At 63.7% G+C, this 55,316-nt stretch carries 52 protein-coding genes, 1 tRNA gene and 3 pseudogenes (1 of these 56 running past the window's edge); 24 read left to right on the top strand and 32 right to left on the bottom strand.

The genetic code is table 11. The features are described from left to right. Nucleotides 1–1,272, bottom strand: the 5' portion of a protein-coding gene (locus tag ABIB00_RS30210) for a TadE/TadG family type IV pilus assembly protein (RefSeq protein WP_354106878.1). Its footprint begins 78 nt before the window's first position; 1,272 of the gene's 1,350 nt are visible here — the first part of the coding sequence; the start codon lies at nucleotides 1,270–1,272; the stop codon falls past the left edge of the window. 137 nt (nucleotides 1,273–1,409) lie between these two features. On the opposite strand from ABIB00_RS30210, the gene ABIB00_RS30205 reads away from it, so the two are divergent. Next, nucleotides 1,410–1,820 (top strand): (deoxy)nucleoside triphosphate pyrophosphohydrolase, encoded by a 411-nt coding sequence (locus ABIB00_RS30205; RefSeq protein ID WP_354106877.1) that lies wholly within the window; start codon nucleotides 1,410–1,412, stop codon nucleotides 1,818–1,820. A gap of 135 nt (nucleotides 1,821–1,955) precedes the next feature. Here the strand turns inward: ABIB00_RS30205 and ABIB00_RS30200 are convergent, their stop codons facing one another. Then, nucleotides 1,956–2,804: a methyltransferase domain-containing protein gene (locus ABIB00_RS30200; RefSeq protein ID WP_354106876.1), complete on the bottom strand. Its 849-nt coding sequence runs from the start codon at nucleotides 2,802–2,804 to the stop codon at nucleotides 1,956–1,958. Nucleotides 2,805–2,947: 143 nt separating this feature from the next. Between ABIB00_RS30200 and ABIB00_RS30195 the strand changes: the two genes are divergently transcribed. From ABIB00_RS30195 to ABIB00_RS30180, 4 genes are read left to right on the top strand one after another with little or no spacing between them, the layout of a single operon-like run. After that, a complete protein-coding gene (locus tag ABIB00_RS30195; protein ID WP_354106875.1) occupies nucleotides 2,948–3,742 on the top strand; it encodes a ComF family protein in 795 nt (264 codons plus the stop codon). Nucleotides 3,743–3,789: 47 nt separating this feature from the next. Then, nucleotides 3,790–4,065, top strand: coding sequence for a glutaredoxin 3 (grxC, locus tag ABIB00_RS30190; protein WP_354106874.1), 276 nt, complete (start codon nucleotides 3,790–3,792; stop codon nucleotides 4,063–4,065). After that, nucleotides 4,062–4,940: a carbon-nitrogen hydrolase family protein gene (locus ABIB00_RS30185; protein ID WP_354106873.1), complete on the top strand. Its 879-nt coding sequence runs from the start codon at nucleotides 4,062–4,064 to the stop codon at nucleotides 4,938–4,940. The genes grxC and ABIB00_RS30185 overlap by 4 nt, the downstream gene beginning before the upstream one ends. Continuing rightward, a complete protein-coding gene (locus ABIB00_RS30180; RefSeq protein ID WP_354106872.1) occupies nucleotides 4,937–5,419 on the top strand; it encodes a DUF1178 family protein in 483 nt (160 codons plus the stop codon). Before ABIB00_RS30185 ends, ABIB00_RS30180 begins: the two co-directional genes overlap by 4 nt. On the opposite strand, the gene ABIB00_RS30175 is transcribed toward ABIB00_RS30180, so the two are convergent. The 3 genes from ABIB00_RS30175 to ABIB00_RS30165 form a co-directional block, all read right to left on the bottom strand. Beyond that, nucleotides 5,416–6,315: an EamA family transporter gene (locus ABIB00_RS30175; RefSeq protein WP_354106871.1), complete on the bottom strand. Its 900-nt coding sequence runs from the start codon at nucleotides 6,313–6,315 to the stop codon at nucleotides 5,416–5,418. The two genes, ABIB00_RS30180 and ABIB00_RS30175, sit on opposite strands and share 4 nt — an antisense overlap. A 127-nt stretch (nucleotides 6,316–6,442) precedes the next feature. Further along, complete coding sequence (gene ubiG, locus ABIB00_RS30170) at nucleotides 6,443–7,216, bottom strand: bifunctional 2-polyprenyl-6-hydroxyphenol methylase/3-demethylubiquinol 3-O-methyltransferase UbiG (RefSeq protein ID WP_354106870.1); 774 nt, start codon at nucleotides 7,214–7,216, stop codon at nucleotides 6,443–6,445. A 14-nt stretch (nucleotides 7,217–7,230) separates the two neighbouring features. After that, entirely contained in the window at nucleotides 7,231–7,698 is a 468-nt protein-coding gene (locus tag ABIB00_RS30165; protein WP_247353127.1) for a PH domain-containing protein, read from the bottom strand. Between the two features lie 149 nt (nucleotides 7,699–7,847). Between ABIB00_RS30165 and ABIB00_RS30160 the strand changes: the two genes are divergently transcribed. The 3 genes from ABIB00_RS30160 to prfA all read left to right on the top strand — a co-directional run bounded on the left by ABIB00_RS30160 (nucleotide 7,848) and on the right by prfA (nucleotide 12,798). After that, nucleotides 7,848–9,104, top strand: coding sequence for an aspartate kinase (locus ABIB00_RS30160; protein WP_354106869.1), 1,257 nt, complete (start codon nucleotides 7,848–7,850; stop codon nucleotides 9,102–9,104). A gap of 283 nt (nucleotides 9,105–9,387) precedes the next feature. Then, the gene (gene ptsP / locus ABIB00_RS30155) at nucleotides 9,388–11,655 is read left to right on the top strand and encodes a phosphoenolpyruvate--protein phosphotransferase (protein WP_354106868.1); all 2,268 of its coding nucleotides are present in this window, start codon (nucleotides 9,388–9,390) and stop codon (nucleotides 11,653–11,655) included. A 57-nt stretch (nucleotides 11,656–11,712) separates the two neighbouring features. After that, entirely contained in the window at nucleotides 11,713–12,798 is a 1,086-nt protein-coding gene (prfA, locus tag ABIB00_RS30150; RefSeq protein WP_354106867.1) for a peptide chain release factor 1, read from the top strand. A 36-nt stretch (nucleotides 12,799–12,834) separates the two neighbouring features. Here prfA and ABIB00_RS30145 read toward each other — a convergent pair whose 3' ends face one another. Together ABIB00_RS30145 and ABIB00_RS30140 are read right to left on the bottom strand one after the other, a co-directional pair. Beyond that, nucleotides 12,835–13,311, bottom strand: a complete 477-nt coding sequence (locus tag ABIB00_RS30145; protein ID WP_247444649.1) for a MarR family winged helix-turn-helix transcriptional regulator — start codon at nucleotides 13,309–13,311, stop codon at nucleotides 12,835–12,837. A 113-nt stretch (nucleotides 13,312–13,424) separates the two neighbouring features. Next, the gene (locus ABIB00_RS30140) at nucleotides 13,425–14,027 is read right to left on the bottom strand and encodes a hypothetical protein (protein WP_354106866.1); all 603 of its coding nucleotides are present in this window, start codon (nucleotides 14,025–14,027) and stop codon (nucleotides 13,425–13,427) included. A gap of 251 nt (nucleotides 14,028–14,278) precedes the next feature. On the opposite strand from ABIB00_RS30140, the gene ABIB00_RS30135 reads away from it, so the two are divergent. The 4 genes from ABIB00_RS30135 to ABIB00_RS30120 all read left to right on the top strand — a co-directional run bounded on the left by ABIB00_RS30135 (nucleotide 14,279) and on the right by ABIB00_RS30120 (nucleotide 19,141). Continuing rightward, nucleotides 14,279–15,613 carry a substrate-binding protein gene (locus ABIB00_RS30135; protein ID WP_247353105.1) on the top strand — a complete coding sequence of 445 codons (1,335 nt, stop codon included), beginning with the start codon at nucleotides 14,279–14,281 and terminating at the stop codon, nucleotides 15,611–15,613. Nucleotides 15,614–15,711: 98 nt separating this feature from the next. Then, on the top strand, nucleotides 15,712–16,587 hold the full coding sequence (locus ABIB00_RS30130; RefSeq protein WP_354106865.1) for a branched-chain amino acid ABC transporter permease: 876 nt from the start codon (nucleotides 15,712–15,714) through the stop codon (nucleotides 16,585–16,587). Between the two features lie 11 nt (nucleotides 16,588–16,598). Beyond that, complete coding sequence (locus tag ABIB00_RS30125) at nucleotides 16,599–18,446, top strand: branched-chain amino acid ABC transporter ATP-binding protein/permease (protein ID WP_354106864.1); 1,848 nt, start codon at nucleotides 16,599–16,601, stop codon at nucleotides 18,444–18,446. After that, nucleotides 18,443–19,141: an ABC transporter ATP-binding protein gene (locus tag ABIB00_RS30120; RefSeq protein ID WP_247444644.1), complete on the top strand. Its 699-nt coding sequence runs from the start codon at nucleotides 18,443–18,445 to the stop codon at nucleotides 19,139–19,141. Before ABIB00_RS30125 ends, ABIB00_RS30120 begins: the two co-directional genes overlap by 4 nt. Here the strand turns inward: ABIB00_RS30120 and ABIB00_RS30115 are convergent. Next, on the bottom strand, nucleotides 19,138–19,557 hold the full coding sequence (locus tag ABIB00_RS30115) for an HIT family protein (RefSeq protein WP_247344943.1): 420 nt from the start codon (nucleotides 19,555–19,557) through the stop codon (nucleotides 19,138–19,140). The two genes, ABIB00_RS30120 and ABIB00_RS30115, sit on opposite strands and share 4 nt — an antisense overlap. A 90-nt stretch (nucleotides 19,558–19,647) precedes the next feature. Between ABIB00_RS30115 and prmC the strand changes: the two genes are divergently transcribed. Together prmC and ABIB00_RS30105 are read left to right on the top strand one after the other, a co-directional pair. After that, on the top strand, nucleotides 19,648–20,544 hold the full coding sequence (prmC, locus tag ABIB00_RS30110) for a peptide chain release factor N(5)-glutamine methyltransferase (protein ID WP_354106863.1): 897 nt from the start codon (nucleotides 19,648–19,650) through the stop codon (nucleotides 20,542–20,544). A gap of 459 nt (nucleotides 20,545–21,003) precedes the next feature. Next, complete coding sequence (locus ABIB00_RS30105; protein WP_354049674.1) at nucleotides 21,004–21,789, top strand: DUF4167 domain-containing protein; 786 nt, start codon at nucleotides 21,004–21,006, stop codon at nucleotides 21,787–21,789. Between the two features lie 166 nt (nucleotides 21,790–21,955). Here ABIB00_RS30105 and ABIB00_RS30100 read toward each other — a convergent pair whose 3' ends face one another. Continuing rightward, the gene (locus ABIB00_RS30100) at nucleotides 21,956–22,702 is read right to left on the bottom strand and encodes a class I SAM-dependent methyltransferase (protein WP_247344951.1); all 747 of its coding nucleotides are present in this window, start codon (nucleotides 22,700–22,702) and stop codon (nucleotides 21,956–21,958) included. Nucleotides 22,703–22,810: 108 nt separating this feature from the next. On the opposite strand from ABIB00_RS30100, the gene gloB reads away from it, so the two are divergent. Both gloB and ABIB00_RS30090 read left to right on the top strand, forming a co-directional pair. After that, complete coding sequence (gene gloB / locus ABIB00_RS30095) at nucleotides 22,811–23,578, top strand: hydroxyacylglutathione hydrolase (protein WP_354106862.1); 768 nt, start codon at nucleotides 22,811–22,813, stop codon at nucleotides 23,576–23,578. Nucleotides 23,579–23,601: 23 nt separating this feature from the next. Continuing rightward, a complete protein-coding gene (locus ABIB00_RS30090) occupies nucleotides 23,602–24,024 on the top strand; it encodes a cupin domain-containing protein (protein WP_247444639.1) in 423 nt (140 codons plus the stop codon). Nucleotides 24,025–24,057: 33 nt separating this feature from the next. On the opposite strand, the gene yddG is transcribed toward ABIB00_RS30090, so the two are convergent. The 3 genes from yddG to ABIB00_RS30075 all read right to left on the bottom strand — a co-directional run bounded on the left by yddG (nucleotide 24,058) and on the right by ABIB00_RS30075 (nucleotide 27,168). Next, a complete protein-coding gene (gene yddG, locus ABIB00_RS30085) occupies nucleotides 24,058–24,927 on the bottom strand; it encodes an aromatic amino acid exporter YddG (protein ID WP_354106861.1) in 870 nt (289 codons plus the stop codon). A gap of 85 nt (nucleotides 24,928–25,012) precedes the next feature. Then, nucleotides 25,013–25,738: an acetoacetyl-CoA reductase gene (gene phbB / locus ABIB00_RS30080; protein WP_247344963.1), complete on the bottom strand. Its 726-nt coding sequence runs from the start codon at nucleotides 25,736–25,738 to the stop codon at nucleotides 25,013–25,015. Between the two features lie 251 nt (nucleotides 25,739–25,989). Further along, nucleotides 25,990–27,168, bottom strand: a complete 1,179-nt coding sequence (locus tag ABIB00_RS30075) for an acetyl-CoA C-acetyltransferase (protein ID WP_354106860.1) — start codon at nucleotides 27,166–27,168, stop codon at nucleotides 25,990–25,992. A gap of 304 nt (nucleotides 27,169–27,472) precedes the next feature. Between ABIB00_RS30075 and phaR the strand changes: the two genes are divergently transcribed. Both phaR and ABIB00_RS30065 read left to right on the top strand, forming a co-directional pair. After that, the gene (phaR, locus tag ABIB00_RS30070; protein ID WP_247344971.1) at nucleotides 27,473–28,069 is read left to right on the top strand and encodes a polyhydroxyalkanoate synthesis repressor PhaR; all 597 of its coding nucleotides are present in this window, start codon (nucleotides 27,473–27,475) and stop codon (nucleotides 28,067–28,069) included. Nucleotides 28,070–28,113: 44 nt separating this feature from the next. Further along, a complete protein-coding gene (locus ABIB00_RS30065; protein WP_354106859.1) occupies nucleotides 28,114–28,764 on the top strand; it encodes a class I SAM-dependent methyltransferase in 651 nt (216 codons plus the stop codon). 16 nt (nucleotides 28,765–28,780) lie between these two features. On the opposite strand, the gene ABIB00_RS30060 is transcribed toward ABIB00_RS30065, so the two are convergent. After that, nucleotides 28,781–29,668, bottom strand: a complete 888-nt coding sequence (locus tag ABIB00_RS30060; protein WP_354106858.1) for a branched-chain amino acid aminotransferase — start codon at nucleotides 29,666–29,668, stop codon at nucleotides 28,781–28,783. 119 nt (nucleotides 29,669–29,787) lie between these two features. On the opposite strand from ABIB00_RS30060, the gene ABIB00_RS30055 reads away from it, so the two are divergent. Then, nucleotides 29,788–30,723, top strand: coding sequence for an alpha/beta hydrolase (locus ABIB00_RS30055; protein ID WP_354106857.1), 936 nt, complete (start codon nucleotides 29,788–29,790; stop codon nucleotides 30,721–30,723). Between the two features lie 9 nt (nucleotides 30,724–30,732). On the opposite strand, the gene ABIB00_RS30050 is transcribed toward ABIB00_RS30055, so the two are convergent. Further along, nucleotides 30,733–30,981, bottom strand: coding sequence for a hypothetical protein (locus ABIB00_RS30050; protein ID WP_354106856.1), 249 nt, complete (start codon nucleotides 30,979–30,981; stop codon nucleotides 30,733–30,735). Nucleotides 30,982–31,196: 215 nt separating this feature from the next. Between ABIB00_RS30050 and ABIB00_RS30045 the strand changes: the two genes are divergently transcribed. Next, nucleotides 31,197–32,069, top strand: coding sequence for a hypothetical protein (locus tag ABIB00_RS30045; protein WP_354106855.1), 873 nt, complete (start codon nucleotides 31,197–31,199; stop codon nucleotides 32,067–32,069). A 20-nt stretch (nucleotides 32,070–32,089) separates the two neighbouring features. Here the strand turns inward: ABIB00_RS30045 and ABIB00_RS30040 are convergent, their stop codons facing one another. Both ABIB00_RS30040 and ABIB00_RS30035 read right to left on the bottom strand, forming a co-directional pair. Continuing rightward, a complete protein-coding gene (locus ABIB00_RS30040) occupies nucleotides 32,090–32,650 on the bottom strand; it encodes a carboxymuconolactone decarboxylase family protein (protein WP_354049682.1) in 561 nt (186 codons plus the stop codon). Between the two features lie 302 nt (nucleotides 32,651–32,952). Continuing rightward, nucleotides 32,953–33,417: an Lrp/AsnC family transcriptional regulator gene (locus ABIB00_RS30035; RefSeq protein WP_354106854.1), complete on the bottom strand. Its 465-nt coding sequence runs from the start codon at nucleotides 33,415–33,417 to the stop codon at nucleotides 32,953–32,955. Between the two features lie 163 nt (nucleotides 33,418–33,580). Between ABIB00_RS30035 and ABIB00_RS30030 the strand changes: the two genes are divergently transcribed. Then, entirely contained in the window at nucleotides 33,581–34,594 is a 1,014-nt protein-coding gene (locus ABIB00_RS30030; protein WP_247444630.1) for a 1-aminocyclopropane-1-carboxylate deaminase, read from the top strand. Between the two features lie 209 nt (nucleotides 34,595–34,803). Here the strand turns inward: ABIB00_RS30030 and recQ are convergent, their stop codons facing one another. The 11 genes and pseudogenes from recQ to ABIB00_RS29975 all read right to left on the bottom strand — a co-directional run bounded on the left by recQ (nucleotide 34,804) and on the right by ABIB00_RS29975 (nucleotide 48,508). Further along, on the bottom strand, nucleotides 34,804–36,669 hold the full coding sequence (gene recQ, locus ABIB00_RS30025) for a DNA helicase RecQ (RefSeq protein WP_247444629.1): 1,866 nt from the start codon (nucleotides 36,667–36,669) through the stop codon (nucleotides 34,804–34,806). A 122-nt stretch (nucleotides 36,670–36,791) separates the two neighbouring features. Further along, on the bottom strand, nucleotides 36,792–37,535 hold the full coding sequence (locus tag ABIB00_RS30020; RefSeq protein ID WP_247444628.1) for a polysaccharide deacetylase family protein: 744 nt from the start codon (nucleotides 37,533–37,535) through the stop codon (nucleotides 36,792–36,794). A gap of 105 nt (nucleotides 37,536–37,640) precedes the next feature. Further along, nucleotides 37,641–38,642, bottom strand: a complete 1,002-nt coding sequence (gene metA / locus ABIB00_RS30015) for a homoserine O-succinyltransferase MetA (RefSeq protein ID WP_354106853.1) — start codon at nucleotides 38,640–38,642, stop codon at nucleotides 37,641–37,643. A gap of 12 nt (nucleotides 38,643–38,654) precedes the next feature. Next, a complete protein-coding gene (locus tag ABIB00_RS30010) occupies nucleotides 38,655–39,956 on the bottom strand; it encodes an O-acetylhomoserine aminocarboxypropyltransferase/cysteine synthase family protein (RefSeq protein ID WP_354106852.1) in 1,302 nt (433 codons plus the stop codon). Between the two features lie 251 nt (nucleotides 39,957–40,207). Further along, the gene (locus ABIB00_RS30005) at nucleotides 40,208–41,782 is read right to left on the bottom strand and encodes an amidase family protein (RefSeq protein WP_354106851.1); all 1,575 of its coding nucleotides are present in this window, start codon (nucleotides 41,780–41,782) and stop codon (nucleotides 40,208–40,210) included. Between the two features lie 362 nt (nucleotides 41,783–42,144). After that, nucleotides 42,145–42,255 (bottom strand): annotated as a pseudogene (locus tag ABIB00_RS30000) (6-chlorohydroxyquinol-1,2-dioxygenase); the annotation flags it as partial. Nucleotides 42,256–42,378: 123 nt separating this feature from the next. After that, nucleotides 42,379–44,553 (bottom strand): cytochrome P450/oxidoreductase, encoded by a 2,175-nt coding sequence (locus ABIB00_RS29995; protein ID WP_354106850.1) that lies wholly within the window; start codon nucleotides 44,551–44,553, stop codon nucleotides 42,379–42,381. Next, the gene (locus ABIB00_RS29990; protein WP_354106849.1) at nucleotides 44,550–45,869 is read right to left on the bottom strand and encodes an FAD-dependent oxidoreductase; all 1,320 of its coding nucleotides are present in this window, start codon (nucleotides 45,867–45,869) and stop codon (nucleotides 44,550–44,552) included. The genes ABIB00_RS29995 and ABIB00_RS29990 overlap by 4 nt, the downstream gene beginning before the upstream one ends. Then, the gene (locus ABIB00_RS29985; protein WP_354106848.1) at nucleotides 45,860–46,711 is read right to left on the bottom strand and encodes an ABC transporter permease; all 852 of its coding nucleotides are present in this window, start codon (nucleotides 46,709–46,711) and stop codon (nucleotides 45,860–45,862) included. Before ABIB00_RS29985 ends, ABIB00_RS29990 begins: the two co-directional genes overlap by 10 nt. Then, nucleotides 46,704–47,477: an ABC transporter ATP-binding protein gene (locus tag ABIB00_RS29980; protein WP_247444621.1), complete on the bottom strand. Its 774-nt coding sequence runs from the start codon at nucleotides 47,475–47,477 to the stop codon at nucleotides 46,704–46,706. The genes ABIB00_RS29985 and ABIB00_RS29980 overlap by 8 nt, the downstream gene beginning before the upstream one ends. Nucleotides 47,478–47,518: 41 nt before the next feature. Further along, the gene (locus tag ABIB00_RS29975; RefSeq protein WP_354106847.1) at nucleotides 47,519–48,508 is read right to left on the bottom strand and encodes an ABC transporter substrate-binding protein; all 990 of its coding nucleotides are present in this window, start codon (nucleotides 48,506–48,508) and stop codon (nucleotides 47,519–47,521) included. A gap of 146 nt (nucleotides 48,509–48,654) precedes the next feature. Here ABIB00_RS29975 and ABIB00_RS29970 point away from each other — a divergent pair, with 146 nt between their 5' ends. Continuing rightward, a complete protein-coding gene (locus ABIB00_RS29970) occupies nucleotides 48,655–49,608 on the top strand; it encodes a LysR family transcriptional regulator (protein ID WP_354106846.1) in 954 nt (317 codons plus the stop codon). A gap of 135 nt (nucleotides 49,609–49,743) precedes the next feature. Here ABIB00_RS29970 and ABIB00_RS29965 read toward each other — a convergent pair. Further along, nucleotides 49,744–49,833, bottom strand: a tRNA-Ser gene (locus ABIB00_RS29965). A gap of 197 nt (nucleotides 49,834–50,030) precedes the next feature. Between ABIB00_RS29965 and ABIB00_RS29960 the strand changes: the two genes are divergently transcribed. Beyond that, nucleotides 50,031–50,372 carry a hypothetical protein gene (locus tag ABIB00_RS29960; RefSeq protein ID WP_354106845.1) on the top strand — a complete coding sequence of 114 codons (342 nt, stop codon included), beginning with the start codon at nucleotides 50,031–50,033 and terminating at the stop codon, nucleotides 50,370–50,372. A 53-nt stretch (nucleotides 50,373–50,425) separates the two neighbouring features. On the opposite strand, the gene ABIB00_RS29955 is transcribed toward ABIB00_RS29960, so the two are convergent. The 3 genes from ABIB00_RS29955 to ABIB00_RS29945 all read right to left on the bottom strand — a co-directional run bounded on the left by ABIB00_RS29955 (nucleotide 50,426) and on the right by ABIB00_RS29945 (nucleotide 54,442). Further along, nucleotides 50,426–51,889 (bottom strand): trehalose-6-phosphate synthase, encoded by a 1,464-nt coding sequence (locus ABIB00_RS29955; protein WP_354106844.1) that lies wholly within the window; start codon nucleotides 51,887–51,889, stop codon nucleotides 50,426–50,428. 240 nt (nucleotides 51,890–52,129) lie between these two features. Then, a complete protein-coding gene (otsB, locus tag ABIB00_RS29950) occupies nucleotides 52,130–52,951 on the bottom strand; it encodes a trehalose-phosphatase (RefSeq protein ID WP_247345041.1) in 822 nt (273 codons plus the stop codon). Between the two features lie 3 nt (nucleotides 52,952–52,954). Then, nucleotides 52,955–54,442, bottom strand: a complete 1,488-nt coding sequence (locus tag ABIB00_RS29945; RefSeq protein WP_354106843.1) for an MFS transporter — start codon at nucleotides 54,440–54,442, stop codon at nucleotides 52,955–52,957. A gap of 176 nt (nucleotides 54,443–54,618) precedes the next feature. Here ABIB00_RS29945 and ABIB00_RS29940 point away from each other — a divergent pair. After that, nucleotides 54,619–54,956, top strand: a pseudogene (locus ABIB00_RS29940) (DUF3175 domain-containing protein). 39 nt (nucleotides 54,957–54,995) lie between these two features. On the opposite strand, the pseudogene ABIB00_RS29935 reads toward ABIB00_RS29940, so the two are convergent. Continuing rightward, nucleotides 54,996–55,316: pseudogene (locus ABIB00_RS29935) on the bottom strand (methyl-accepting chemotaxis protein); the annotation flags it as partial.

Genomic DNA, 55,316 nt, shown 5'->3' with positions numbered 1-55,316 from the left:
AACCTCGAAATAGAATCCTGGCGAAGCGCAGCTCTCCATGTTCTGCGCGATCTCGCTGTTCGGGGACGGCCCCCATGTCCCGGCGTTGAAGGGCGCGATCCAGTCCTTGTACCAGCTGTCAGTAGGAGGCTGATACGTTGTGTACAGCACCGCGACCTTGATACCGCGGTTCTTCAACGTCGTGCACAGCGCGGGATTGATAGGTGACTGACAGCGCGGCGCTATGTTTCCCCAATTCTTGTTGTACATCGTCTTCAGGCAAGAGGCATTGCTTTCATCGGCGACGCCGTCCGATACAAAAAACAAATACTTCAGGGGGGCGGAAGATGTGCCGACTCCCGGCGAGGCGATTGCGCTATTGATTGCGGGAAAGATGGCGGTGAAGGGAGTATCCTTATCGGCAGTAAAAGCGTCATTCTGACCGGCGACCGACATCAGGTCGATGTTTCCCGCCGCAGTCTTGGCGGACGTCAGGCTCGACGAGAGCGAAAACAGATTTCTCAATCCGATCGTCGCTGACGCAGCGCCGAAATCGTAGATCGCCATCCTGAACTGGTTCGTGTAGGTCTGCGTGTTCCGGGCTGTGTCCATCAAGTTCGCGCTCGCCTGGCGCACCACGTCGATTCGGGTAGTGATGCCATTTGCTTTGGCAATGTCGTAGTTGCTTGTGCCGGCCTTCTTGGAGGTGTCGTGACACGCGAATGCGCATCCACCGGTCTTTGCCTGCAAATTCGTTATGTCGGTCGGTGTCGCTGCGACACCCATCGACGGAGAATTGTCCAACAGGAGATAGAAGTCGATATAGAGCGGCATGTTGGCCGTGGCCGTGGAAGTGCCCGACATCGCCACCGTGCTCTTGCCGATCACGCCGAGAAACATCGTGTTGATGGTCGCGGAAAAATTGACCGTCGAGGTTACCGTGGAGCCAGTCTTTGAGACGACCGGCGTCACGCTGGTGAGCGTGTATCCGTTCTGATTTGCCCGGTTGGCGTCGAAGATGTTCTTGGCGTCGGTGACTCCGGCCGCAATGGATCCGTCCGCCGTCATGGTGCCAGCCGCGAGGTACGCCGGCGAATTCTTGGCAATCGAACCGACGCTGGCGGCGTCCGCCGCAGCCTGCAGCTTGGATCTGATCTGCGTCGCCCGCGAATAGTCGATCCCGCAGCCGACCGCGGTGATCAGCGGGACGCAGGTCAGCGCGAAGATCACTGCGATATTGCCGCGTTGATCGAGACCGAACCGTTGGAGAATTGTGCGAAGCGCGGCACGCATAGGTGGGGATCCCGGAATCTGAGCTTTTCCACTCTAGGAACCGTCGATTAAATATGACTTATGGAGACCTCGGAAACCGGGCCGTAACGGGGTTAACGGACCGTTACGGATGATCTTCAGCGAGCGACATTCCAGGCATGGCCGATCTCAAACTGACACTGGTGGTGGCCTGCGCGCTTGTCGATGCCGACAAACGCGTCCTGATCGCGCAGCGCCCCGAGGGCAAGACGCTGGCCGGCCTCTGGGAATTTCCCGGCGGCAAATGTGAACCCGGCGAGCGGCCGGAGCAGAGCCTGATCCGCGAGCTCCACGAGGAGCTCGGCATCACGGTCGCCGAACCCTGCTTGGCCCCGCTGACCTTTGCGAGCCACGGCTACGAGACCTTTCATCTCCTGATGCCGCTCTACATTTGCCGGCGCTGGGAGGGGCAAGTGATGCCGCGCGAAGGCCAGACCCTGGCCTGGGTCCGCGCCAACAGACTGCGCGACTACCCGATGCCGCCCGCGGACATTCCGCTGATCCCGCATTTGATCGATTTGCTGATGTGAGAGGTGCGGTGCCCGGGACGCAGCGCAGCGCTTCTTCAGCGATGCGCTGCTGAGCCGGGGCCCATGCTTGCCGCAGGGCTGGGTCCCGGCTCTGCGCAGCAGCGTAAGAACGCTGCAGCGCGTCCGGGACACACGTCACTCCTTCCCCGCCTTCTTCACCGCCTCCGCCAGGCTCGCCTTCGCCGACCCCGGCTTCAGCGGCTGCTGCTGGCTCGCATGCGGGGCCCAGCCCGAAAGCCAGATGATGTCGAATGTCGCATGAATGCGGCCGTCGACATCGGCAAAGCGTTCGGCATAAATCTCGGCCATCCGCAGCAGCGTCGCGCGCCGCGACAACGTACGGCGGCGCTCGATCAGCACATTGGCCGCGCCCATGCGGCGGAGATCCTGCATCAGCGCAAATGCATTGGCGTAACGCACCACGACGCGGTCGACATCGGTGACCGGCAGCGCAAAGCCTGCCCGCTGCAACAGCGCGCCGATGTCGCGCAAGTCAGCGAACGGCGCCACGCGCGGCGACACGCCGCCTTCGCATTCAGCTTCCGCCGCGGCGAACGCCTGCCGCAGCTCGGTCAGGCTGTCGCCACCGATCATCGCGGCGAGCAGCAGACCGTCCGGCTTCAGCGCACGACGGATTTGCGCGAGCACGCCCGGCAGATCGTTGACGAATTGCAGCGCCAGCGCCGACACGACGAGGTCGAGGCTCTCCGGTGCAAAGGGAAGTGTCTCCATACCCGCTGCGTCGAGCGCGATCCGCTCGACGCAAGGCAGTCGTGCGCGCAACGCCGCAAGTCCCTCGCCGGGCGTCCAGAGATCGGCTCCCGCGTGAAACTCGCGCATCACAGCAGCCAGCCGGTCGGACATGTCCTCGGCGACCCGATCGAGCAGGAAGGTGACCTCGCCCTGCGCCTGCGCGCGCCGCTGCCGCGCATGCAGCAAGGCGCGATCGAACAGAGCGGGCGGGGTCTGGGAGGGCTGAGCCATGCCGCTGGTTACGCCGATCCAAGTCGTTCTGGCAATCGCCTCTGTTCTGTCCCGGACGCGGTGCGGCACGCAGTGACGCTCCGCAGAGCCGGCGCACGAGAGTGCTGCTTGAGCCGACAAGCGCGGAACGCTAGCTTCTCCCCATGGACGCCTCCGCCCCTTCCCGCTCGCTCTCCGGACCCTTGCGGGCCGCATGGACGGCCGGCCGCCATGCCCTGTCGCGTGCGGCGCGGCTCGCGCTCGACATCGCGCTGCCGACCTTGTGTGTGTCCTGCCGCGAGCCAGTCGATGGCGAGGGCGTGTGCGCGGCCTGCTGGGCGCGGCTGTCGTTCATCGAACGGCCCTACTGCCCGCGGCTCGGCATTCCCTTTGTGTATGACCCCGGCCCCGACATGCTGTCGATGGAGGCGATCGCGAGCCCACCGGCCTACCAGCGGGCGCGCGCCGCGGTACGTTACGACGACGTCGCGCGCACCCTGGTGCATGCGCTGAAATACCAGGACCGCACGGATTTGGCGCCCGCCATGGGCCGCTGGATGGCGCGTGCGGGTGGCGAGCTGCTCAGCGAGGCCGATATGCTGGTGCCTGTTCCCCTGCATTGGCGAAGGGCCTGGCGCCGCCGCTACAACCAGTCCGGGGCGCTGGCGCGGATCATCGAGAGGCAGAGCGGAGTGAAAGTGAAGGCCGAGGTGCTGCGCCGGGTACGCGCCACCGAGCAACAGATCGGCCTGTCGCGGGCCCAGCGCGCCACCAATGTGCAGGGCGCATTCCAGGTATCGCCCGACCGTCAGGCGGAGGTCCAGGGTCGGCGCATTGTCCTCATCGACGACGTCCTGACCTCGGGTGCGACGCTGGATGCCTGCGCGCGGGCCCTGCTCCGCGCCAAGGCGGCCCAAGTGGACGTGCTGGTCTTTGCCCGGGTTGTCGAGAGCCGGTGAAGTCCCATATAATTCAATGAATTCATGACATGAGAGCGCCAGACAACATGACCGCTGCTGTGGAGATCTACACAAGGCCGGGCTGCGGCTATTGTTCCGCCGCCAGGTCCCTGCTGACCCGCAAGAAGGCAACCTTCACGGAGTTCGATATCGCCAGGAACCCGTCCTGGCGCCAGGAGATGTACGATCGCGCCGGAGAAGGCACGACCTTCCCGCAGATCTGGATCGGCGGAACCCATGTTGGGGGCTGCGACGAACTCTATGCGCTCGACCGCGGCGGCAAGCTCGACGGCATGCTTGAACATGTGAAGGCGGAGTCATGAACGAGATCGGGACCTTCACCGCGGCCATGGTGCAGATGCGCACCGGCCTGATGCCCGAGCCGAGCCTCGCGCAGGCCACCAAACTGATCCGGCAGGCTGCGGCCAATGGCGCCGACTACGTGCAGACGCCCGAAGTCAGCAACATGATGCAGGCCAACCGCAAGGCGCTGTTCGAGCACCTCCAGAGCGAAAACGACGACAACTCGCTGAGGGCCTACCGGGCGCTCGCGGCGGAGCTGAAAATCCACATCCATGTCGGCTCGCTGGCGCTGCGCTTCTCAGAGGAGAAAGCGGTCAACCGCTCCTTCCTGATCGGGCCCGAGGGCAGTGTGCTCGCGAGCTACGACAAGATCCACATGTTCGACATCGAGCTGCCGGACGGCGAGAGTTATCGCGAATCCGCCAATTACCAGCCGGGCGAGACCGCCGTGATCTCCGACCTGCCCTGGGGCCGCGTCGGGCTGACGATCTGCTACGACGTGCGCTTCCCCGCGCTCTACCGCGCGCTGGCCGAGAGCGGCGCATACTTCATCACGGTGCCCTCGGCCTTCACCCGCAAGACCGGTGAAGCGCATTGGCACGTGCTGCTGCGTGCACGCGCGATCGAGACCGGCTGCTTCATCTTCGCCGCCGCGCAGGCCGGCCTGCATGAGAACAAGCGCGAGACCTATGGCCATTCGCTGATCATCGATCCCTGGGGCGAGATCCTCGCCGAGGGCGATGTCGAGCCGGGCATCATCATGGCCAGGATCGATCCGGCCAAGGTCGAGACCGCGCGCCGCGCAATCCCCTCGCTCCAGCACGGCCGCCGCTTCGGCGTCGCCGACCCCAAGGCCGGGCCGGACCATCTGCACCTCGTGCGGGGATCGGCATGATCCGCTACGCGCTCCACTGCGACCGAAACCACGACTTCGAAAGTTGGTTCCAGAGCTCGTCGGCATACGATTCGCAGGTGAAGCGCAAGCTCGTGACCTGTCCGATCTGCGGCTCGGCCAGGATCAACAAGGCGATCATGGCGCCTCGCATCGTCGGCAACAAAGGCCGCGGACCCGCGACGCCGCCCCCGGAGCCCGTGGCTGCGACCACGCCCGAGGCTACACTGTCCGGACCGACCTCGCTGATGATGGCGCAGGAGAAGGAGCTTCGCACCAAGCTCAAAGAGCTGCGCGATCACATCGTGAAAAACGCCGACAATGTCGGCGAGCGTTTTGCGAACGAGGCCCGCGCGATGCATTACGGCGACAAGGAGCACCGTCCGATCTACGGCGAGGCTTCGCCCGACGAAGCCAAGTCGCTGATCGACGAAGGCATCGAGGTGTCGCCGCTGCCGACGCTGCCGGAAGACCGGAACTAAACCGCCACCAGCACCGCCACGCCGACCACGATCAGCCCGATGCCAAGAATCTCGCGTGCCGCGATTGGCTGCTTGAACGAGTGATACGCCACGGCCTGCGCGAACAGCACCTCGATCAGAGCGAGCGTGCGGACGTTGGCGGCGGCCGTCAGCGCGAAGGCGAGGAACCAGAACTGCGAGGCGAACGCGCCCATGAAGCCCGCGAGCAGCGATGGCTTCCACAGCCCCAAAATCGCCTGAAGCACCTTCGGCGCGCGCCAAAGCAGATAGATCGTCAGGATCAGCGTCTGCACGAACAGGCCGAGCACCAGCGTGAACGATGCTGCCGTTACAAAGGACACGCTGGGCACGTTGATGATAGCGCCGCGGAAACCGACCGCTGACAACGCGAACGCCGCCGCGGCGACCAGACCGGTGATGGTCGGCTTGAGTTCGGCAAAACTCTTCTCACCGCCGGGCCGCAGCGCGGTGACGACGACGCCGATGGTCGCGATCACGATCGCCAGCACCTTGAGCCAAGTCAGGTGATCGCCGAGGAAGACGAAGCCGAAGATCGCGGTCTGGATCGCCTCGGTCTTCAGGTAGGCCGTCGTCACCACGAAGGACCGGTCGTTCATCGCCAGCAGCATCAGGCCGGTCGCCACGATCTGGCTGAGCGCGCCGAGCAGCAGCCACGGCCAGAACACGGTCGGCGGCATGCCGAGATGATCGCCGGTCGCGACCAGCACCACGGCGAGAAACAGCAGCGAGAACGGGAAGCCGAACAGGAAGCGGATATTGGTCGCGCCCCAGGTCCCCAGCGGCTTCGTCAGCGACCGCTGCATCGCATTGCGCGCGACCTGGCCGAGCGCGGCAATGACGGTGAAGGGAATCCAGAGGCTGGCGATGGTGAACATGGGTGAGGGGCGTTAAAGCAGGAAAGGATGCAGCCAACGTGCAAGCTGAGGCTCGCGCGGTCAACCGCAGGGATGTCATGGGAGCGATGCCCGCGCCACAACCTCCCCTGTCGTCCCTACTTGCGCTTCACACCATGCCTTCCGCCACGACCATGTAATTCACGTCCATGTCGGACGAGAGCGTCCATTTGTCGGCGAAGGGGCTGTAGACGACGCCGGTCTGTTCGGTGATGACGAGACGATTGTCGAGCAGGTATTTCGTCAGCTCGTCGGGGGTGACGAACTTGTTCCATTCGTGGGTGCCGCGCGGCAGCCAACGCAGGACGTATTCGGCGCCGACGATGGCAAGCGCAAAGCTCTTCCAGTTCCTGTTCAGCGTCGAGACCACCATCAACCCGTTCGGCTTCAGCATCGCGGCGCAGCGCTTCAGGAAAACGCCGACATCGACGACGTGCTCGACCACCTCCATGGCCAGCACGATATCGAAGCGCTCGCGCGGGTCGATCTCTTCCACCGTGGTGCAGCGATAGTCGATCGACAGATGCGCCTTGTCGGCGTGCAGCTTCGCGGCGGCGATGTTGCTGACCGACGGATCGACGCCGATGACCTGCGCACCCAGGCGCGACAACGGCTCGCACAACAGGCCGGCGCCGCAGCCGATGTCGAGCACGCGCAGGCCGCCGAGGCAGTTGAGGCTGCGCAAGTTGCGTTCGAACTTGCGGCAGGCCGCATCGCGGATGTAGCCGAGCCGCAGCGGGTTGATCCGGTGCAGCGGGGCCATCTTGCCGTTCGGGTCCCACCACTCGGCCGAGAGTTTTGAAAATTTCGCGATCTCGGCGGCGTCGACGGTCGAGCCCGGCTGCGGGCTTGCGGTAGCGGAAGTATCTTGCTGCATGCTCATCAGTAAGCGCGGTCCTACCGCGTGGTGATCGAACTACGGAAGGCGAGCGGCGAGGCGATGGTCCGGATGGTTTCGCGACCTTCCCCCACGCCATTGATGGTCACGTCGCCATAGTTGAGAATGCGTCCAAGAATGGTCTGATTCACATCGACGCTCTCGACCTTGTCCAGCGCCATCTCGAAGGTGCGGCGCTTGATGAACCCGGTCTTGTGCACAACCCGCAAGTTGGTGACGTCGGTCTCGGTGGTGAAGCGGTGGAACCAGCCCTTCAAGGTCCAGAACAGCGCCGCCAAGGCGACCACCCCCGAGGCGATGAGACATAGAATCACAAGCCCGTCGACCGCGGTTTGCCTTGACAGGACGAACAGGCCCAAGGCTGCGATCCATGCGAGGATGGCCGGAAAATAGAAGATCCAGTGCGCATTGGTCGAATACAGCACCCGCTCGCCCGGTTGCAGGATTTCGTCGATATAACGCGCCATAACCTCGATTAACCCATTGCCCGGATTGGCCCGCGCAGGAACCCGCTTGCCCCCGGCCCCGCCCCTCTGTATACGCGCGGTCGGTATCGCAGGCACCCGTCCAGCGCGGGTCACCATACTTATCCTTATGAGGGAATGCACGCGTCGTCATGAGCCGCCTCGTGATGAAATTCGGCGGCACATCCGTCGCCAACATCGAACGTATCCGCAACGTCGCACGCCATGTGAAGCGTGAGGTCGACGCCGGCCATGAAGTGGCAGTGGTCGTCTCGGCGATGTCCGGTAAAACCAACGAGCTGGTGGCCTGGTGCACCGAGGCCTCGCCGATGCACGATGCGCGCGAATACGACGCCGTGGTCGCCTCGGGCGAACAGGTGACGTCCGGCCTGCTTGCCATCGCGCTTCAGGGTATGGGTATCCAGGCCCGCTCCTGGCAGGGCTGGCAGATCCCGATCAAGACCAGCGACGCCCATGCCTCGGCCCGGATCGAGGACATCGACGGCGGCGAGATCATCAAGCGCTTCAGGGAGCGCAAGGAGGTCGCCGTTATCGCCGGCTTCCAGGGCATCAACCCCGAGACCAATCGCATCACCACGCTCGGCCGCGGCGGCTCCGACACCTCGGCCGTGGCGATCGCCGCCGCCATCAAGGCGGACCGCTGCGACATCTATACGGACGTCGATGGTGTCTACACCACCGATCCGCGAGTCGTGCCGAAGGCGCGCCGGCTCGACAAGATCGCGTTCGAAGACATGCTGGAACTGGCCTCCCAAGGCGCAAAAGTGCTCCAGGTCCGCTCGGTGGAACTCGGCATGGTCCACAACATGCCGATTTTCGTCCGATCGAGCTTCGACAAGCCCGAGGATATCGACCCGCATGCCAACCAGCCGCCCGGCACGCTGATCTGCAGCGAGGAGGAGATCATGGAAAGCCACGTCGTCACCGGCATCGCCTTTTCGAAGGACGAGGCCCAGATCTCGGTACGCCAGATCGAGGACAAGCCCGGCGTTGCGGCGTCGATCTTCGGCCCGCTCGCGGATGCCAATATCAACGTCGACATGATCGTGCAGAACGTCTCCGAGGACGGCAAGACCACCGACCTCACCTTCACGGTTCCGGCTGCCGACTACACAAGGGCCAAGGAGACGATCACCGCGGCCAAGAGCCAGATCAATTATGCCCGGCTCGACACCGCCACCGACGTCGCCAAGATCTCGGTGATCGGCAGCGGCATGCGCAGCCATGCCGGCGTCGCCGCCCAGGCATTTTCGGCCCTCGCCGGACGGAATATCAACATCCGAGCCATTACAACCTCCGAGATTAAATTCTCCGTCCTGATCGATACCGCCTACACCGAGCTTGCGGTGCGGACCCTGCACACGCTCTACGGTCTCGATCAGGCATAGGCTAATTTTCTCTTAGCGGTCGCAGCAAACGCGAAGGTGTACACAGCTTCGCGTTTGGCAGGCGTTTTGCTTGGCAAAACAAGCCCTAATTCGCTATACGGCGAACAGGGTGGGCTGCCGCAAACTGTGCCCCAGTTGAGGCGGTGCTGATTCGGCTCAGGTGACGGCTCCAGCGGATCGGCTGGGCCGGCGCCGGACGAGCAAATTCGTTGTTTTTCTGGATTTCTGGGCGAGCCGCCGCGGGCCCCTTCGGCCCCGGCAGACGGTGGAGGGTTGACGGCACATGCGGAGCGCGTCGGGAGGTCCCCGCGTCTTGTTGAGACGGCTCCGCGAAACCATGGCGGAGCAGGTCTCGGCCCAGGAGCGGCTGGACAAGATCGTGGTGCTGATCGCCGCCAATATGGTGGCCGAGGTGTGCTCGGTCTATGTGCTGCGCGTCGACAACACGCTCGAGCTCTATGCCACCGAAGGCCTCAACCGCGAGGCGGTGCACCACACCGTGCTGACGGCCCATGAGGGCCTGGTCGGCCTCGTCGCCAGCGAGGCGACCCCACTCAATCTGAACGACGCACAGAGCCACCCGGCGTTCTCGTTCCGCCCCGAGACCGGCGAAGAAATCTATCACTCCTTCCTCGGCGTGCCGGTCCTGCGCGCCGGCAACACGCTCGGCGTGCTGGTGGTGCAGAACCGCGCCAAGCGCAACTATGTCGAGGAGGAGCTCGAGGCGCTCCAGACCACCGCGATGGTGCTGGCGGAGCTGATCGCCTCCGGCGAGCTGTCCGCGCTGGCCCAGCCCGGCCAGGAGCCCGCCGCGCGCCATTCGGCGCAGAAGGTCGGCGCCATCCTGTCGGAAGGCATCGCGCTCGGCCACGTCGTGCTGCACGAGCCGCGCGTCGTCATCAAGGACTACATCGCCGAGGACCTGCCCAAGGAGATCAAACGGCTCGACACCGCGCTCGCTAAGCTGCGCGCCGACCTCGATCGCATGCTGGAGCGCGGCGACGTCGCCGAGGGCGGCGAGCATCGCGAGGTGCTGGAAGCTTACCGCATGTTCGCCAACGACCAGGGCTGGTCGCACAAGCTGCACGAGGCGGTCGCCACCGGCCTCACGGCGGAAGCCGCCGTCGAGCGCGTGCAGTCCGACACCCGCGCGCGCATGCTGCGCTCGACCGATCCCTATTTGCGCGACCGGCTGCATGATCTCGAGGATCTCGGCTATCGCCTGATGCGGCAGCTGGTCGGCCAGGATCACGCGCCTTCACGTGAACAATTGCCCGACAACGCCATCGTCATCGCGCGCGCGATGGGCCCGGCGGCGCTGCTCGACTACGACCGCAAGCGCCTGCGCGGCATCGTGCTGGAGGAAGGCACCGCCAATTCCCACGTCTCGATCGTGGCGCGTGCGCTCGGCATTCCCGCGGTCGGCGAAGTGCCGAACGCACCTGGTATCGCCGATCCCGGCGACGCCATCATCGTCGACGGCACTTCCGGCTCGATCTATGTCCGTCCGTCGCAGGAGGTCGAGGCCGCCTTCGCCGAGCGCGTGCGCTTCCGCGCCCGCCGCCAGGCGCAATATCTGGCGCTGCGCGACCTGCCCTGCGTCACCAAAGACGGCCAGAAGGTCGAGCTGATGATCAATGCGGGTCTCGCCATCGACCTGCCGCATATCGAGGACACCGGCAGCGCCGGCATCGGCCTGTTCCGCACCGAGCTGCAATTCATGGTCGGCCAGAGCCTGCCGCGCACCAGCGACCAACTCGCGCTCTATCGTACCGTGCTGGATGCCGCCGGCACCAAACCCGTCACGTTCCGCACCCTCGACATCGGCGGCGACAAGGCGCTGCCTTATATGGAAGCGGTGATCGAGGAGAATCCCGCGCTCGGGTGGCGCGCGATCCGGCTCGGGCTCGACCGTCCCGGCCTGTTGCGCGGCCAGATCCGCGCGCTGCTGCGCGCTGGCGGCGGCCGTGCGCTGCGCATCATGTTCCCGATGATCTCGGAGGTCGGCGAATTCGATTCGGCGAAGGCGCTGGTCGAACGCGAGCTGACCTATCTGCGCCAGCACGGCCACACCCTGCCGGAGCGGATCGACATCGGCACCATGGTCGAGGTGCCGGCGCTGCTCTATCAGCTCGACGAGCTTCTGAAGAAGGTCGACTTCATTTCGGTCGGCTCCAACGATCTGTTCCAGTTCCTGTTCGCGGTCGACCGCGGCAACGCAAAGGTCGCCGGGCGCTTCGACACCATGTCGGCGCCGATCCTGCGTGCGCTGCGCGACATCGCGCGCAAGTCGCAAGCGGCAAAGAAATCGCTGTCGCTCTGCGGCGAGATGGCGTCGAAGCCGATCGGCGCGCTGGCGCTGATCGCGATGGGCTACCGCTCGCTGTCGCTTTCGGCGACCGCGCTTGGCCCGGTCAAGGCGATGGTGATCGATCTCGACGCCAAGAAGGCCGAAGAGATGCTCGGCCCCTTGCTGGACGCCCCCGCCGGGAGCGTCTCGATCCGGCAGAAGCTGACGGAGTTTGCCGAGGCCGAAGGCCTGGCGTTGTAGCGGGCCTGTCGCCCCTTCCTGCCGCCTCGCCCTTTTCCGCATCTTGAGACTAAACCGATGTCGTCACTGCCCGAAGCCAAACTGGACGTCCTGCTCGCGCATCACGCCTCGCTCGAGGCCGAATCGCTCGGTCAGCTCGCCTCCGAACGCTATGTGCAGATCACGCGTGAACTCGCCGAGCTCACGCCACTGATCGAAGCGGTCAAGGCCTATCGTTCGGCCGTCAAGGAGCTCGCCGACACCGAGGCACTGATCGCCGATCCCGCGACCGATCCCGAGATGCGCGGCATGGCGGAAGCCGAGCGCGGTGAGTTGACGCCAAAGATCGAGGACCTGGTCCAGAATATCCGCCTCGCTCTGCTGCCCAAGGACGCCATGGACGACCGCAACGTGGTGCTGGAAATCCGCGCCGGCACCGGCGGCGACGAGGCCTCGCTGTTCGCCGGCGATTTGTTCCGGATGTACGAGCGGTTCGCGAGCCTTCAGGGCTGGAAGGTCGAGGTGATCTCGGCGAGCGAAGGCAGCGTCGGCGGCTACAAGGAAGTCATCGCGGAGGTGCAGGGCCGCGGCGCGTTCTCGAAGCTGAAATTCGAATCCGGCGTGCATCGCGTGCAGCGCGTGCCCGACACCGAGACGCAGGGGCGCATTCACACATCCGCCGCGACCGTCGCCGTGATGCCGGAGGTCGAGGAGGTCGACATCGACATCAAGAACGACGATTTGCGCATCGAGACCATGCGCGCGGGAGGCGCCGGCGGCCAGCACGTCAACAAGACGGAATCGGCGATCCGCATCACACATATCCCGACCGGCATCGTGGTGATGATGCAGGACAGCCGCTCGCAGCACAAGAACCGTGCCTCCGCCATGAACATCCTGCGCTCGCGCATCTACGATGCCGAGCAGCAGCGCGTCGATGCCGCCCGCTCGGCCGAGCGCAAGGAGAAGGTCGGGTCCGGAGATCGCAGCGAGCGCATTCGCACCTACAATTTTCCGCAAGGACGCGTCACCGATCACCGCATCAATTTGACGCTGTACAAGCTGCCGCAGGTGATTGCCGGAGAAGCGATCGGGGAACTGATCGACGCACTGACCACCGAGCACCAGGCCGCGCAGCTCGCCGCCCAAGGCGCGGCGGCGTGACCGGCGCCGCGGCCTGATTGGCCGAAATCCCCCCGCTCAGGACTGGCTCGATTGCCGGAATGACTTCAACAAGCGGCTCAACGCCGGGCTCGCAGCGCGACGGAGCTCCTCGAGATTTTTCCTTGAGAGTGCCTGGAGCTTCTGCTCGCCTTTCCTCGTCAGCCTGAGATGAACACGCCTGGCGTCCTCGGGGTCAGTGACTCGGCCGACCAGTCCCAGCTTCGCCATGCGGTTGATCAGCTCGCCGGCCGAGTGGTGTCGTATCAGCAGAAATCGCGCGACGTCACCGACGGTCGCGGGACCCGGACGGACAAAGCCCTTGATACCAAGCAGCGCCTGATGCTGCTGCGGCGTCAATCCCTGCAGGTGTGCGGCCGCCTCACTGAACGTCAGGAAACTCCGGATTTGATAGCGGAACTGCGCAAGCGCCGCGTAGTCGGCCTCGCGCATCGCGCCGCCCTTTGTGGGCACAGCACGCGCCGAGCGTGTCGTCTGCCGCTTCGATGGAGCCATATCCTGCCTGCGACGTCGAACCGGCCGATGGAACGGGCGGCATCACCGAGACTAGCAAGGAAGGCCAGGCGGAACCAACCGACCGGCGCCGCGAATACACAAATATCGCCGCCCTATTCGAAGTTGGACAGCAGGATCCTCACCAGGATGACCTGAAACGCAATCGGGATGCGGACGCTCTTTCGCCGGATCGAGCGCTGGAGCGCGCTGGCAATCTCGGCGCTGGTCAAGGCACCGGCGGATGCGTTGGTAATCAACTCCGCCCACATCTGCGACAACGAGCCGCCGTGCGGGATCACCGGCTTGATGGTCACGCCACAGCCCTGCGCCCAGTCGACGATCTCCCGCATCGTGTGAGGACCGCAATTGCGCGCGGTCGCGAGACGTTCAGCCGTCAGCGCGCGCAGCAATTCGCGCGAGGGCGACCAATTCCCCTTCGGCGGCTGCTCGGCAGTGAGCTCGACCGCGAGCTCCTTGAGGACGTTCTGGGCACGCACGCTCAGCTTCTTCATCGGGCCAGGTACGCGCTTCGCCTGAACGGGGCCGACGATAGGCCCGCGCCGGCGCGGATCGGGCAGGCGCGAGGCATCGCCGGACTGCGGTGTCGCCCGCTGGCCGTTGACCTCTTCCGCCGGCCACGCCGCCTCCGGCCGCTCCGCTCCCTGCGGCCAGGACTGTCGCTTCCGGGCACCTGTCACTGTCGTCTGCCGCGCCATTTCTCTCGCCGAACCCGCCAGTCTCGTACTCACAAAGACTAATATATATCGTGATCCGATATGTTTTCACGAGATAATTTTCGTTATTCGACCAAAGGCGAAATTGACAGAAGGCGTTCACAAGCAATGTCTACGTCCAAGAGCTACACGCGGACGTGACGTGCCCGGCGCAGCAGGCCAGCGAGGTCGGCGGCGCCGGACAGGTCGTGCTCGCGCCTGCAAACAAGAACAAATGTTCGGAGGAAACGATCATGACTGACAATCTCATCCGCCGCGGCCTCTCGCGCCGTGGCCTGCTTCAGACCACCGCGGGTCTCATCGGCGGCGCGGTTCTGCCCGGGATGCCGGCGTTTGCCGAGGACAAGCCGGCGATCGGGTCCTACCCCGCGGGGGTCTCGGGTTCCACCGCCTTCATCGGCATCTCGGTGCCGCGCACCGGCACCTACGCCGTGCAGGGCGAGGACGAACTCAAGGGCTATCAGCTCGCGATCGAGCACATCAACAGCGGCCATGATCTGATCAAGAAGATATCGCCCAAGACCAGCAAGGGCGTGCTCGGCAAAGAGCTGAAGTTCGGCGTCGCCGATTCCGCGGCCAAGCCGAACGAGGCGGTACAGGCGCAGCAGCGCTTCATCAGCGAGAACAAGGCGATCATGATCACAGGCGGCACGTCCAGCGCCGTCGCGGTCGCGCTCAACAAGCTCGCCCAGCGTGAGCACGTGCTGTTCGTGTGCGGCATTTCCGGCTCGAACGACACCACCGGCAAGGATTGCGTTCGCTACGGCTTCCGCCAGAACTTCTTCGGCCAGACCGCAGCTGCGGCGATCGGCCCGGTGATGGTACGGGAGTTCGGCAAGGGCAAGAAGGCGGCGTATCTGACGCCTGACTACACCTACGGCCACACCGTCACCAAATCCATGCAGGACTTCCTCGCGACCGCGGGCTGGACCACCGTGACCAACCAGGTCGCGCCGCTCGGCGCGCCTGATTATTCCTCCTATCTGCTCAACGTCGCGAACTCCGGCGCCGACGTCCTGATCAACGTCAATTGGGGCCACGACGCCGTGCTGTCGACCCAGCAGGCCAAGCAGTTCGGCGTGCTCGACAAGATGAAGCTGGTCGTTCCCTACCAGGTGCCGTTCATCGCGCGCGAAACCGGTGGCCTGATGCAGGGCGTCTACGCCGCCACCGACTATTGGTGGACGATCGAGGACAAGTTCCCGCTGGCCAAGATGTTCAACGAAGCCTTCGAGAAGAAGTACGGCTACAAGCCGGAATGGGGCGCGGAGAACGCCTATGTCAGCTTCGCGCATTGGGCCCACATGTGCGAGCAGGCCGGCAGCTTCAGCCCGCCCGACGTGATCAAGGCCTACGAGAAGGGCGAAACCATCCCCTCGCTGGTCGGCGACGTGCATTACCGCCCTGAAGATCACCAATGTGTCCGCCCCGTGATCATCGTCAAGGGCAAGCAGCAGAAGGACATGAAGAACAAGGAAGACTGGTACGACGTCGTCGAAATCGTCCCGGGCGAAGGCCTGATGCAGAAGCCGGACGCGTTCGGGTGCCATCTCGGCGACTACACCTGAGCCCGCACTAACCCCTGTGACGCCGCGGGCTGCACTCTGGACCTGCGGCGTCACCTTTTTTGATGCGCCCCGTCGCGCGTTACAACAGCGATCGTTGCATGATTAGTTGGCCCAATCTCGTTTCGCAGCTTTTCAACGGGCTCGCGCTCGGCGCCCTGCTCGCGCTGATCAGCTCCGGCCTGACCATCATTTACGGCACGCTCGGCGTGCTCAACCTCGCGCATGGCGCGATGTTCATGATCGGCGGCTATGCCGGCTTCGTCGCCTACCAATACACGGAGTCGTTCATTCTCGCCGTCATCGCGGGCTCGCTGTTCGTGATGCTGCTCGGCGTCCTCATGGAACGCGTCATCATCCGCCATTTCTATCACCGGCCCCACGAGGATCAGCTGCTCGTGACCTTCGGGCTCGGCATCTGCTTCGTCGAGCTCGTGCGCCTGATCTTCTCGAGCCAGTCGCAGCTGGTGCCGCCGCCGGCGCTGTTCCAGGGCATCACTAATCTCGGCTTCATGTTCTATCCGACCTACCGCCTCGCCGTGGTCGGCATCGTCGCGATCGCGCTCGGCGCACTGTTCATCATCCTCTACCGGACCCGGCTCGGCATGATCGTGCGCGCCGGCATCGAGGATTCGGTGATGGTCGATTCGCTCGGCATCAACGTTTACCGCGTCTTCATGGTCGTGTTCGGCATTGGCGCAATGGCCGCCGGCTTTGCCGGCATCGTCAACGCGCCGGTGGCGTCGCTGACGCCGGGCATCGGTGACGACATCCTGGTCCAGACCTTCGTGGTGGTGGTGATCGGCGGCGTTGGCTCCTTCCCGGGCGCGATCCTCGGCGGCCTGATCGCCGGCGAGATCATCAGCGTCACCTCCATGTTCAACCCCGGCTATGCCTATGTGATGCTGTTTGCAGCGATGGCGCTCGTACTCGTGGTGCGACCGCATGGCCTGCTCGGCGTCCAGGGCCGCGAGTAAGCGATTTCCTGATGCTCAAGCAACGCCCGTTCCTGATCGAAGCCCTGACTGCGATCGGCTTGATCGCAGCCCCCTTCGTGCTGCCCCATCTCGGCTTCGCGCCGAACACCGTGAACCGGATCCTGGTCTGGGGCCTGTTCGGGCTCGGCTTCGACATCCTGTTCGGGTTCACCGGCTTGCTGTCGTTCGGTCAGTCCGCCTTCTACGGCACCGGCGGCTTCGTCGCCGCCTACCTCCTGACCCGCGCCGGGTTCAGCAACGTGCTGGGCGCGCTAATCATCGGCATGATCGCAGCCGCCGCGACCGGCTACCTGATCGGCCTCATCGCGTTGCGCCGCACAGGCATCTATTTCGCCATGATCACCGTGGCGATCGCGGAAGTGTTCTTCTTCGTCGAGTTCAATCCGCTCTCCGATTTCACCGGCGGCGAGAACGGCCTGCCCGGCGTGCCGACGCCGAGCTTCAATCTCGGCTTCACCACCATCCACTTCACCAATGGCTGGTCGCTCTATCAGTTCATCGCGCTGTGCTATTTCATCGGCGTCGTCATTGCGCTCAGGATCGTACGCTCGCCGGTCGGCGCCATCTTCAGCGCGATCCGCGACAATCCGCTGCGCGCCACCGCCGTCGGCCACAACATCCACGGCTACAAGCTGACCGCCTTCGTGATCGCAGCCGCTTATGCGGGCTTCGCCGGCGGTCTGCTCGGCGTGCTCCAGGCCTTCATGCCGCCCGACGCCTTCACCTTTGATACCTCCGGCCAGCTCGTGATGCAGACGGCCATCGGCGGCCGGGGCACGCTGTTCGGACCGCTGGTCGGCGCAACTGTTTGGCTCTTCCTTCAGGATTTCCTCCAATCCGCGCTGGGTCTCGGCGCAGCCTGGAAGCTGGTGCTGGGTGTCGTGTTCGTGCTGCTGGTCTGCTTCCTGCGCGGCGGCATCATCGGCGGTCTTGCCGATCTCTACCGCCTTACCTCGGGCAAGCAAAAGCGGACGGACGCGGAGATAGAGCAAGAGGCCGCTGACGCTGAGGCCGCGCAGCAACCCGCACCGGCGCCGATGCGGGCCAAGGAGGTCAAGCAACCCGCCTATTCCGGACCGATCCTGAAAGCCACCGGCCTGACCAAGCGCTATGGCGGCCTCGTTGCCAATAGCGACATCGATTTCAGCGTCAATCAGGGCGAACTGCGCGGGATCATCGGTCCCAACGGCGCCGGCAAATCGACCTTCTTCAAGATGCTGACCTGCGAGATCGCGCCGACCTCCGGCCAGATCGTGTTCGAGGGGCGCGACATCACGGGATTGAGGGTCACCGAGGTTTGCCAGCTCGGACTGACGAAAAGCTACCAGGTCAACCAGCTCTTCACCGGATTGACGGTACGGCAGAACCTGACGATCGCCGCGCTCGCCGAGCTGCGCGGAAAATTCCGGCTCGACCTGTTCCGCAAGCTCTCCGGCGTCAAGGGCCTGACGGAGCAGGTGGAGCACACGCTTGCCCTCGTCAACCTGACCCGCCGTGCCGATACGCCCGTATCGGAGCTCGCCTATGGCGAGAAGCGCAGGCTGGAGATCGGGCTCGCGCTCGCGACGTCGCCGCGCCTGCTGCTGCTCGACGAGCCGCTTGCCGGCATGAGCCCGCGCGAGCGGGTCGAGACCGTCAAGCTGCTCAAATCGATCGCGCGCGGGCGCACCATGATCATCATCGACCACGACATGGATTCGCTGTTCGAACTGGTCGAGCGCGTGACAGTGCTCCAGGAAGGCAAGGTGCTGCTCGACGGCACGCCCGAGGAAATCAAGTCCAACGCCGCCGTGCAGGAAGCCTATCTCGGCGGTGTTCACGGAGAGATCGCCGCATGAGCCTGATCGAGGTCAACGGCCTGAACAGCTACTACGGGGACTCCCACATCCTGTTCGACGTCGCCATGCGTGTGGAGCGTCATGAGGTGGTGGCGTTGCTGGGCCGCAACGGCGCCGGCAAGAGCACCACGCTGAAGAGCCTGATGGGCGTCGTGACGCCCCGCAGCGGCAGCGTGAAGTTCGATGGCATCGACATCGCCGGGCGCAAGAGCCACAGAATCGCGCAGGCCGGCATGCAGCTCGTGCACGAGGAACGCCGCATCTTCGGCGGCCTGTCGGTGGAGGAGAACATCATCCTCGCCGGGATCACTGCGCCGAAACGCTGGCCGCTCCAGCGCATCTACGAAATGTTTCCGCGGCTTAAGGAGCGGCGCAACAACCGCGGCACCGAGCTCTCCGGCGGCGAGCAGCAGATGCTCGCCATCGCACGGGCGCTGGTGCGCGATCCCAAGATCGTGCTGCTGGACGAGCCGTTCGAGGGGCTTGCGCCCGTCATCGTCCACGATCTCGTCAAGGCCTGCCGCGAGCTCGCGGCCGCCGGTCAAACCATCGTGCTGGTCGAGCAGAACCTGGCTGCCACGCTGGCGCTGGCGACGCGGATCTACATCATCAACAACGGCCACATCGTGCACGAGGGGCCGGCGCAGGAGCTCAAGGCCCAGCCGGAGCTGCTCCAGCGCTATCTCGGCGTCTAGATCGCGGCGATCATTCGCCTGGCGTGATCGGCGAGCACGGCCATGTCTTCCTTGCGCGTCTGCGCCGGCAGCAGCTCGATTCCGGCCCTGACCGGCATGACGTGCATGTGCAGGTGAAAGACCACCTGACCACTGGCCGGCTCGCTGAACTGCTGAAGGATGATGCCTTCGGCGCCGAAGGCCTTCATCGCGGCAATCGCGATCCGCTTCGCGGTTCGGGCGACCCCAGCGAGGTCGTCATCCGCGATATCGAGGATGCCGCGCGCCCGTGCCCGGGGAATGACCAGCGTGTGTCCGGGCGAGCGCGGCATGATGTCGAGGAAGGCGAGGCTGCGCTCGTCCCTGAAAACCTCGAAACAGGGTATCTCGCCGCGCAGGATCTTTGCGAAAACGTTCTGATCATCATAGGGCGCCATGGATCCCTCCTTCGCTGCGAGGCGCGATCTGACGCGCTCGTTTCCGTTGACGCAAGCAAGCCCGGCGATCTATCCACGGTGCCAGGCAGGATGGTTCCATTGGCGGCCGATTTCGAACCCGGACACAGCATCGAGAGTGCGCGGCGCGCGCTTGCGGCACGGCTGCAATCGGCCGGCATCGAGCAGCCCGCCCTTGATGCGCGCCTGCTCGTCGGGGCTGCGCTGAGGCTTGATCTGACCGGCTTGGTCACGCAGGCAGCCCGGCAACTCACAGCTGAAGAGGCCGCACGGCTCGAAGCATCCGCGAAGCGCCGGCTCGCCCATGAGCCGGTCGCCCGCATTCTCGGCGCTCGGGAATTCTGGGGCCTGCCCTTCCAGCTATCCGAGGCGACGCTGGTGCCGCGGCCGGACACCGAGACCGTGGTCGAACTGGCGCTCGAGATCTTTCGCGGGCTCACGATATCGGGGCAGCGCCCGCGCATCGCGGATATCGGCACCGGATCGGGCGCTATCCTGCTCGCGCTGCTGCACGAAATTCCCGGCGCCTTCGGTGTCGGCACCGATCTCAGCTTGACCGCGCTCAAGACCGCCAGAGACAACGCCGCAGCTCTGGGCCTCGCCGACCGCGCCAGCTTCGTCGCCTGCTCCTACGCTGCGGCGCTTCGCGGCCCGTTCGACCTCATCGTCTCGAACCCGCCCTACATCCCGTCGGCCGAAATTCCGAAACTGAGCATCGAGGTGCGCGAGCACGATCCGCATCTGGCGCTCGATGGCGGCAATGACGGTTACGACGCCTATCGCGCCCTGACCCCGCAGGCCGCCGAACGTCTCGCCCCCGGCGGAGCACTGATCGTCGAGGCCGGACGGGGCCAGGCCCGAAATATTGAAACCTTGATGACGGCTGCTGCGTTGGTGGTGGACAGTTCGCCCAAGGTCGATCTGGCGGGCATCCCGCGGGCGGTTTCGGCCCGAAAAATGCCCCCATAAAAGCCGGATTGGGCTGCAAAAAACCTCTTGGAATATCCCTTGGGAACGACTACCTTCCGATCAACAGATCGGTGCCGGCCCCGTAGACCTACGGGCGAAAGCCGGGCTCTCTCGAGCGAGAGCCTACCGATAAAGGTTCCAAACCGCAGGTCCTGTTGAGCGCGATGGCCATTGAGCTGCGCTGCTTACCGACCGCAACGTGAACGAAAGCCTGATTTTGAGCTTTAAGACTTACGCAACAAAGCTAGGCTTGTTTCGGCAGGCGATATGAATGGGTTCGCTGGCGATAGATGCTGGCGGTGGGGAACGCGTCTTTGTTGAACGCGACGGTCGACGAACATCGGCAGGGATCAATCTGTTTGCGTGCGGTGCGCGCGAGCGATGTGAACCGCTGTCATCAGGTCACTCTCAGCAATCAGTGATGCGTGCAACCTTTAGGGCTGGAATTAAAGGCAGGACATGAGAAACGGTCAGAACAAGCAGCGGATGCGCAACCGCAACAACAATAGTAGCAACAATAACAACAACAATAACCGGCGCGGCCAGAACCCGATGACCCGGGTCTACGAGTCCAACGGACCCGACATCAAGATCCGCGGCACGGCTTCGCATGTCGCTGAAAAGTATCTTCAGCTCGCGCGCGACGCGCGCTCCTCCGGAGACCCCGTTGCGGCCGAGAACTACTACCAGCACGCCGAGCATTATTTTCGCCTGATCGCGACGGCTCAGGAGCAGTTCCGCCAAAACCAGCAGCCGCGCGGCGACGAGCCCATCAGCAACAGCAGCGGCGACGACAGCGAAGACGACGGCGAGAATTTCTCGAATTTTGGCCAGGAGCCGGGTTTCGTCCCGCAGCCGCCGCAGCCGACTTTCGTGCGCGACCGCGATGGCCAGCGAGATCATCAGCAGCGAGATCATCAGCCGCGCGACAACCAGCCTTATCAGCGCGACAACCAGCAGCCGCGCGAACATCGCGAGCGCGACCATCGTCCGCAGCCGCAATATCAGCCGCAACCGCAGAACCAGCCGCAGCCCGTCGTCGTCGCCGAGGCTGGCAACGTCGATCGTCTGCCCTCCTTCATCACCGGCCCGCAGCCGCAGTTGACCGGCGCCCCGGGCGCCGGCCTTGAAGGCGCTGCTGGCGGCGAACGCTTTCCGCGGCGGCGCCGCCGGCCGAATGGCCCGCGCCCCGAGCGCGAAGCCGCTCCGGCGGCCTCGAGCGACGAAGTGGCCCCCGGCGAGTAAGCTAAGCCGCAACGGTTTCGCCAGATATTCTGACCTGAATCGTCCCGGCCTTGCCGGGACGATTTTTTTGGAGCGTTTTCGAGCGAAGTGGATACCGGTTCGCGTCAAGAAAACGCGTCGAAACAAAGAAGCTAGAGCTCCGTTCCGATTGCATCGGAACGGAGCTCTAGCTTCGCGTCACGCTTGTCGAGGACGGCACCAGCACCGGCTTCGCCAGCGAGGGAATCAGCCGCGCCCGCTCGCGCTTGGCGGGGATCGCGCGGTAGACCTGCTTGGTCGCCTCGACGATGTGCACGCCCGCGAAGGGCAGCGACAGCGCCGCGCCGGCGCGCTCCCACATCTGTGCGGATTTCAGCACCCAGCCGCCGGCATAGGGCGGCATGAACAGCGCCTCGCCCCATGCGGTCGGGGTAAACCAGGTCTGGCGCAACAGGTCGGTGATCTGCGAGCGCGAATAGGGCCGGCCGTGACCGAACGGCGTGCTGTCGGTGCGGGTCCACACCCCGCGCCGGTTCGGGATGACCGCGATCATCCGGCCGGACGGCGACAGCACGCGCCAAGCCTCGCGCAGCAGCGCGGCCGGATCATCCGACATTTCCAGCGCGTGGACCAGCAGGATGCGATCGACCGCGGCGTCGGGAAGCGGCAACGAGAATTCATCCACCAGCGAGGCGAGCGCCGGCCGTCCGGTCGGCCATTTCAAGACGCCCTGCGCCGACGGCATGAAGGCGATGCAGCGTTCCGCATCCTCGCGGAACAACCCGAGATAGGGCGTGGGATAGCCAAAGCCGAGCACGCGCTGGCCCTCGATACGCGGCCACCGCTCCCTGATGCCGCGATTGATCATTTGCCGCGCCACAATCCCGAGGCGGCGGGAGTAGAACTCGCGGAGGTCGACGACATCAATGGTCATGACGGCAATGTAACATGCACGAGGTGGACCCTGCGCGCGGAATATTGCATTGCCTGCGCAACGTTAACGCCATATTTGTCTGGCGGGGCTGAGCGCAATGGAGATGACATGGCTGCCGAAATTCGTACTTTCACCTGTTTAAACGACAATTTCGGTTATCTGATCCACGATGTGGAAACCAAGGCGACGGCGTCGATCGACGCGCCGGAGGCCGGTCCCATCCTGAAGGCGCTGGAGCGCGAGGGCTGGCAGCTCACCGACATCCTGATCACCCATCATCATGGCGATCATGTCGGCGGGGTGGCCGAGCTCAAGCAGAAATACAATTGCCGCGTCGTCGCGCCGCATGACAAGACGATTAAGATCGCAGACGTCGACTTGCGCGTCGCCAATGCCGAAATCGTCAAGGTCGGCAGCTTGCTGGGGCGGGTACTGGAGACGCCCGGCCACACGCTCGACCACATCTCCTACGTGTTCGACACCGAGAAGGCGCTGTTCGCCGCCGACACGCTGTTCTCGATCGGCTGCGGCCGCGTGTTCGAGGGCACCTATCCGATGATGTGGGATTCGCTTTTGAAGCTGCGTGCCCTGCCCGACGACTTCAATCTCTATTGCGGCCATGAATACACGGCATCCAACGTCAAGTTCGCGCTGGCCGTCGACCCCGACAATGCGGCGCTGCAGGCGCGCGCGGCGGAGGTGGCGAAGCTGCGGGCCGAGAACAAGCCGACCGTTCCCTCACTGCTTGGTGACGAGAAGCGAGCAAACGTGTTCCTGCGCGCCGATGAACCGTCGGTCGCAGCCAGGCTGCACATGAAAGGCGCGGATGCCGCCGCGGTGTTCGGCGAGCTGCGCGAGCGCAAGAACAAGTCTTGAAGATCAAATCCTGACGGGAATCGATGCCGACCGCAGCCGAGATCATCGCGCGCCTCGAACTCCGCCCGCATCCCGAGGGCGGGCATTACCGCGAGACGTTTCGCGACCAGACCACGGACGCCAACGGCCGGTCGCGTTCGACCCTGATCTACTTCCTGCTCGCGCGCGGCGAGCGCTCGCACTGGCATCGCATCGATGCGGTCGAGGTCTGGCACTATTACGCGGGCGGCGCGCTGACGCTGCGGATCGCCCATGACGGCTGCTCCCAGCATGAAGTACGCCTCGGCACGGACCTTGTGAGCGGTGAGCGGCCGCAGGCGATCGTGCCGGCGAATGCCTGGCAGACGGCCGAGACCACCGGCGAGTGGACGCTGCTCGGCTGCACCGTGGCGCCCGCCTTCGAGTTCGCAAAGTTCGAGCTCGCGCCGAAGGGCTGGGAGCCTTAAGGCACCACAGTTCCGGCTTGCCCCGGCATGACGCTACCGCTTCCGCAGCACCATGTCCTTTGCCGCGATCAGGCCGCCGCCGGCGATCAGGATCGCAGCGATGGCGATGTTGGCGCTGGCTTTTGCAAAACCAGCGGCGATGAGGAAGCCGGTCGAGAGCAGCGGCGTCGCGTAGGACGCGGCGCCGAGCACGCGGATATCGCCACGCTTCATGCCGATGTCCCAGGCGTAGAACGCGGCACCGACGGGGCCGATGCCGAGCGCGACTACGGAGAGCCATTGCAGCGTCGTTCCCGGCCATACCGTGGTTTCAAGCAGACCATGCATCAGTGCGGCAAGCACCGCGGTGGCGAGGCAGAATCCCGCGACCGCATCGGTCGGCACCGCCTTCAATCGCCGCGACAGCACCGAATAGGTCGCCCACACGAAGGCTGCGATGAACGCCGCAGCCAATCCCGGCAATTGCCCCTGCGCGAAGCCGGAGGCGCTGCCGGCGAACAGCAGCACGGTGCCGGCGAGGCCGAGCACGGCGCCGACGATGTGATGCACGGCAAGCCGCTCGCCGGGCAGGAACGACGAGAACAGCACGATCAGGAGCGGCCACAGATAATTCAGCAGGCCGGCTTCAGCCGGTGGCGCGAAGCGCAGCGCGAGGAAATACAGCGCGTGATAGCCGAACAATCCGCCGACGCCGACGGTCCACACGACCAGTGGCTGACGCAGGCTTTTGGCCGCCTCGCCGCGGCCGATCCAGGTGAGCAGACCGACCAGACCGCCGATCGCGAACGTCATCGCGGCCAGCTGGAACGCCGGGATCGTTCCGGTCGCCACCGTCATCACTGACAGCAGCGACCACATCAGGATCGCGGTCAATCCGATCAGCGTCGCAGTGCGGGCGGTCATCAATCGAGGGCTCTGAGGACGCGGATGCCCGGCACGAGGCCGGGCATGGCGTCTTCATTATCGTCTTGTTGCGCCAAACGCCATATCAGGCGTGGTACTGGCCGCCGTTGATGGTCAGCGTCGAGCCGGTGATGAAGCCGGCCTCGTCAGCTGCGAGGAACACCACGGCGCGCGCGATTTCCTCGGGTTCGCCAAGACGATTCACCGGGATCTGCGGGATCACGTTCTTTTCCAGCACGTCCTTGGGCACGGCCTGCACCATTTCGGTGTTGATGTAGCCCGGCGCGATCGCGTTGACGGTGATGCCGCCCTTGGCGTTCTCGATCGCAAGCGCCTTGGTGAAGCCGATGTCGCCGGCCTTTGCGGCAGAATAGTTGACCTGGCCGAACTGGCCCTTCTGGCCGTTGATCGACGAGATCGAGATGACGCGGCCGAACTTGCGGGCACGCATGCCTTCGATCACCTGGCGCGTCATGTTGAACAGCGAGCCGAGATTGGTGTTGATCACGGCGTTCCACTGGTCGAGCGTCATCTTGTGGAAGGCGGTGTCACGGGTGATGCCAGCATTGTTGACGAGCACGTCGATGGGACCGAGATCTGCCTCGACCTTCTTCACGCCTTCGGCGCAGGCGTCGAAATTGCTGACATCCCATTTGTAGACGGCGATGCCGGTCTCGGCCTTGAACTTCTCCGCCGCGGTGTCATTGCCGGCATAGCTCGCCGCAACCTTGTACCCCGCCGCCTTCAGCGCCTTGCTGATCGCCGCTCCGATGCCCCGCGTACCACCCGTCACCAATGCAACTCGTGCCATATCGTATTCCTTCCCTTGGACTCTTCCGACGTTTCTGAGTGATCGTTTTTAGTGATGGATTATGCGGCTGGTTGGACGGACATCAAGAACAAAACGCCCGGCGTTGAGCCGGGCGTTTGTATTTAGTCGAGGCTTGCGCGGTTGCGAAGAATATTTGATTTGCAACCGCTGCCTTTTTAATCGCGTGCAACGCACTCAGTCACGTGTGCAGCGCACGCGCAAATTACGCGTCAGTTACGCGTAAGCTATCTTCAGTCGCGCGCCAGACACATCGCGATACCCATGCCGCCGCCGATGCACAGCGTGGCGAGGCCCTTCTTCGAATCGCGCTTTTGCATTTCGTGCAGCAGCGTCACCAGCACGCGCGCGCCCGAGGCACCGATCGGATGGCCGATCGCGATCGCGCCGCCATTGACGTTGACCTTGGAGGTATCCCAGCCGAGGTCCTTGTTGACGGCACAGGCCTGCGCCGCGAAGGCTTCGTTGGCCTCGATCAGGTCGAGATCGCCGACGTTCCAGCCGGCCTTCTTCAGCGCGGCGCGCGAGGCCGGGATCGGGCCAGAGCCCATGATCTTCGGATCGACGCCCGCCTGCGCCCAGGACACGATGCGCGCGAGCGGCGTCTTGCCTTCCTTGGCGGCCTGCTTGGCAGTCATCAGCACCACGACAGCAGCGCCGTCATTGATGCCGGAGGCCGAACCCGCGGTAACCGTGCCGTCCTTCTCGAAGGCGGGACGGAGCTTCGCCATCGCATCGACCGTTGCGCCATGGCGCGGATATTCGTCGGCGCTGACGACGACATCGCCCTTGCGTCCCTTGATGGTGACGGGAACGATCTCGTCGTTGAATTTACCGGCCTTCTGCGCGGCTTCGGCCTTCTGCTGCGAGGCGACCGCGAACTCGTCCTGCTGGGCGCGGGTGATCTGCCACTGCCGCGCAACGTTCTCGGCGGTGTTGCCCATGTGATAGCCGTTGAAGGCGTCCCACAGGCCGTCCTTGATCATGGTGTCGATGAACTCGACCGCGCCCATCTTGACGCCGCCGCGCAGGTACTGGGCGTGCGGAGCCATGCTCATGGACTCCTGGCCGCCGGCGACCACGATCTCGGAATCGCCGTTGAGCAGCGCCTGGTAGCCGAGCGCGACCGTGCGCAGGCCCGAGCCGCAGAGCTGGTTGACGCCCCAGGCCGGGCTCTCCACGGGAATGCCGGCCATGATCGAGGCTTGGCGGGCCGGGTTCTGGCCCTGAGCTGCGGTCAGGATCTGGCCCATGATGACTTCCGAAACCCGACCGGGCTCAATGCCACCGCGCTCAAGCGCGGCCTTGATGGCGATCGCGCCGAGATCATGGGCGGGAAGGGTCGCGAACGCTCCGTTGAAGCTTCCGACCGGGGTGCGGGCGGCGCTGACGATAACGACATCGTCTGACATGGGCATCTCCTGGGGGTTGAATGGGGCAGACGGGGCTGGGGAAACGGCTCGCCAGTCTCGAACGGCATCCTGTTAACGTCGTTGAGGCAAGTCAATCGGCCGGCGACCGAATTCATGCCGCAGCGCATTCAAAATAGCGTTCTGGGTGCTTTCGCAAGCACGTTTTTGCTGCCCGATTAACCGTGGCGCACAAAACGGTAGCGTGACCCCTTTGAAAATGCTTATTTTGTTGCGTTGCGTACTCTTCCCGCCCTGCGGCATTGCCCGACAGGTTCCCGTTCTCCGCGCTTGCAAGTGAGAGCCCATGGCGAAATCAGACCAACCCACCACCATCAAGAAATACGCGAACCGCCGGCTCTATAATACCGGGACGAGCACTTATGTGACGCTGGAAGACCTCGCCTCCATGGTCAAGGACGGGGAAGATTTCCTGGTCTACGACGCCAAGACCGGCGACGATATCACCCGCTCCGTGCTTGCCCAGATCATCTTCGAGCAGGAGAACAAGGCCGGCCAGAACCTGCTCCCGACCACCTTCCTGCGCCAGCTGATCCGCTTCTACGGCGACAGCATGCAGATGGTGGTGCCGAAATATCTGGAGCAGGCAATCGCGTCGCTCACTCAGGAGCAGGAAAAGTTCCGCAAGCAGATCGCCACCTCGCTGTCCGGAACTCCGTTTGCGCCGCTGGAGGAACAAGTCCGCCGCAACATGGAGTTGTTCCAGCAGACCTTCTCGATGTTCAAGCCTTTCGCGCCCACTCCGGGCCGCCCCGCGGGTTCCGCGGAGCCGGGCCCCGATGCGACCCCCGAGGTGCCAAAGGACAGCAATATCGACGATCTGCGCCAGCAGATGAAGGACATGCAGGAACGCCTCGAGCGGATGTCGAAGAAGGACGAGTAGATCGTTCTTATGCGCCGGCTCCCCGGCAAGCCGGAGGACGCACGATGTCCGACCGAAGCACGCATTGGGACAATGTCTACGCCACCAAGGGCGAAGCCGAGGTCAGCTGGTTTCAGAACACTCCGGCGACCTCGCTCGCGATGATCAGAGCGGCCAATCCGGACCGCGAGGCCGCCATCCTCGACGTTGGGGGCGGCGCATCGCGGCTGGTCGATGCTCTCCTGCTGGACGGATATCGCGACGTCGCCGTGCTGGATCTCTCCGCCAATGCGCTTGACGCGGCCAGGAAGCGAATCGGCGCAGCCGCTTCAATGGTCGACTGGATCGTTGCCGACGCCACGACATGGCGCCCGGCGAAGACATACGATCTATGGCACGATCGGGCGGCGTTTCACTTCCTGACCGAGTCCCGCGACAGGACCGCTTACATCGAGCGCCTGCGGTCGGCGGTTGCGCCCGGCGGCCACGTCATCATTGCGACGTTTGCGCTCGCCGGCCCTGAGAAGTGCAGCGGCCTGCCGGTGCAGCGTCATGACAGCGCGAGCCTTGCGGCGGAGCTCGGGCCGGCGTTCGAACTGGTCGAAACGCGCAACGAAGCGCATCAGACGCCATGGAATTCGACGCAGGCGTTTCAGTTCAGCCGGTTTAAGCGGCGCAGCCAGCTCCCGCCATCGCCAAGTCTGCCCCTGGCATGACGACGGAAAGTGCGAATCAAGCCGCCAGCTTCACCGCATGGGCAAAGTCCCAATAGAGCTTGCGCGCGCGTGTGTAGAGCGGGCCCGGCTTCAGCTCGCGGTCGTCGATGCGTATCACCGGCGCGACTTTTGCGAAATTGCCCGTAGAAAAGATCTCGTCGGCGGCGAGGAAGTCGGCATAGCGCAGCGTCTTCTCGACCACGGTGACGCCGTCGGCACGAAGCAGGCTGATGACGCGCTGGCGCGTGATGCCGTTGAGAAAGGTGCCGTTCGGCACCGGCGTGCAGACCACGCCATCCCTGGCCATGAACACGTTGGAATTGCCGAACTCCGCGACGTTGCCGAGCATGTCGAGCATCAGCGCGTTCTGGAAGCCGCGCAAGGCGGCTTCCGCCAGCGCGCGCGAATTGTTCGGATAAAGACAGGCGGCCTTGGCCTCGACCGGGGCGCATTCGGCGGTGGGCCTGCGGAATGGCGACAGCGTGATGGCGTTGCCGACCGGTTTTGGCATCGGCGCCTCGTAGATGCAGAGGCACCAGTCGGTGGTCTCGGGGTCAAACAGCACGCCGCCGCCTGCGCCGTTCCGCGCCCAGTACATCGGACGGACATAGAGCTCTGCATTCGTCGCGAAGCGCGCGATGCCCTCGTTTGCGAGTGTCAGCCAGGTGCCGGCATCGACCACCGGCTTCAGGCCAAAGTTGATCGCGGATTGATTGGCGCGGGCGACGTGACGGTCGAGGTCGGGCGCGACGCCTTCGAACGCACGCGCGCCGTCGAACACGACCGAGCCGAGCCAGGCCGCATGCGTGCGCGGGCCCATGATCGGCACATTGCCGTCATGCCATTTGCCCTCGAAGAAGGTCCAGCTCGGCGAATATTCGATGGGCTTTTTGATCTCGGCCATGACCGGCCTCCCCTTGGCGTGGTGCCATATTATAGCGTCACTATTGGGCGCAATTTCTAAATGATTCCCTGCGGGAAAATGGTGAGTTACCCTCTCACGCAAGGGGACAAGGAAGTGCCATGCCGCTCGATCCACTCGCAAAGCGTTTGTTGACCATGATGGCTGCGGCCGCGCCGCAAGCGCGGAGCCGGCCGAGCGTGGAGGCGCGGCGCCAGTCATTGGCAAAGCTGATGCAGTTCGCGCGCACTGATGCACCTGACGTGACGACGTCGGACGGCGTGCTGCCCGGTCCCGGCGGCGCGCTGCCCTACCGCCTCTATTCACCCGCAAGCGCCGATGATCTCGCGCCCGGCTTCGTGTTCTTTCACGGTGGCGGGCTCGTTGCCGGCAGCATTGCCACGCATGACCGCATCGCGGCGGCGCTGGCGCATGCGACAGACTGCCGTCTCGTCTCGGTCGATTACCGGCTGGCGCCCGAGCACAAATTTCCTGCCGCCGTGGACGACGCGATCGCCGCGACCGAATGGGTGGCGCGCGAGGCCTCATCGCTCGGCATCGACGCCGAGCGGCTGGTGCTCGGCGGCGATTCCGCCGGTGCAACGCTCGCTGCGATCGTATGCCAGGAGGCGGCGCAGACCGCAGGCCTCAGCATCGTCGCGCAATGCCTGATCTGTCCGGTGCTGGATTTCGAGGAGGCCTCACCTTCTCGCGAGGAATTCGCCGAAGGTCATTTGATCGATCGCGCCACCATCGAAGCCGACCTCGCCGACTATCTACCCGAGGGCTTGGATGCCGCCGATCCGCGCATCTCGCCGCTGCGCATGACACGGCTCGCGGGTCTCCCGACCGCGATCATCCACACCGCCGAGTTCGACCCGATGCGCGACGAGGGCAATGCCTATGCGCGCAAGCTGCTCGCCGCGGGCGTCGCCGTCGAGCACGTCTGCCACGACGGCATGGTTCACAATTTCCACGCCATGGGCGCAATTTTGCCGCAGGCACAGCTCGTGCTGTCGCAGATCGGCGAGCAGGTCAGGCGGGCGGTGGCGAAATAAACGCGCGAATCAAACGCGCGCGTCGAGCACGGCCCTCGCTGCCACAACATATTCAGGCCAATGCGCATCCGCATAACGCTCGGCCTGTCGTGCGCAGGTGAGGTCGGGTGCATGTGCGGCTGCGATCGTACGCGCGAAGCGTTCTTCGGCAACCGTCACGTCACCAGGTTCGGCCGACGGTACTGCGGCGGCCACGGCATTCGGAGCGACAGCGAGGCCAGCCAGACCAGTGAGCAGGATGCGGCGTGACGTGTTCATGGCTGTCGTCCTTCCAGTGTCCGGCCTGCACTCCGGCCGGCGAGTGTGTCGATGTGATCACGGTAGGGTAACCGCGCGCAACCGCGCAGTCCACCGCTAGCGGATGATGCTTGACCAGACGCGTGATCACGTTCCATCTATCGAGCGATTCCGTCATTAGGGCGTCAGGCGTCGGATTGTCACGTGTCTATCATAACCGATCGCGGCTTCAGATCTTGCGCGCTGCCGCGACGGGACTGTTTTGCCTGACGATGTCGGCAGGCGCCGCCATTGCCGCCGACGAGACAGAAGATGCGCCGGCAAAGCCGGCTGTGCCGAACATCTATCTCGATCTCCGCACGATCTATGCAACGATTCCCGCGGGCACGCTCGGGCTCGGCTTCGGCAGCACATCCCTGTCGGCTGCATTCGAAGCGCTGGCGGCGCGCCGGGGCGCGACCTTGCCGAGCGGCTTGCCGGCTGCGAAATCGATTGCCGTCGATCTGCCGCTGACCGTCGACGTCAGCAATCGCGTGTCGCTGTATGGCGGCGTGTCCGGCTCGACGACGGACCTAGGCGGCGGCTGGTCGGCGTTCGACGTCACGAGCTGGAACATCGGTGTGCAGGCCGATCTCTACCAGCAGAACGGCGGAAAGATCCCCACAATCACGCTGCAATCCACCCTGACGCAATCGGTGCCCAACGAGCAGGGCATGACGAATTCGTTCAACAACATCCTGGAGTTCGACTACGCGCTCGACGAGGACGAGACACGCGGATGGCTTGCCGGTGTGCAATACACCTACACCGACATTGCCAGTCCGGTCGTCCGCATCCAGCCGAACACGATCCTCTATGCCGGCGGCTATTATCAATGGCCGAGCAACTGGAAAATCACGGGGCGCCTGGGCGTGCAGTCGTTCGGCGGGGCGCAGGTCGCGGGCCGGACGCTGGCGGAGCCCTTCACTCAGCCTATTCTGCGCCTCGATCTCGACCGCATGGACGACAACGACAACCGCCTGTTTGGCATCACCGCGCAGATCGCCTGGCTGCCGAAGCCGTCCTACCAGGTGACGTTGCGCACACCGCTCTACGCGGTGCGCAACTAGCCGCCTCGGTGGCGCGTCGTCTACTCCGGCACCGGCACGTCGAAGGTGTTCAGCGTGACCGAGACCATGCAATAGACGCCGACGAGATAGGACAGCTCGGCCGCGCCGTGCTCGCCGAATTCCTTGACAGCGGCCCGCCAGGTCAGTTCCGGCAGCACGCCGCCGCTGACCAATGCGGACGCCACGTCGTAGGCGACGGCCTCCTGCTTGCTGAGATCGACCGGCCGCTGTCCGGCGACGATGGTCGCGAGCTTCTCGTCGGAGAGGCCGCGCTGCTCGGCGACCAGCACATGCGCATAGAGCTCGTAGCCGGAGCGGAAATGCGAGCCGGTGACGAGGATCGCGACCTCGCGCACCGGCGCCGGCAGCAGCGGATTCGCCGCGATCGCCTTGACCAAGTCCCACACCGGCTTGCCGAAGCGCGGCTCGCGGATCCAGGGATTCCACGGCCCGAGCAGCGCGCCGTCGTCGCGCATGTTCACAAAGCCCTTGAAGTGGTCCGTGATACCCGCTCGCATGTCGTCATAGAGCGGCTTCTGTTCGGCACTCAGGTCTTTCGGATCGAGAATGGGAAGGCGCACGGCGGGATCTCCTCGTTGAGAAGTGCTGACACTCACCTACGTTGTTGTGTGGAGCAAGTGAAGTTGCCGTGACGGCCGTGCGATTTTGCAAGTGGTGTAGAGACACCAGCACAACCATGCTATGTCCCGTAATCTCTCATTGGCGAGGCATATGATCTCGAGAAACGAGGATGGAAAGAGGTCGCAAAAACCGATGCATGGCACGAAGACGGGAGCTATCTGCTCCACTGTACACGTCTGGGTGGGCCGCGCGCGACCCAAAGCAGGCGTCGCCCCTAATCGACGGCTTGCACATCCGTCTGTCAAAATTCCAACGGCGCGTTGTCGACGACTTCCTTCATCACGAAGAAAGTGCGGGTCTGGCGCACGCCGGGCAGCGCGATGAGTTGCTCGCCATGGATGCGGTTGAAGTCCTCCATGTCGCCGACGCGAATCTTGAGGAAATAGTCGAAGTCGCCGGCGACGAGATGACAGTCGAGCACGAATTTCAGCCTGGTGATCGCCTGCTCGAAGATCGCAAAGCTCTCCGGCGTCGAACGGTCGAGCACGACGCCGACCATCACCAGCGTGCCCTTTGCCACCTTCTTCGGCGCGACCATGGTGCGGACGGCTGCAATGAAGCCGTGCTCGAACAGGCGCTGGGTGCGGCGATGGCAAGTGGCGGGGCTGATGGCGACGGTTTCCGCCAGCTCGGCGTTGCTGAGCCGGCCGTTATTTTGCAGCAATCGCAACATCTTAAGGTCGATGCGATCGAGGCGAGTGGACATGGAAGAAACTTCCGCCGTTAGCGTCAACTTCGAAAGAAATACTACCTTTTGACGCCGGTTGTGCAAGATAGAGTACGGTACAGGCGCAATGTTTGAAAGCACCTTTTTGGAGTGCGATGGTAGCCAATTTCCAGACACCAACGCCAATCGGGATGACCTGACGATGCTCGAAAAATTCGCGCGCTATCCGCTGACCTTCGGTCCGACCCCCATCGAGAAGCTGGAACGGCTGTCAAAGCATCTCGGCGGCAATGTCGAGGTCTATGCCAAGCGCGAGGACTGCAATTCCGGCCTCGCCTATGGCGGCAACAAGCTGCGCAAGCTCGAATACATCATCCCCGACGCGATCGCCTCCAACGCCGACACGCTGGTGTCGATCGGCGGCGTGCAGTCCAACCACACTCGCATGATCGCGGCGGTCGCCGCCAAGATCGGCATGAAGTGCCGCCTGGTGCAGGAAGCCTGGGTGCCGCATGAGGACGCCGTCTATGACCGCGTCGGCAACATCATGCTCTCGCGCATCATGGGCGCCGACGTGCGCCTGGTCGACGACGGCTTCGACATCGGCATCCGCAAGAGCTGGGAAGAGGCGATCGACGAGGTGAAGGCGGCGGGCGGCAAGCCCTACGCGATTCCCGCCGGCGCCTCCGTGCATAAGTTTGGCGGCCTCGGCTATGTCGGCTTCGCCGAAGAAGTACGCAAGCAGGAAGCCGAACTCGGCTTCAAGTTCGACTACATCGTGGTCTGCACCGTCACTGGCTCGACCCATGCTGGCATGCTGGTCGGCTTCGCCGCCGATGGCCGCGCGCGAAAAGTGATCGGCATCGACGCCTCCTTCACCCCGGCGCAGACCAAGGCGCAGGTGCTCTCGATCGCGCAGAACACGGCCAGGCTCGTCGAGCTCGGCAAGGATCTCGTCGCAGACGACGTCGTGCTGATCGAGGATTACGCTTATCCCGCCTATGGCGTGCCGTCGGAAGAGACCAAGGAGGCGATCCGTCTCACCGCGCGTCTGGAAGCCATGATCACCGACCCCGTCTACGAGGGAAAGTCGATGCAGGGCCTGATCGACCTTACGCGGAAGGGCTATTTCGAGAAGGGCGCGAAGATCCTCTACGCCCATCTCGGCGGCGCACCGGCGCTGAACGGCTACGGGTATGCGTTCCGGAACGGGTAAGGTAGGCCGCACCTCGCGCCTCCACTCCGCTGTCGTCCCGGACAAGCGTAAGCGCAGATCCGGGACCCATAACCACAGGGAGGTGTTTGGCGAAGACTTGCAGCTCGGTACTCCTACCGATCGCAACCCATAAATCACGCGGCATGGATCCCGGATCTGCGCTCCGCTTCGCTGCGCTTGTCCGGGACGACGGCTGAGGTGTGGCGCAGCTACCGCGTCCTGACAATCTGCAGCAGCTCGTCGCCGTAATGCTCGAGCTTCTTGTCGCCGATGCCGGGCACATTGCGCAACTCGTCCAGCGTGGTCGGCCATGCGCGGACGATGCCGTCGATGGTGGCGTCGTGCAGCACGACATAGGCCGGCACGCCGCGCTCGCGGGCAATGTCCGAGCGCCACGCGCGCAACCGCGCGCGCAATTCAGGATCTACATCGCCCTGCGACGCGTCAGCCGCCGGCGCCAGATCACCGCGGCGGGATTTCGTGCGGCTGCCACGGCTGCGGGTGGCGGGCGCCTCCTCGCGCAGCCACACCTCGGTCTCGCCGCGCAACACGCCGCGTGACTGTTCAGTCAGCTTGAGCGCCCCAAAAGCCTCGCTGTCGCTCTGCAGATGTCCCATCGCCACGAGCTGCCGTAGCACCGTGCGCCACTGCTTCTCGTTGAGCTCGCGTCCGATGCCGAACACCGTAAGCTTGTCGTGGCCGAACTGCGTCACCTTCTCGGTGAGGCGTCCGATCAGCACGTCGATCAGGTGCATCGCGCCGAAACGCTGGCCGGTGCGATAGGCGCAGGACAGGAGTTTTTGCGCCAGCACCTTGCCGTCGCGCATTTTCGGCGGCGTCAGGCAATTGTCGCAATTGCCGCAGCTATCGCCCATCACGATCTCGCCGAAATAGGCGAGCAGCCGCCGGCGCCGGCAGTGCGCTGTTTCGGCGAGGCCGACCAGCGCATCGAGCTTGCCGATCGAGACCCGCTTGAAGTCGTCGGAACCGCTCGACTCGTCGATCATGCGGCGCTGCTGCACGATGTCGGAGAGGCCATAAGCCATCCAGGCGGCCGACGGCTTGCCGTCGCGGCCGGCGCGGCCTGTCTCCTGGTAATAGGATTCGATGCTCTTGGGCAGGTCGAGATGGGCGACGAAGCGCACGTCGGGCTTGTCGATGCCCATGCCGAAGGCGACGGTCGCGACGATGATGATGCCGTCCTCGTTGAGAAAGCGATCCTGGTTGCGCGAGCGCACGCTGCTGTCGAGGCCGGCGTGATAGGGTAACGCCGCAATGCCGGCGTCGGCGAGCGCAGCCGCGACCTCCTCGACCCGTTTGCGGGACAGGCAATAGACGACGCCCGCATCTCCCGCGTGACGCTCCCGGATGAATTCCTTCAGTTGCGACACCGCGTTGCGCTTGTCGACGATCTCGTAACGGATGTTGGGACGATCGAAGCTGGAGACGAAGTGCGGGCTGTCTGCAAGCTGAAGCCGCTCGACGATCTCCTTGCGGGTCAACTCGTCGGCAGTCGCGGTCAGCGCGATGCGCGGCACGTCGGGAAAACGCTCGGCGATGATGGACAGGCCGACATATTCGGGGCGGAAGTCGTGGCCCCATTGCGAGACGCAATGCGCCTCGTCGATCGCGAACAGCGCCACCTTCGTCCGCGCCAGCAACGACAGGCAGCGCGGCGTCACCAGCCGTTCCGGCGCGACATAGAGCAGGTCGAGATCGCCCGCGATCAGGCGCCGCTCGATGTCGGAGGCTTCCTGCGGGGTCAGCGACGAGTTCAGCGCGGCGGCGTTGACCCCGGCTTCGAGCATGCCGGCGACCTGGTCGCGCATCAGCGCAATCAAGGGCGACACGACGATACCGCAGCCTTCGCGCAGCAGCGCCGGCAATTGATAGCACAGCGACTTGCCGCCGCCGGTCGGCATCAGCACCAGGCAATTGCCGCCGTCCGTGACGTGCCGGATGATCTCGCCCTGCGCGCCGCGGAACCCGGGCAGGCCGAACACCGAATGCAGCACCGACAGCGCATCGCGGCCCTGGGCCGGCGCAGGCAGCTGAGCGGTGGAGGGAGAGGACATGGGCGTGATGAGACGTTGAGATTTCGGTCAACGCCAGTCGCATGCCGCTGGGGTCATGACAAGACTATTCGCGCGGCATCGGGCCTTCGTCCCCTCTCCACAAGGGGAGAAGGAAGAAGAAGCTACGCCCCGATCCTTCGCAGCGCTTCCGCGACCGTCACGATCGGCATGTCGCGCTTCCCGGCCGCCTGCAACGCATGGCGCATCAGGTGCGGCGTGCAGCCATACGGGCTCGGCGCGTTGGCGACGTCATGACCGTAGAAGATCAGCCATCCGCCGCTCTCGACCGCCTCATCGAAATAGCGATCGACACCCGCAATATCGATCTCGCAATCGACCAGGGGCGAGGCGCGCAGGAACTGGAGATCGATGACGTCGCGATTGACGCCGGGAAGGATGCCGCGCGCCGAGCGGAAGGTTTTTGCGAGCTGCGGTTTGCGCCAGACCGAGGCAATACCATAGGGGTAAGCGAAATTTTCCAGCGTAATCGAGGAATCGATATCGCGAAAATGGCCGCGGTTCCGGTCGATCTCGCGTGCCATGGCCGCCTCGTCGAGATTGACCGCACTCTGGTGCGAGAAGGTGTGGCAGGCGATCTCATGCCCGGCCCGGTGAAGCCGCACCACGGCGTCGTTTGACAGGCCGTGCCAATGGTCCGAGGGACGATCGACCAGGCTGCCGGCGAGATAGAACGTGCCGCGGCCGCCATGCTGCTCCAGAAGCTCGGCGCCCTCGCCTGCGGCGCTATCGGGGGCATCGTCGAAGGTGAAGCTCACCATGGGCGCATGCGCGGGCAGGTGGTGCGGCGCGGCACGGAAATGCCGGGCCAGCCGATTGCTCACGCGTCCCTGGAGTGCCGACCACACGAATCGCTTTCCCTGTTTGTGCCGCCCCGTCACTGAAGCATTCGTTCGCTGCTTGAGGCAAGCTTCACACTTGGTTAGTCCTAACGTCGAACCCGTTGTCCAGACCTAACCCACGAGCACCGACGCGTCGGCCTCCGCGCCGAGATATTGCAGCCAGTTCCGAAACAATGCCGCCGCGGCGCTACCGGCGTCGATATCGGCACGCAAATTCAGCGCAGGCAGGTCGTTGCCGAGCGCGGGGTGGCGCTGGTGTCTTGCCTGCTTCTCGAAGCGGCCAAGCTTCTCCTCGGTCGCAGCGTCAAAATAGCTCGCGGGCAGATGCGGATAATTGTCGCGCTCGCGCGCGAGATAACGGCCGATGTCGCGCAGATATTCACGCTGAAGCGACAGCGCGTCATATTCCGGGTGGCCCTGGAAGAACACGAAGCGGCTGGCATATTGCCGGACGAAGACATCGACGCCGGCCTTTGCCGAACGGGTCAGCACCCGGTAGCCGGCCTGCGCGAGGTCGCCCTCGACGATCTCGTTGACACGCGAATGCGAAACCTTGAGCGGCGCAGGCGCGGCGCGCGTCAGCGGATCGCCGGTCACGGCTTCGCAGTCGAAAATGCCGTGACATTTGGCCGGAAGCCGCCGCCGTTCGATACGATCGAGATGCAGCACCGCCGCATGCGCGGCGAGGCACGACCAGATCGTCGAGCGCGTGTTGACCTTGGCCCAGTCGATCAGCTCGGTGAGATCGCGCCAGTATGGCTCCTGGTCGAGCTCGGGCGCAACCGGCTCGGCGCCGGTCACGATCAGCCCGTCGAACTTGTGGCGCCTCAGCTCGGTGAGTTCCGAATATTCGCTCTCGACGTGCCACTTCGCTTCCGGCGAGCGCTTCACCGAGGGCAGCGAGAAGCAGTGGAAGCGGATGCGGCGCGGGCCCGCGGCGGCCTGGAGCAGCTTCATGAACTGCCGCTCGGTCGCCTTCAGCGCCGGATCCGGCATGTTGTTGATCAGGCCGATGGTGAGCTCGGCGCCGTGGCGCTCGCGTGCAAGATCGCCCTCTCCCGGCACCAACGCCGGGCTCGATATGCCTTGATCCCTGTCGATCAAGATCGTCATCGGTGCCGCCGCCTACTCCGCGGCCTGGAGGCGCGCGGACGGGCAGGCCTTTTCCAGCGCCTGGTCGATGTCCTCGATGATATCGGCGGAATGTTCGATACCGATCGAGAGACGAATCGTTTCCGGCAAGACGCCAGCGACCCGCTGCTGCTCCGCCGACATCTGCCGGTGCGTGGTCGATGCCGGATGGCAGGCCAGCGACTTGGCATCGCCGATATTGACCAGGCGCGTGATCAGCTTCAGCGCATCGTAGAAGGACTTTCCTGCTTCCATGCCGCCCTTGATGCCAAAGGTGAACAGCGAGGACGCGTTGCCGTCGAGATATTTCTGCACCAGCGGATAATAGGGACTGTCCGGGAAACCGGTGTAGTTGACCCAGGCGACGCGCGGGTCCTTACGCAGGAATTCGGCGACCTTGCGGGCATTCTCGCAGTGGCGCTCCATGCGCAGCGCCACGGTCTCGATGCCCTGGATCAGCAGGAAGGCGTTGAACGGCGACAGCACCGAACCCATGGTGCGTTGATAGATGCTCCGCGCGCGCTCGATATAGGCAGTGCGGCCGAAGCGCTCGGCATAGACGAGGCCGTGGTACGAGGCGTCCGGCTTGTTGTAACCGGGGAAGCGGTCCGCGTACCTGGCCCAGGGGAAGTTGCCGGAATCGACGATGGCGCCGCCGAGCGTGGTGCCGTGGCCGCCCAGGAATTTGGTCAGCGAATGCACGGCGATGTCGGCGCCGTAATCGAACGGCTTGAGCAGGATTGGGGTTGCAACCGTATTGTCCACGATCAGCGGCACACCGTGCGCGTGAGCGATCTTTGCCAGCGCCTCGATATCGCAGACATTGCCGGCGGGATTGCCGATGGTTTCGGCGAACACGGCGCGGGTGTTCTCGTCGATCAGCTTTTCGACCGCCTCAGGCTTGTCGCTCTCGGCAAAGCGGCCGGTGATGCTCTGCCGCGGCAGGATGTGCGAGAGCAGCGTATGCGTGGTGCCGTAGAGCTGCGGCATGGAAACGATGTTGCCGCCGTGATCGGCGACGTTGACGAAGGCGAAATGCAGCGCCGCCTGCCCGGTCGCGACCGCAAGCGCGCCGACGCCGCCCTCAAGCTCGGCGATACGCTTTTCCAGCACCGCGCTGGTCGGATTGGCGATGCGGCTGTAGCGATAGCCTTCGGCCTCGAGATTGAAGAGCGCCGCGCCGTGATCGGCGCTGTCGAAGGCGTAAGCCGCGGTCTGGTAGATCGGCACGGCAACCGCGTGCGTGGTGGCTTCGGGCTCGTAGCCGGCGTGAATAGCGATCGTCTCGTTGCGCATCGTGCCACCTCCGCGTGGAGCGGGCCGCACTTATTGGCCTGTATGAGGCATGTGCGTTGTCCGCCGTCCCTCTGTTAGAGGCGGGTGGTAAAGCGAACAATAATTCGTCTAGAGATCGAGGAAGTAACCCTAACGGTTGTTGGGGAATTGGCTAAAATTCGAGTCAAATTGGATTAATGAAGCTTTGCGCAGCCGGCTGAGCGGTTTCCTTCTCCCCTTTTGCAAGGGGAGAAGGTGAGGCCTTCGCAGTCTCAATCCATCTGTTCCCACAGCCGATGGGCAAGCACGCCGGCCCGCTTCTCGATCGCGGCCGCCGCATCGAGCGCGAGGTCCTCGCGATAGCGCCCGGCGATGAGCTGCACGCCGATCGGCTTGCCATCGTGCAGCGTCACCGGCACCACGGCGCCCGGCAAACCCAGCACGTTGATCGCGGAGATGAAGCGGATCTCGCCCCAGAAGATCTCGCGCACGCGTTCGGCACTGACGGTGTCTTCACGCGGGCCCGGCGTCGGCTTCACCGTGGTCGGCGCCAGCACGACCGGATATTCCTCGAAGAACAGCTGCCAGGCGCGGATGTGGCCGTTGCGCGCGGCAGTCGCCTGCATCCAGGCCTTGAGGTCGAGCACATTGGCCTTGGCCTTCATGCCGCCCCACGCCTTGTGGAAGTCTTCAGACGTCACCTTCAGCATGCCGGCCTCCTGCAACACCATCGTCTCATTGGTGATGATGTCGCACCAGGTCTGCCAGACGCCGTCGATGTCGGGCACATCAACCTCGCTGACCCGATAGCCGGAACGCTCCAGATGATCGGCGGCCTGACGCAACGCCGTGCGAACGGACGGATCGACGTCCATGTCTTCAGGAATCTTGGCGAGCGCGACCTTGATCGGGCCCTTCGGCTTCGGTCCCACCAGCGGCGCCGGCACCCACCAGGGATCGCGCGGATCGCGCTGGCTCATCACTTCCAGCGCGAGCCTGATGTCGGCGACGTGGCGGGCGAGCGGCCCCTGTGCCGACATCAGATGTGCCAGCATCGGCCGCTCGGCGGTTGCGCTTGCGTTGAACGCGGGAATACGCCCCTGCGTCGGCTTGATGGTCGCAACGCCGTTGCAATGCGCCGGCCAGCGCAGCGAGCCGCCGATGTCGTTGCCGTGCGCGATAGTGCCGATGCCGGCGGCGACCGCCGAACCCGCGCCGCCCGAGGAGCCACCGCAGGTGATATCAGGATCCCAGGGATTGAGCGTCAGCCCGTGCAAGGGATTGTCGGTGAAGCCGCGGAAAGAGAATTCCGGGGTGTTGGTGAGGCCGATAACGACCGCGCCGGCCTTCTTCAGGTTGCGCACCACGGGCGAATCCGACGGCGCAACGAGATCCTTGTTCGCCGGCACGCCGTTGAAATTCGGACGGCCTTCGTAATCGACATTCTCTTTGATCGTGATCGGTACGCCGTGCATGAGGCCGAGTTCGCCGCCCTTCGCGCGCTGCTTGTCGGCCGCATGCGCCGCAGCCAGCGCCTCCTCCGAGAGATCGACGACGACGGCGTTCAGCCGCGGATTGACGGCACGCATCCGCTCGAGATGCGCCTCGACGGTCTCGACCGCGGAGATGGCGCCGGAGCGGATTGCGGCTGCGGTCTCGACCGCCGACCATTGCCAGGCCGGCCCTTTCGGGCGGCGTGGTGCTGATGATTTGCGCGGAGCGGCCTTCTTGACCGGCTTCGTTGCAGCCTTCGCAAACACGCTTTTGCGAACGGTGCTCGTCTTGCCGGAGGTCTTTGCTGCTTTCTTCGCAGCACTTTTCTTCCTGGTCGCCGTTTTCTTCGCCACGTCGCATCTCCTCAAATTGCGCCGCGGAAGTTATGGAGGTCACGCGCCCGTGTACAGGCGCGTTTCTGCATGGCGCGCCGTCGCGGCCGAAGGCGCGCCAGATACGCTCATGAACCTTTAGGTGTTTTCCCATGACCCATGTATTGGCTGAACAACGGAACGCACTACCGCCAAGATTGCCGCGTCGCGACCGGGTTTTTGACGCCCCCATTTGGACAGCGACCAATCGGAGCATTTGCCTGCAGCCGCATAGTATCGCCATGTCGGCAGCGATCGCCGATGGAAGCGTGTCGCGGACCGGATGGCGCCTCGCGCTCGACGAACGGGGTATGCGACGTCTTGCCGTCCGAGAATTCCTCTAGCGTCAAGATGAAATCGAAATGGGAACGCCACGGAGTGAATTCGCGGTCGAACCTCTCATAGGACGCAACGAGCGATCTCTTGACGCCGAACACAGAGTCGGAATTGAGGTGCTGGGCATGGAGGACACCAAGCGCAGCGGCACAGCTTGCGCTCCTTGTCGCAGAACTTTTCGAAGGTGCTTGAGCGATGGCAAGGATCGGATACGCCGCAAGTGTTCATCACTTCTCGCCAGCCTACAGATCAAGAACCAGGCGATCACCTTTGCAGCCGCCACAGCATACCATCATCGATTTATTCGCGGCCTTTTCCTCGGCGCTCAACACAGAATCCCGGTGGTCCGGCTCGCCGGCGAGGACCTGCGTTTCGCATGAACCGCAAACGCCCTGCTCACACGACACCGGCACCTCGACACCGACCCGGCGGAGCGCATCGACGATGCGCTCGCCCGGCTCGACCCTGACGATGCGGCCGCTGCCGGCGAGTTCGACGTCAAAGCCACCGCTCCGCGCCGCTTCGTGCCTGGCCGAGAAATATTCGAGATGCACGCATTCCTTCGGTCGGACAGCGAAAATCCGTTCGAATGCTTGCATCATCGGCTTCGGCCCGCAGCAATAGAAATGCGTGTCCACCGGCGCACCGGCCTCGATGCTTGCGAGATCGAGTACCGAGCCGGCCTCTTCGTCGATGTGGAGATGAACATTCGGATCACCCGACAATTCATCGAGAAACGCAACTTCGGATTCGGCGCGAGCCGCGAAGTAGAGTTGATGCGTCAAGCCGAGCTGCGCGGCGCGGCGCTTCATGCTGATGATGGGCGTGACGCCGATCCCACCTGCGATGAACACGCTGTTACGCGCGATTTCGACCAGCGGAAAGTTGTTGCGCGGTCCTGATATCCGGATGTCGTCGCCGACTCGCAGCTTCTCGAAAATGAAGGCTGAGCCGCCCAGGCCCGCGTGCTCGCGTTTCACGCCGATCTGAATTCTGCCCGCACCGCCCTTGCCGAGTACAACCGAATATTGCCGAGTCAAGCCGTTGGGCAGGTGCACGTCGATGTGCGCGCCCGGCGACGCCTCGGGCAGGGGCGAGCCATTGGCCGATCGCAATGTGACCAGCCATATGTCCTTCGCGACTTCGACGATTCCGGCGACGGTAACCGCGAGATGGTTGAGCGGCTCGGCCAGTGAAATCGGCTGATCGCGCTTGGCTTCCCGGTCCTCGCCTGTCATGACCTCGACATGCATGGTCTTGAGACCGCGCAGCGCGTTGTTGATGCCCCATTGCTCGTCACGGATGACGAAACGGGTGACGCGCTTCGCCAGCGCCTGCAACAGGCATGTGATTTCGAGACGAGCAAGATGCATCCCGACGCAGATATGCGGGCCGAACCCGAAGCCGATATGGTCCCGTGTGTCGCGACGCACATCGAATATCTCGGGGCTTTTCCAGGCACGTTCATCCCGGTTCGCAGAGGCATAAAGCAGCAACATCCGCGTGCCCGCTGGCAACTCGACACCATCGAACTCTGCATCCCGCGTGAGCACGCGGGTGAAGCCGCGCACGGGCGACTCCCATCGAATGCCTTCATTGATCGCGCCCGATATGAGGCTCCAGTCGCGTCGCACCAAGTCCCATTGATCCGGAAATCTTGCGAACGCGCGCACGATGTTCCCCGTGGCAAAGATGGTGGTGTCGAGGCTCGGGCTAATATAATCACGCATCATGGCCGGACATTTGTCGCGCGGAATATCACCACGTTCCGCCGCCCTCCAGATCGCGGCGGCCCAGCCATCGGGGCGCAGCGATCCGATCGTCGCCGGGTTCCTGCAATAGGCGTGCAGCTCTTCGATCTTCGGCATGGCCGCCTGCGCACGTCCATTCATGGGTCCGAGCGCATCGAAGGTCGCGCCTGCCCATTTCAGCATGTTGCCGCGGCCTTCCTCAGGCAGACCGACAAGGCGCGAGACGATCGTGACCGGTAGATATTGCGCCAGTTCGCTCATGACCTCGAATTCGCCCAGCCGGACGAGACGCTCGACAACGGCCTCAGCCTCGTCCTTCACCGATGGTGATATTTTGCGCAGCGCGGGAACTGTGAGCGGCTCGCGGATAATCGAGCGCATGCGCGTGTGATCAGGAGGATCGCTTGTGATGGCGTTGCCGAGGCCGGCGGTATTAAGTACATCGTTGGCAGCGACGCCCTTGGCGCTCGAAAACAGCTCGTGATTCAGCAGTGCAGCCTTCACATCGGCATGGCGACTCATGGCCCACAGATTGTGCTTAGGCAGATACACGACCGAACCGAGTTCGCGGATGACTCGATAATGATCGTAAGGATCGAGGATCACTTCGTCGGAGTAGAGGTCAACATCGTAAGATGACGAGTGGAGCGCACCGGGCGCATTCATATCGCGCTCTCCGTCCACGGATCGACTGCGAAGTTCTCCAGATTGGCGCTAAGAGCGGATTCGAGCTCTGCAAACGACACGTCCCGGACGGATCCGGCGCCAGCGAGTTTTAGCGCATGTGCAGCCGCCTGCCCCATCGCGAAGCATGGACCCATCACGCGCACCGAGGCAAGGGCTGCCGTGTCTCCATCGATGCAGCGCCCGGCTGCGACGAGATTGTCGGCGTCGCGATGGATCATGCTGGAAAGCGGCACATAGTGCATGTGGTCTGGATCTTCAAACTCTTCCCAATAGACGCGCTCGGCGGAGTTGTGGGCCTCGACGGGCCAGGTGCAGCGAGCCACCGCGTCCTTCGGTCGCCGGCCGCCGCGCACTTCATCAAGGGTGAGATGATGATCGGCCACGTACCAGCGTGTCTGACGAATGCCTGGCTGCCCGTAGGATCGGATGCCGGCGTTGGCCATAACTTCAGGGTACTCCGATTTGAAGAATTCCATCAGCACATCGGCTTGGTCCTTGCCCGCCAAAGCCGCATCGGCGGCGGCGATCGGTTCTGTGGGATTGGGGATGTGCGTCATGTTGACGGTTGCGATATCACGGCCGGGGTATTTGAAAATGAACCCGTCCCTGCGGGGCAAACCGAATTCGCTACTGCGGCGCTGCAAGGCTTCCTCGACCTTGAACCCGTCGATCAGGTCGGCCTTGTCAACGTCGAAGCCTTCTATGATGAACATCTGAGTTCCCCATTGTGCTTCGTCGGGTTCGCGCACCGGAAGTCCCGCGTGCCATGCGACGGTGGAATCTCCGGAAGCATCGATGAATCCGTGAGCGGAGATTTTGAGGTCGCCCCAGCGGGTCGCCACATCAAGCGTCGTGACCCGACGGTCCGCCATAGAGGCGTTGCGGACCACGCCTCCGAGAACGAGTTCCACCCCGGCGTCGCGAAGCGCGCGTTCGGTCCAGCGCCCCGTCAACGCTTCATCATATTGCAGCACCAGCGTATTCAGAGCGCGACGCGCATGAATAGCATTGCGCTGCCAAAGGTCCTTCAGCAGGTCGTCGACAGGACCGAATGTGAGCCGGCGTGGCCGCGGTCCATTGTCGTAGAGCCCGCAGATCGTTCCAAGCAATGTCCCGACCAACTGCCCGCCGACATTTGGCATCGCTTCAACAAGGACGGTCTTGAGACCGAGTGTTGCGGCTGTCAGTGCCGCCATCGAACCTGCAGCACCGCTGCCGACGACGCAAATGTCTGCTTGCAGTCTTGTGGCTCCAGACGCTTTGGAAACGATATGAGTTGCTGAGTTCATCGCCATTTCAGCAGCGCCTTTTCGAGCCGGCCGAGCAGCCAGGAAATCACCAGCCCTGTCGCCGAGAGCAGGAGAACGCCCGCCACGAGCCGGTCCGTCTGCATGAGATTTCCGGCGAGCAGGATCAGCGCGCCGATGCCATATTCGGCGCCGATCATTTCGGCAGACACCAGGAGGATCAGCGCGATCGCCGCACTGATCCGAAACCCGGCAAGGACGCCGGGAAGCGAGCCAGGCAGGATGATCTTGAACACTATAGAGCGCCAGGAAAGTCCGAAGCTTTGTCCCATGCGGATCAGGCCGCGCGGAACATTGTCCACCGCGCTGAATGTGCTGATCACGGTCGGCGAGAAGACGCCGAGGACGATAACGGCGGTCTTGGAACTCTCTCCGATGCCGAGCCATACGATCAGCAACGGCAGGATGGCGATCATTGGAATGGGATAAAGCCCGGAGACGATGGGCAGCGCGCCGGCCCGGGCGATCGAGAAAACACCCATGGCGCAGCCGACGATCAGTCCCATGATCGTGCCGATGAGCCATCCGCTCGCCACGCGCGAGAGCGAAGCGGACACCTGGCTCGTGAAATCGTCGGCGGCCGCCATCTTGAGGAGTGCGCTTCCGACCTGAACCGGGCTGGGGAGGACCAACGGTGAAAGATATCCGGACGCTGCTGCCAGCTGCCAGATCGCCATAAGGCCGATGATCGCCGCCCAGCCGATCCAGGCATTCGGCCGAGGGTCGAATCCGCCACCACGGAATCTGACGACCGCTTCCGGGCCTTCATCCTTAGAACCCGTGGAGTTGCGCTGGGACGCGTCCTGCACCAGTTTGAGTGCGCTAGACATCGGCAACCTCGCGATCCGCCATCACGGCTTCTGCCTTGATCAGCGACCAGAGTTCATTGTGCAGTCTCGCCATTTCGGCCGCGGATTCCGGAAGCACACGCTGGTCGCGCGGGATGTCGACTGGGACGATCTTCTTGAGCCGGCCGGGCCTCCGCGAAAGCACGACGACCTTGTCTCCGACCCTCAGCGCCTCATCGAGGTTGTGTGTCACCCAGATGCCGGTGGCGGATTCGCGCCGGAAAATCTCGAGCAAGTCCTCGATCAGAAGGTCACGTGTCTGGGCGTCTAGCGCGGACAGGGGTTCGTCCAACAGCAACACCGCCGGGGTGACGGCAATCGCGCGCGCAATGCCGACACGTTGCTTCATGCCGCCCGATAGTTGCCTGGGCAGGGCCTCCGCGAAGTCCGAAAGCCCGCACATCGTTAGCGCGCGGCCGACGCGCGAGGCGAGTTCGCCTGCCGGAAGCTTGTGCTCTTCGAGCGCAAGGGCCACGTTTCCCCTGACCGTGCGCCAGGGCAACAAAGCGAAATCCTGGAACACGTAGGTCAGCGGATTGAGCGAACCCGCGGGAGGCGCCCCGCGCAGCCTGACTTCGCCGGATGAAGGCGCGATCAGCCCTCCGATGATGCCTAAAAGGGTCGATTTCCCGCAGCCCGAGGGACCAATCAGGCAGACCACCTCCCCGCTTTTGACATCAAAGCTGACGTTCTGAAGGGCATTGGTGCCGCCATACCAATGCGAGATCGCAGCAACCGACAGATCCATGGCTCGCTTCCTCTCTCGACTTCCTCAGGGAGGATCGACGGCTATTTAAAATTTTCCTTCACGACCTCTACGAAGGACGCATCGGCAACTTTGTCGACGGTGACGCCGGCATCGACAAAACCGCGGGCCTTGTACCAGTCGAGCTGCGCGGCGACGTTGGCGATATTGTAGCTGGCCTGCTTGTTGACATAGGGCAGGCCATCCATCACCACGGCCCGCGAGGTGTTGGTGTACTTTTCAATGATTGGGAAAAGCGCTTCAGCATCCTTGCCGAAGACATGCTTGCCACCGGCGTCGAGATGATTGAATGCCGCGTCGTATTCGGCCGTTGCGCGCTTATAGGCCTTGATGAAATGCTCTACCACGCTGCGGCGCTTGTCGATCATGTCCTTGGATGCGATGACGCCGGACACCTGCCACGGTGTTTCCGCCGCAACCCAACCAAGTAGTTTAACCGCGCCTCCCGCGCTCAGCGGATTGGCAACGAAGGATGGCAGCGCCGCAGCATCGACCGCGCCAGACTTGACGGCGCCAACCATGTTGGCGACCGACTGCAGTGGAACGACCGAAACGGCCTTGTTGTCCCAGCCATATTTGTCGGTGAGCATTCCAACATTGTAGTGGAACGTCGAACCGAGCTGCGTTACCCCGAAACGCTTGCCCGGCAAGTCCCTGATGCTCCTGAGGCCTTTGTCGTAGGCCTCGTTGGAAGCAACGACACCGATGAACTGATAGCCACGCTCCTCCCAGGCTTCCCCTGCGATGATGCGCAACGTACCCTGACCGGCCAGATTATACATGCCGGCCGTGAACCCGGTGACGCCGATATCGCAAGCGCCCGCCGAAACGGCCACGGCGACGGGTTGCGCGGCATCGAAATAGGCAAGGGTGATGTCGAGCCCTTCGTCTGCGTAGTAGCCTTTCTCGACGGCAATGAAATTTGCGGCCGACGAGGTGAACCTCAACCCACAGACCTTGACGGGATCGGCTGCGTGGGCGACCGAAGCCAGAGTCGAGATCGCGCAGGCCACAAGCCCAGCAATCGTGCGGTTTCTCATGAGAGATCCTCCCGTTTCCTTTTGGTTGGTTGGAAACAGAGAAGCCTGCCCAGGCCTATTGACACAATGAAAGCTTTTGCCATCCTCTATGCCTTGAAGGCATAGCAATTAGGGACGACATGGCTGCCGACAGGACGAGTGAAGATTCCGTCGAATACGGACAAGTCAGGAAAACCGTTGCGGACAGGCGGCGCCTGAGCCTCCGCCAGATTGAGGTGTTCCGGGCGGTTATGGCGTCAGGCACCTTGAATGGCGCGGCCAAAGTCCTGGCCACCACGCAGCCCAGCGTTTCGCGCATCGTGCAGCGTTGCGAGGACATTCTCGGTTTGACCCTGTTCAAGCGAACCAAGGGGCGGCTTGTCCCCACGGGGGAGGCCATTCGGCTGCTGGGTTTGGCAAGCAAGGTCTTCGATGAGCTGGACGAGCTAGGGAGTGCGGTTGAGCGCCTCGTCAACGGCGACGGAGGACTATTTCGAATCGGCGCCACCGGCAGCCCGGGTCGTGCGGTGGTGCCCAACGTCATCGCCCGCATGCACGAGGACCTTCCGAAGCTGCAGTTTCATATCGATGTTCTGATGTTGGAGCAGATCATCGACTACCTGCTCCTCCAAAAGGGAGAATGTGTAGTTTCTATCTTTCCAGTAGCTCACCCTTTGATCGAAAGCGTGCCCGTGCGTCCATGCAAACTCGTTGCGCTTGTTCCGTCTGCTGATCCGTTGGCGGCTTTCGACAAACTGACGGCCACGGACCTCAAGGACAAGTTCTTGATCCTTTTTGAGCCTCATACGCCCCACGGCTCGATCGCGGAAAAGCAGTTTAGAGAAATTGGGATCGAGCCGCACGTTGGCATACGGGTCCGCCATATCGAAACGGCGATAGGCCTTGTGCACGAAGGCGTTGGGATAGCAATCGTCGACGATGTCGCGGTCGTCGGTGAGACCGGCCGACGCTTCAGCACGATAGACATCGATGGCAGTCCGGCCCTTTCGGTGCATCTGAGCTGGAACCGTGAACAGTCGCAGTCGCAGATGTTTCGGCATTTCAGGCGACTGCTTCACCTACCCGCGCAATGAGGGACGACACCTGCGAGCACGCACTCGACATTGCCAGCCGGAATCCGCCGCCTAGACTTTCGCCGCCGGCGGCTGCCGGAGCCCTCGCGCAAGTCCTTCTCGATACTGACTAATTTTCTTCTTGGTTTTGACGAATGGCGGAGAGAGTGGGATTCGAACCCACGGTACGGTTTCCCGCACACACGCTTTCCAAGCGTGCGCCTTAAGCCACTCGGCCATCTCTCCGGAGCGCACTCTCTTGAAGGGGCGCCGATGATTTTGCAAGGGATCGCGGGGAAATCGGGTTAAATTTCCGTAAGATCTTGTATTTCATAGATAATATCGGACGCGGCCTCAGCGCTCGGAACCCGCTACGGGCCGAACCGGCGGCAGGTTTGGGGCGACGATTCACTTGAGAATGCCCAACCACGACCGGGAGCACCATGACCATCCGTAACGCCATCATCGCGCTGAGCCTGATTTCGGCCCTTGCCGCCGCCTTCGCCGGACCGGCCGCTGCACAAATCTGCACCCGGCAAGGGGTCGACGTGAGCTGCGACGACGGACGGCGCGGGATGCTTTCGGGCGATGCCATCCTCTGGCCCGACGGCACGCGCTCGAGCTCGACGCCGCACCAGAGCGTAATCATCGGCAACAAAAGCTCAGTGCTTGTCGGGCCTGGCGTGTTTGTCGGCCAGGGCAAGGGCATGGTGCCGCTGGACGGTCCGAACGCGCCGAACAAGCGGCAGTGCGCGATTTTGGAGCGCGTGTCATATTGCTACTGAAGGGCTGTAGCCACTCACCTCGGCCCTTCCCATAAGAATCGGGCGAGCAAGAGCTAAATCAACCGCACACCTGAGATCGCGGACTTCAGCCAGCGCAACGCCTGAGGCGGCTGTGCTTCGAGCGGCGCCACCGCGGCCTTTTCGGTCCGGCACTTCTCCAGCTCGGCGACAAAATCCGCCGACCATTGCTGGATGGTGTGGCCGCGCAGCTTCTTCATCATCGCTTCCCAGCGTATCTTGCGCTCGGTGAGCGGCATCGCGGCCGCGACCGCGATCGCGCGCGCCATGCCGTCGATGTCGTGCGGATTGACCAGGAGGGCAGTGTCGAGTTCGTTGGCCGCGCCGGCGAATTTCGACAGCACCAGCACGCCGGGATCGGCCGGATTTTGCGCGGCGACGTATTCCTTGGCGACCAGATTCATGCCGTCATGCAGCGGCGTCACCACGCCGATCTGCGCGGTGCGGTAAAGACCCGAGAGCACGGCCTGGCTAAATCCCTTGTTGAGATAGCGGATCGGTGTCCAGTCGGCCTCGCCGTGGCGCCCGTTCACGTCGGACACGAGACGCGCGACCTCGCTCTGGAGATTGCCATAGGCCTCGATGGCACCGCGCGAGGGATTTGCGATCTGCAACAGCGAGATGCTGCGCGCAAACTGCGGATGCTCGGTCCAGAGCCGGTCGAATGCGCTGATGCGGTTGACGAGGCCCTTGGAATAGTCGAGGCGGTCGACGCCGATTGCCAGCCGCTCGCCGTTGAGGCTGCGGCGCAGCCGCGACACGTCCGGATGCGAAACCGACTTCGCCGCATATTGCGCGAACTTCTCGGCATCGATGCCGATCGGAAAGACTTCGCAGCGAGTTCGGCCATACTGCGAGATCGCGACCCCGTCCTCGACAACGAGGCCCAGTTCGCCCGCCACATAGCCGAGAAAATTCTGGCAATCGTCATTGGTCTGGAAGCCGAGCAGATCGTAGGCCAACATCGCCGTGATCAGCTCGCGATGATTGGGCACGCCCTGCATCACCGCGGCGACCGGCCACGGCGTGTGCAGGAAGAAGCCGATCGGGTCGTCGACGCCGAGATGGCGCAGTTCCGCGCCGAGCGCGAGGAAATGATAGTCCTGCACCCAGAACGCCGTTTGTGCTTTCCGGAAGCGCATCAAGGCGCGCGCCATAAAGGCGTTGACCTCGCGATAGCTCACATAGTCATCACGCGAGACGCGGATCAGGTCGCTGCGCGAGTGCAGCGCCGGCCACAAGGCTGAGTTGGCAAAGCCTTCGTAATAGCCGCCATAATGCGCCGCCGGCAGATCCAGCGTTGCGATCGCACCCGAACCCAGTGCTTCAATCTCGGCAAACGGTTCCTTTTGATGGCCATCCCGCACGCGACCCGAGGAACCCACCCAGATTGCGCCTGAATTCTCAACGACCGGAAGCAACGCAGCCGCGAGCCCGCCCGTCATCGGCTCGTTAGGTTTGCCGCGCGCAACACGATTTGAAACGACGATTAAGTTCACAGGTCGTCCCCTCCTGTTCATTCCACCCCATTTAACTGCCGTTCATCAATATGGTTCCTGATCATCATTTCTTCGGATTGAAACCAAAATCAGGCGCGCGCATTGGAACCAGTTTTTCCTGATGGGAACATGCCGATTTCGTTCAACAAAAACCGGTTTAGTGGCCGGGACATGCAGCACGAATAGCGCGCGCACCGGAACCATTGCGAGCGCCCAATGTGGCTCCGAGGTGTCGGCGCCTTATTCCAACCTTGTGTCGTCGAGCAGACGCGCGAGGAACGTGCGCACATCGTTCGGCGCATCGAAATGGCCGTCGACGCCGATGGCGCGGCGGCCCACCGAGAACGAGAGCCCGTTCATGTCGGGCATGATCGCGAACACGGTCTCGTCGGTGACGTCGTCGCCGATGAAGATCGGGCGGCGCCCCTTGAATGGCTCGTGCGTCATCAACTCGCGCACGCCGGTCGCCTTGGTGAAACCGGAATGCTTGATCTCGCAGACGAACTTGCCCGGCAGCACCTCGATCGGCGCATTGGGCAGGTCGGCGCGGATCAGCGAAACGGATTCATAGATCGCTTTCTCCGCATGTGGCGCGAGGCGGTAGTGCAGCGCCAGCGAATAACCCTTGTCCTCGAGCAGAATGCCGGGACTGAGCTTGGCAACCGCCGCGAGCCGCCGCTTCAACTCCTTGTCCAGCGGCGGCGCGCTGACGGCATCGGCTTCGTTGTCCACCGAAAGCCGCATCTCCGCGCCGTGGCCGGCGACGGCGCGGAATACATCGGGCGCGAAGATCAGATCGATGTCGTTGAGCGAACGGCCGCTGACCATCGCCAGCGCGCCCGACGTGCGCTCCGTCAGCCGGTTCAGCGTTTCCGACAGGCTTGGCGGCACCCACACCTCACGCGGCGTCGGCATCAGGTCGAGCAGCGTCCCGTCGATGTCGAGCAGAATCGCTGTCTCGTTGAGATGCGGCACGAGTGCGTGAGGCACCGGCACCGCATCGGGCGCTTCAATGTCGACCATGGTGCGCTTTTGATCCAGTTCAGCCAGTTCCGATTTCATAGTCTACTCCATAGACGCTAGCGGCCGCGCGATTTCTTCGAGCGATTTGCGTTCCGATGAGACGGCATAGCGCCATGCCACGATCGCGGCCGCGATCATCAGGAATGACCCCAGCAAATAGCCCGCGAACACGCTTGTGCGTGATCCCGTATCGATCAGCACGCCGAATAGCGCGGGGCCGATCACGCCGCCGATGCCGGTGCCGACCGCGTAGAACACCGCGATCGCCAGCGCGCGGACCTCCAGGGGGAAAGTCTCGCTGACGGTGAGATAGGCGGCGCTCGCGGCGGGCGAGGCAAAGAAGAAAATCACCATCCACGCGATAGTCTGCTCCTGTGCGCTCAGCGCGCCGATCGAAAACAGATAGCCGGACAGCGCCAGCAACAGGCCCGACGCGCCATAGGTGAACATGATCATGATGCGGCGGCCGAGCGTATCGAACAGCCGGCCGAGCAGCAACGGACCAAGGAAATTTCCGGCGGCGAAGGGGAGCAGATACCAGCCGACATGATCGGCGCTGATCCCGTAAAAATCGGTCAGCACCAGCGCGAAGGTGAAGAAGATGGCATTGTAGAAGAAGGCCTGCGCGATCATCAGCACGAGGCCGACCATCGCCCGCTGGCGATAGACCGAGAACAGCGTGTGCACGACCTCCCGGATCGGCGTGTGATCGCGCATCTTCAGCCGGATCTTGGTGAAGCGCCCGTCGCTCGTATCCTGGTCGCGCCCGATCACCGAGCGCTCGATCTCGTCGACGATCTTGTGGGCCCGGTCGGGATGGCCGTGGATCATCAGCCAGCGCGGGCTCTCCGGAATCCACATCCGCATCAAGAGCACGACGAGGCCGATGGCCGCGCCGATGAGATAAGCAAGGCGCCAGCCGAGATCGGGACCGATCACAACGGGATCGAGCAGCACGATGGCCGCCACCGCGCCCATGGCAGCACCGATCCAGAAGCTGCCATTGATGACGAGATCGGTCCAGCCGCGATAGCGCGCCGGTACCAGTTCCTGGATCGTCGAATTGATCGCGGTGTATTCGCCGCCGATGCCCGCGCCGGTGAGGAAGCGAAACAGCGCATAGCTCGCGACATTCCATGACAGAGCCGTCGCGGCCGTTGCCGAGAGATAGAGCGCAAGCGTGATGAAGAACAGCTTCTTGCGGCCGATGCGGTCGGTCAGCCAGCCGAAACCGAGCGCGCCGAGCACAGCACCCGCAAGATAGGCGGAATTGGCGACGCCGAGATCGAGATTGGAGAAACGCATCGTGGGACTCTGCTTCAGCGCGCCGGAGAGCGCGCCGGCCAGCGTCACCTCGAGGCCATCCAGAATCCAGGTGATGCCGAGCGCGAGCACGACGCGCGTGTGAAAGCCGCTCCACGGCAGTGCGTCGAGTCGTGAGGGAATGCTGGTCTCGATGATGCGATCGACCGCAGCCGCCGTGGAGACCACAGGTCCATCATTCGGCGCTGGGCTTCGCTGCAATTCCATCGCGTTGTTGCATCTGACCAATGGACGCCCCGGCACGGGAGGTGGACGCTGTCGATCCGATCAAGGGGGTGCGGCATTCCGCCTGCCACCTGCGACAACGTCTGCGGCGAGGGCAGGTTCCCGTGGAACGACCGTTCGCGCCGCTGGTTTTTGGTGGAGCCGCAAGGAGTTGGCGCATGGCTCATGTCAGAAGGACGACACATTCTCGCAAAACAGCGGCGCGCAAGGGCACCAAACGCGCCTCACCGAAGCGCTGGTCACAGCGGGTGACGAAGGAGAGCGACGCGCTCGACCTCAAACACGGCGTGTTCAAGCTGACCAGCGCGAAGAAGATCGCGACTTCGCTGAAGCGCTCGGCCGAGCACAGCGCGCGCCGCAAGACCGGCGCCTACCGCTCGGCGCTGTCGATGCTGACGTTCTACATCAACCGCGCCGGCAAGACGCTGCCGCAGACGCAGCGCACGCGGCTGGAGCGAGCAAAGGTGAGCTGAAGCGGGTGTTCGGGAGGGAGTGAGCGCGGAACGCGCGCCCCTCGCTCTGCCGTAACGAAGCCTTACGCCGCCCGGATATTCCCCATGAAGCGGTCGAGCTCGGCGCGCAACCGGGTGCTTTCGGATGACAGCGTCTTGGCCGAGTGCAGCACCTCTTCCGAGGCCGAGCCGGTCTCGGCGGCGCCGCGATTGACCTGACCGATGTCGGTGGCGGCGGTCTGGGTGCCCTGTGCGACGGTCTGGACGCTGCGCGCGATTTCCTGCGTCGCCGCGCCCTGCTGCTCGACCGCGCTCGCAATCGACGTCGAGATCGACGAGATCTGGCCGATGGTGGCGCCGATCTCCTTGATCGCCGCAACCGATTCGGCAGTCGCGCCCTGCAT

The organism is Bradyrhizobium sp. LB14.3 (assembly GCF_040547985.1).
Taxonomy (GTDB): Bacteria; Pseudomonadota; Alphaproteobacteria; order Rhizobiales; family Xanthobacteraceae; genus Bradyrhizobium.
The sequence above is the reverse complement of the archived record's forward strand: the minus strand, read 5'-3'. Positions and strand labels throughout refer to the sequence as shown.

What these genes read in the sequence shown, in the direction of transcription:
- ABIB00_RS30205 (WP_354106877.1), top strand. Translation starts at nt 1,410, where the DNA reads ATGGCCGATCTCAAACTGACACTGGTGGTGGCCTGCGCGCTTGTCGAT.
- ABIB00_RS30200 (WP_354106876.1), bottom strand. Translation starts at nt 2,804, where the DNA reads ATGGCTCAGCCCTCCCAGACCCCGCCCGCTCTGTTCGATCGCGCCTTG.
- ABIB00_RS30195 (WP_354106875.1), top strand. Translation starts at nt 2,948, where the DNA reads ATGGACGCCTCCGCCCCTTCCCGCTCGCTCTCCGGACCCTTGCGGGCC.
- grxC (WP_354106874.1), top strand. Translation starts at nt 3,790, where the DNA reads ATGACCGCTGCTGTGGAGATCTACACAAGGCCGGGCTGCGGCTATTGT.
- ABIB00_RS30185 (WP_354106873.1), top strand. Translation starts at nt 4,062, where the DNA reads ATGAACGAGATCGGGACCTTCACCGCGGCCATGGTGCAGATGCGCACC.
- ABIB00_RS30180 (WP_354106872.1), top strand. Translation starts at nt 4,937, where the DNA reads ATGATCCGCTACGCGCTCCACTGCGACCGAAACCACGACTTCGAAAGT.
- ABIB00_RS30175 (WP_354106871.1), bottom strand. Translation starts at nt 6,315, where the DNA reads ATGTTCACCATCGCCAGCCTCTGGATTCCCTTCACCGTCATTGCCGCG.
- ubiG (WP_354106870.1), bottom strand. Translation starts at nt 7,216, where the DNA reads ATGAGCATGCAGCAAGATACTTCCGCTACCGCAAGCCCGCAGCCGGGC.
- ABIB00_RS30165 (WP_247353127.1), bottom strand. Translation starts at nt 7,698, where the DNA reads ATGGCGCGTTATATCGACGAAATCCTGCAACCGGGCGAGCGGGTGCTG.
- ABIB00_RS30160 (WP_354106869.1), top strand. Translation starts at nt 7,848, where the DNA reads ATGAGCCGCCTCGTGATGAAATTCGGCGGCACATCCGTCGCCAACATC.
- ptsP (WP_354106868.1), top strand. Translation starts at nt 9,388, where the DNA reads ATGCGGAGCGCGTCGGGAGGTCCCCGCGTCTTGTTGAGACGGCTCCGC.
- prfA (WP_354106867.1), top strand. Translation starts at nt 11,713, where the DNA reads ATGTCGTCACTGCCCGAAGCCAAACTGGACGTCCTGCTCGCGCATCAC.
- ABIB00_RS30145 (WP_247444649.1), bottom strand. Translation starts at nt 13,311, where the DNA reads ATGGCTCCATCGAAGCGGCAGACGACACGCTCGGCGCGTGCTGTGCCC.
- ABIB00_RS30140 (WP_354106866.1), bottom strand. Translation starts at nt 14,027, where the DNA reads ATGGCGCGGCAGACGACAGTGACAGGTGCCCGGAAGCGACAGTCCTGG.
- ABIB00_RS30135 (WP_247353105.1), top strand. Translation starts at nt 14,279, where the DNA reads ATGACTGACAATCTCATCCGCCGCGGCCTCTCGCGCCGTGGCCTGCTT.
- ABIB00_RS30130 (WP_354106865.1), top strand. Translation starts at nt 15,712, where the DNA reads ATGATTAGTTGGCCCAATCTCGTTTCGCAGCTTTTCAACGGGCTCGCG.
- ABIB00_RS30125 (WP_354106864.1), top strand. Translation starts at nt 16,599, where the DNA reads ATGCTCAAGCAACGCCCGTTCCTGATCGAAGCCCTGACTGCGATCGGC.
- ABIB00_RS30120 (WP_247444644.1), top strand. Translation starts at nt 18,443, where the DNA reads ATGAGCCTGATCGAGGTCAACGGCCTGAACAGCTACTACGGGGACTCC.
- ABIB00_RS30115 (WP_247344943.1), bottom strand. Translation starts at nt 19,557, where the DNA reads ATGGCGCCCTATGATGATCAGAACGTTTTCGCAAAGATCCTGCGCGGC.
- prmC (WP_354106863.1), top strand. Translation starts at nt 19,648, where the DNA reads ATGGTTCCATTGGCGGCCGATTTCGAACCCGGACACAGCATCGAGAGT.
- ABIB00_RS30105 (WP_354049674.1), top strand. Translation starts at nt 21,004, where the DNA reads ATGAGAAACGGTCAGAACAAGCAGCGGATGCGCAACCGCAACAACAAT.
- ABIB00_RS30100 (WP_247344951.1), bottom strand. Translation starts at nt 22,702, where the DNA reads ATGACCATTGATGTCGTCGACCTCCGCGAGTTCTACTCCCGCCGCCTC.
- gloB (WP_354106862.1), top strand. Translation starts at nt 22,811, where the DNA reads ATGGCTGCCGAAATTCGTACTTTCACCTGTTTAAACGACAATTTCGGT.
- ABIB00_RS30090 (WP_247444639.1), top strand. Translation starts at nt 23,602, where the DNA reads ATGCCGACCGCAGCCGAGATCATCGCGCGCCTCGAACTCCGCCCGCAT.
- yddG (WP_354106861.1), bottom strand. Translation starts at nt 24,927, where the DNA reads ATGACCGCCCGCACTGCGACGCTGATCGGATTGACCGCGATCCTGATG.
- phbB (WP_247344963.1), bottom strand. Translation starts at nt 25,738, where the DNA reads ATGGCACGAGTTGCATTGGTGACGGGTGGTACGCGGGGCATCGGAGCG.
- ABIB00_RS30075 (WP_354106860.1), bottom strand. Translation starts at nt 27,168, where the DNA reads ATGTCAGACGATGTCGTTATCGTCAGCGCCGCCCGCACCCCGGTCGGA.
- phaR (WP_247344971.1), top strand. Translation starts at nt 27,473, where the DNA reads ATGGCGAAATCAGACCAACCCACCACCATCAAGAAATACGCGAACCGC.
- ABIB00_RS30065 (WP_354106859.1), top strand. Translation starts at nt 28,114, where the DNA reads ATGTCCGACCGAAGCACGCATTGGGACAATGTCTACGCCACCAAGGGC.
- ABIB00_RS30060 (WP_354106858.1), bottom strand. Translation starts at nt 29,668, where the DNA reads ATGGCCGAGATCAAAAAGCCCATCGAATATTCGCCGAGCTGGACCTTC.
- ABIB00_RS30055 (WP_354106857.1), top strand. Translation starts at nt 29,788, where the DNA reads ATGCCGCTCGATCCACTCGCAAAGCGTTTGTTGACCATGATGGCTGCG.
- ABIB00_RS30050 (WP_354106856.1), bottom strand. Translation starts at nt 30,981, where the DNA reads ATGAACACGTCACGCCGCATCCTGCTCACTGGTCTGGCTGGCCTCGCT.
- ABIB00_RS30035 (WP_354106854.1), bottom strand. Translation starts at nt 33,417, where the DNA reads ATGTCCACTCGCCTCGATCGCATCGACCTTAAGATGTTGCGATTGCTG.
- ABIB00_RS30030 (WP_247444630.1), top strand. Translation starts at nt 33,581, where the DNA reads ATGCTCGAAAAATTCGCGCGCTATCCGCTGACCTTCGGTCCGACCCCC.
- recQ (WP_247444629.1), bottom strand. Translation starts at nt 36,669, where the DNA reads ATGTCCTCTCCCTCCACCGCTCAGCTGCCTGCGCCGGCCCAGGGCCGC.
- metA (WP_354106853.1), bottom strand. Translation starts at nt 38,642, where the DNA reads ATGACGATCTTGATCGACAGGGATCAAGGCATATCGAGCCCGGCGTTG.
- ABIB00_RS30010 (WP_354106852.1), bottom strand. Translation starts at nt 39,956, where the DNA reads ATGCGCAACGAGACGATCGCTATTCACGCCGGCTACGAGCCCGAAGCC.
- ABIB00_RS29995 (WP_354106850.1), bottom strand. Translation starts at nt 44,553, where the DNA reads ATGAATGCGCCCGGTGCGCTCCACTCGTCATCTTACGATGTTGACCTC.
- ABIB00_RS29990 (WP_354106849.1), bottom strand. Translation starts at nt 45,869, where the DNA reads ATGGCGATGAACTCAGCAACTCATATCGTTTCCAAAGCGTCTGGAGCC.
- ABIB00_RS29985 (WP_354106848.1), bottom strand. Translation starts at nt 46,711, where the DNA reads ATGTCTAGCGCACTCAAACTGGTGCAGGACGCGTCCCAGCGCAACTCC.
- ABIB00_RS29980 (WP_247444621.1), bottom strand. Translation starts at nt 47,477, where the DNA reads ATGGATCTGTCGGTTGCTGCGATCTCGCATTGGTATGGCGGCACCAAT.
- ABIB00_RS29970 (WP_354106846.1), top strand. Translation starts at nt 48,655, where the DNA reads ATGGCTGCCGACAGGACGAGTGAAGATTCCGTCGAATACGGACAAGTC.
- ABIB00_RS29960 (WP_354106845.1), top strand. Translation starts at nt 50,031, where the DNA reads ATGACCATCCGTAACGCCATCATCGCGCTGAGCCTGATTTCGGCCCTT.
- otsB (WP_247345041.1), bottom strand. Translation starts at nt 52,951, where the DNA reads ATGAAATCGGAACTGGCTGAACTGGATCAAAAGCGCACCATGGTCGAC.
- ABIB00_RS29945 (WP_354106843.1), bottom strand. Translation starts at nt 54,442, where the DNA reads ATGGAATTGCAGCGAAGCCCAGCGCCGAATGATGGACCTGTGGTCTCC.